Here is a 46,573-nt window from a genome sequence, read left to right as displayed (position 1 = left end):
AAATCGGCACAAAGGGCAACAACGTTTTCATTGCGTTTACCTGCTTCATGCAATCCTGCTCCAAAACCCGAACGTGTATCTTTTTTTTCTGTATATGTGTATTTTTTCACGATGTGTATATTTTAAATTATCTGCGTTCAAGCTTGCTTCGCAGGTTTTCATTTTTGTGAGATATGAGATGTGAGATATGAGATGTGAGATGGGGTTAGAAATTTTCCCTCCTTCATATCTATATGTCAAATCTCTTTTTAACAATATTATAATGAAATTGGAGTTTCAGAAGTCTCAAATCTCATGTCTAGTGTCTCAAATCTAATTAATARTCCCCAGCTGTTTCTTTTAACTGACCCAATGCGGTTTCAAGTTGCYCGTTGCTTGGTGCCGAACCATGCCATTTGTGCGTRCCGACCATAAAATCAACKCCGTAGCCCATTTGGGTGCTCATTAAGTTTAAAATTGGTTTGCCTTTRCCTGTTAAMGATTTTGCATAATGTAAAGCTTTTACAATTTCGGCCATGTCGTTTCCATCAGAGGTAATTACATGCCAGCCAAATGCCTCGAATTTTGCTTGTAAATTTTCTAATGACAATACCTTTTCCGTCGGACCATCAATCTGCTGACCGTTGTAATCTACACTTGCAATCAGGTTATCCACTTTGTGAAAAGGCGCAAACATTAACGCTTCCCAGTTTTGGCCTTCTTGTAATTCTCCATCGCCCATTAAAGCATAAACTAAAGATTTATCTCCGTCCATTCTTTTAGCTAAAGCTGCTCCGATGGCTACTGAAAGTCCCTGACCTAATGAACCAGAGGCGATACGAACACCAGGTAAACCTTCATGCGTTGTTGGGTGACCTTGTAAACGAGAATCTAATTTTCTGAAAGTTTTAAGTTCGCTTACTTCAAAATACCCAGATCTTGCCAACACGCTGTACCAAACTGGAGAGATGTGTCCGTTTGAAAGAAAGAATAGGTCTTCGCCAACACCTTCCATTTTAAAGTCTGGATTGTGGTTTAAAACCTCGAAATATAATGCAGTAAAAAAATCTGCACAGCCCAAAGATGCACCTGGGTGGCCCGATTGTACGGCGTGTACCATTCTCAAACAATCTCTTCGCACCTGTGAGGCGATATCTTCTAACTCGCTAATTGTATGTTTCATTAATGTAATATGTTTTTGTTGATGAAGCAATTATGGTAAAAAAACGTTGCGTCCATCTATTTATAAATTGTAACTGTTTAATAAAGGCAAGGTAATTATAAATAATTAAAGGTATTTCTACTTTTAAGAAAAGTTTTATCTCTTTGCCTAAATTTATTGAATTAACCTTAAAAATTTTGCCAACAATAATACTGATTAGTAAAATTTTTATTTGATTAATGCTAAAACTTGTGCAGTAGGCGCTTTAGTATCAACCTTTGTTAAAATGTGAGCGATATTTCCTTCTTCATCTATAATAAATGTTGTGCGATTGGTACCCATGTATTTTTTGCCATACATGCTTTTTTCACCCCAAACCCCATAAGCTTCTACTATAGATTTATCAGTATCAGCCAACAAAGTAAAAGGTAAATCGTATTTAGTTATAAATTTCTGGTGAGATTTTTCATCATCAATACTTACCCCTAAAACCTCAATTCCTTGAGCTTTTAAATCTTGGTAGTTATCTCTAAAATCACACGCTTCGGCGGTGCAACCAGGTGTGCTATCTTTTGGGTAAAAGTACAATACCACTTTTTTCCCTTTAAACTGGGCTAAAGAAATAGCATTTCCATTTTGGTCTTTTGAAGTAAATTCTGGGGCTTTATCGCCTTGGTTAAGTGTACTCATATTTCTTTTTTATTGAGTTGTTTCATTGTTGGTTTGTAATTTACTAACAATTAGCGATTTAGCAATTCAACAATCTTTTTAATTATCTGTAAAAGTCTATTGCATAACGCTTGGTATTATCTTTCATATCAACCACAATTAACTCTAAACTATGTTTACCTGGTTTGGTTTGCTCATCAAAGTTATGCCATAAACTTGCTGTTTTAGCATCAAATTCCATCAGTACCCATTTACCATCAATATAACCGTTAAAACTTTTTATTCCTGATAAGTTATCGCTAATTCTGAAACTCATCTTACTTAAGCCAGCCATGTTTTTGCCATTGGCGATATTAACTGGTACAATTGTAGGGGCTAGGGTATCTATAGCAATAAAAAAGCTTCCAAAATTACGTGGTTTGGTTTTTACGTAACCATTTTCAAAATATCCACCTTGTGATGAACGATTGGTGTTTACAATTAAAGCTTTATTTCGGTATTTAGCCAAAGTGCTATCAGCTTTAATCCAAATTTCGAAACCTAAATGTAAAGGAGTTAAGTTATTATGTATTTGATGTATGGCAGAAAAGGCGTTGGTTTGAGGTTTTGCTGATTTCTTGTAAACAAAATTTAAATCATTATATAAAGTTCCTTTTGGTAAAATAACTTTTACATCTTCCTTATTATATTCATTAACATTTACATATTGATAAGTAGTGCCATTTGGTAAAGCAGGCGTTGGTATAATTGCTTTTGCATCTGCTTTAACATTAAAAGCTAAAGTACTTTTATTGCCTTTACTATCGGTAATAATGTATTTAACCTGATGTAATTTGTCGTCTGTAAAATTAATCCTTCCGCTATTTACCAGGTTACTATAAATCTGTAATGGGTTTCCTGGGTCGACAAAGCTTTTTTGTATGCTCCTTTTTATATTCAGCAAAGCTGGATAATCTACGTGTGAGTTAATGCCCTTGCTATTGGCAAAGCTAAATCTTTCTAAGGCTGAGGTAAAAACTGCTTTTCCATCAACTATTAACTCAATAGAATAAACGCCATTTAAACCAGAATTTCCACTATGTTTATCAGTAGCAACTATGCCAAAGCCAACTTCTCCGCTTAGGTTAATTGTTGTTACTTTGTTTAGGCTATAATTTCCATTACCGCCAGCAACCTGAAAATATTGTTTTGGTGTAAATTCATTAAATGGTTTGCCATTTAGGCGATAAACATACATAGCATAAATAACCGGAGGGATATTGTCGGGGATTTGAATGCCCAATAATTGCGGATTAACAGTTGCTTCTGTTTTTGTATCTCGTAATTCGAAATGCAAATGTGGTCCACCAGAGCTCCCAGTATTGCCAGAATATGCGATAATTTCTCCTTTACGAACAGGTATAAAGTCGGCATTAGGAAATTCATCAATTTCGTAAGATTTTTTTTGGTACTGAATTTTTTTAACCTCTTGTGCAATTTTAGGATTAAACCTAGCCAAGTGACCATAAACAGAGGTATAGCCGTTTGGATGATTGATATATAAAGCCAATCCAAAACCACTATTTTGAACTCTTAATCTCGAAATAAAACCATCAGCAGTTGCGTAAACAGGATAGCCAGTTCGTTGGTTCGTTCTAAAATCTACACCAGAGTGAAAATGGTTTGATCTTAATTCACCAAAAGAACCAGCAAGTGCAGGTGGTATGATGTCTAAGGGTTGTCTAAAATCAGTTAAAGGATAATTATTGTTGCTAAAAACTTGCTGTGCATCAGCCTTGATGGCGAAAAAAAGAAAAATAACAGCCCAAAAAGATGGTTTAAACCTAAATAGGTTTTGAGAATTTTTAAAGTATAACATTAATCTATTTAACGCTGAAATTTAGTAATTGTTTGCCCTCTAGCCAAGCTTCTAGCTGATCGCCTTGCTTAACTTGGCCAACTCCTTCTGGTGTACCTGTAAATATTAAATCTCCTTTTTTTAAGGTGATGTATTGAGATACGAAGGAAATAATATTTTCGAAAGAGAATAATAAATTAGCAGTATGGCCTTGTTGACGGCTTTCCTTATTAATTTGTAACTCAAAATTAAGATTATACATGTCTGAAAAATCTGCCTTTGGCAAAAATGAACTTACAGCGGCCGAATGATCAAATGCTTTTGCTAACTCCCAAGGTAAACCCTTTTCTTTGTGTTGCGTTTGAATATCTCTAGCTGTAAAATCAATACCAAGTCCTAGCTCATCATAATAATTGCTGGCAAATTTTTCAGCAATATGCTTTCCTTCTTTGCAAATTTTTAAAACTACTTCTAATTCGTAATGTATATCTGAAGAGAAATCAGGAATGTAAAAGGGTTTATTGTCTTTTAAAACGGCAGTATCAGGTTTTAAAAATATAATAGGTTTTGTAGGAACAGCATTGTTCAATTCTTTAGCATGCGCAGCATAGTTGCGTCCAATAGCAATAATCTTCATAAAACAAAAATAGGAAAAGAAAATTTGGAAATTATAAAACAGAAATCCTTTTTACTACAGGCTCGCCGCCAGCCACAATTTTTAAAAAGTAGATGCCAGTATTTAATCTGTTTGGAATGGTGTAAGTTTTGGTTTGTTCGCCAGCTGGCGAGCGCTCATTTGCTAAGGTTACAACATCATTACCAAGCATATCAGTAATTTTAACCACAAAAGTTGTTTCTCTTTCTAGTTTTAAACTAATATTAATCTGTTCGCTAACAGGATTAGGATAAACTTTTAAAACGGTAATAACTTTACCAGATTTTAGGGGAGTGTTTAGTGTAGTTTGATTGCTTATTGAACCTAAACCTATATTGCCAACTTTATATGGCGTAATGTTAGCTTTAATTTGTGGTACCCTGCTAACTACTTTAGGTTTTGGTTTGTAAGAAATTTTAGCAGTATCTACTTTTTGAGCAAAAACGCTAGAACCCATCAAAACAACCATGCAAATTATGCATAGTAAACTCCATGAGAACGCTATTTTTGGCTTTAAATTCATCTTAACTGCTAGCAAAAATATAAATAATTAAATAAAGAAATTAAACAATTTGTTGTTTAAAGTATTATTTAACACTATTTAACACCCAAGATTTTTACTGTATTTTTTGCTTCAGATCTATCAAAAATAATAATCTGCTTAATATTAATTATTTAATTAATTTTGCATCCAAAATTTTATAGCTGTGTCAAATCATAAAAACGTTAATGCGCTTACGGCGGGTGGTGTTCTTGTAAGTTTAGGTATTGTTTTTGGAGATATTGGAACTTCGCCTTTATATACCTTAAAAGCAATTTTTAAATCGGTTTTTAATACGGGCCAAGCAATTAACCCAGATTTAGTTTTGGGTGCTTTGTCTTGTATAATTTGGACATTGACCCTGCAAACTACCATAAAGTATGTGATTATAACTTTAAGAGCTGATAATAAAGGCGAAGGTGGTATTTTTTCCCTTTATTCTTTAGTTCGTAAAAAGGCAAAATGGTTAGTGATACCAGCCATTATTGGGGGTGCTGCTCTGCTTGCCGATGGTATGATAACACCGAGTATAACCGTTACATCAGCAATTGAGGGTTTAAAGTTAAAATTTCCACAAGTTCCAGTTTTACCTATTGTAATCAGCATTATTACGTTATTGTTTGTAATACAGCAATTTGGTACAAACTTAGTTGGTAAACTATTTGGCCCGATTATGTTTGTTTGGTTTGCGGTACTAGGGGTAACAGGCGTAATGCATATTTCTGATGATCTTTCTGTTTTAAAGTCATTAAACCCTTATTATGCGATTAGTTTATTAATTAACAACCCGAGTGCTTTATTAATTTTAGGTGGTGTGTTTTTATGTACAACAGGTGCCGAGGCTTTATATAGCGATTTAGGTCATTGCGGTAAGCAAAATATTCGCATCAGTTGGATATTTGTAAAAGCAATGCTTATTTTCAATTATATGGGTCAAGGAGCATGGGTTTTAAGTAATCCCAGCTATAATCCAAATAATCCCTTAGATAACCCATTTTTTAAATTAGTGCCCGAAAGCATGGTGATTTATTTGGTTATTTTGGCTACAACAGCTGCAGTAATTGCATCGCAAGCCATGATATCTGGTTCATTTACCCTAATTTCTGAAGCAGTTAGATTAAACCTTTGGCCAAAAGTGCGTATCAATTATCCTAGTGTACAAAAAGGACAATTATATGTCCCATCTATCAACTGGTTGTTGTGTATAGGCTGTATTTTAATTGTGCTTTATTTTAGAGAATCTGATAAAATGGAGGGTGCATACGGCTTGGCAATTAACCTTACGTTTTTAATGACTACCGTTTTGATAGCCGTTTACATGATTAGGAAAAAATTTCCTAAATACATTATTGTAATCTTTGTTGTGGTTTATACCGCAATAGAACTTACCTTTTTAATAGGTAACATGGCTAAGTTTTTACATGGCGGATGGGTTACATTATTGTTAAGCTGCGCTTTATTAAGCGTAATGTGGACCTGGTATAACTCTCGAAAAATTAAAAATCGCTTTGTAAAATATGTAGAAATTGAAGATTATTATGAGATTTTAAAAGAGCTAAGTAATGATGAAAGTGTTCCTAAATTTTCGTCTCAATTGGTTTATTTAACAAGCGCTAACTTTAAAACTGAAATAGAATCTAAAATTATTTATTCTATTATACAAAAAGAACCTAAACGTGCCGATGTGTACTGGCTGGTACATGTTGATGTAATGGATGAGCCTTACACCATGGATTATAAAGTAGAGTTTTTAATTCCTGGTAAATTGATCCGTATCGATTTTAAACTCGGTTTTAGAATTGAGCAAAGAGTTAATTTATTGTATCGTAAAGTGGTTGAAGAGTTGGTTAAAAATGGTGAAGTTGACATTACAAGCCAATACAAATCTTTAAATAAACATAAAATTACGGGCGATTTTCGCTTTGTGTTGTTAGAAAAACATTTATCTAAGTTTACAAATTTGAGCTTTTATGAGCGCACCATAATGGATTATTATTTTGTGCTTAAGCGCATTAGTTTATCTGAGGTGAGCAGTTTTGGCCTCGATTCTAGTTACGTGGATGTAGAGAAAGTACCATTAATTTTCGTTACACCAGACGATATTGAAATGAACCGTTTACCCGTTTAAATATTAAAAACCCAGTTAAAAGCTGGGTTTTTGTTTTATAAATATTTTCTAATTTTTTGAAGATCAATTGTAGTGGTTTTTCGGTTAAAGCAGTCCCGCCACCGCTTCAAGTCCTCGGTTCGTTCCTCACCTTGCGGGCTTTTTCGCTCTGTCGGGTCTAGTTAACTTGGGTATACCTAAGTAATTTAAGCCTAACAGGAACGAACATGCATTGTCATTAAGTTAAGGAGAAAATAAAAAATAATTGTCATCCTGAGCGCCTGCCTGCGGTAGGCAGGTAGTCGAAGGACAAATTGTTTTTTATTTTCGCTCTTCGAGATGTTCTGAAAGGCATCTCGAAGAATTGGATAAAGTGGATTTGAAATCCACTACTATTTTAAGTTCGAGATGCGCTTCGCTTAACATCTAGATTTGCATTAACAGCATAAGACAGGGTCAAATAAAGTGAATGGCAGAACTTTCGGAACAGATGAAATGCAACACCTTCGCTTTACAAATAGTATTACCCAACTATTTTTTTTAAGCCAATTTTTTGTAAGCAAAATATAAATAAACTTGAAATAGCTAAACATAATAAAGTGGTCAGCAGAATGCCAATTGCTGGGCCGAAAACAGCACCATTTACGCCAAATTTGTTTAGCCAATACAACACTAAAATATGAATAAAATAAATGCCAAAACTTTGTTTATTGATAAATTTAAACACATTTTTTAAAGTAGGATTAGATAGTTTAGTGTGTTTAAACCATATAAATAAACCAATTGCCGCAAGTATTACATTTGGAGAAAAATAAGTGTATAAATCTATCCGCATGCGACTGCTATTTACGGATAATAAATAAGTGCCCATAAAAGTTATCGCTACGCCAAGTGCAAAAATTAAAATAGATTTTAATTGAATGTGTTTAACATGATTAAAATTGCGGATTGATAAATAATATCCCAAAACAGCATATCCAATAAATCCGCCAAAATATTTTAAATTAAAGTAGGGGATGTATTTAGCTAATAACGGGTGTGTAAGTGTTATAGCAACAAACCATAAAATTAAAAAGTAAATAATTTCTTTGTGTTTTGCGTTTTTTATCCATCTACCAACAATTGGGATTAATAAATAGATGATGATAATCATGTAGATATACCAAAAATGATAAGTTGTTTTATTGCCATTAGCAGATTCTGAAATGGTTAGCATCTTTACAAATGGAAGGTCAAATCCATCTTTTAACAATAATAATATGTGTAATGAATAAACGGTGATCCAAAACAGAAATGGGTAAATTATTTTGGCAACGCGTTTTTTTAAATAATCATTCAGTTTAAAGTTTTTTGGAAGCAATAAAGCACCAGTAATCATCACAAAAATCGGAACGCAGAACCTAACAAGGCTATCGAAAAAATTAGCTGTAAGCCAATTAACACCAGAAAATTTTGTGAATTTGTAAAGAAGGGGAGCGGTTACATGTAGTAAAATAACGCTAATTGTAGCGATAACTCTTAAACTATTTAACCACGATGTATCTTCTGAAGCTTTAGAATTGACCATTATTTAAGGCAAAGGTAGATTTTATAATAAATGGTTAAAGAATTTTATTCGATTTGAGGTTTTATAAATGGTTTTAATCGGCTTAACTCATTTCTCTTCCCTCTTTACCAATAAAACTTCATCATTTTCTAGCGGAAGATAACCTTGCTCATAACAGAAATAATAAACCTGACCTTTTTGAGTAGCGTAAGTGTGGGTATGATAAGTGAAATCGAAACCTTTTCTTAACAAAGTTTCACGTTTCAATTTAATTTTACCTTCTGGATTTTTATTACGTAGAATATCTCTGTTCTTCTTCAGAATTCGATTTACCTCATTCAGATAGCTATTATCTTCAGTACGTATTCTATTGTTATAATTTGTGCGACATTGGTCATCACAAAACTTCTTATCGGCCCTGCCATTTAAAACAGCATGGCAGTCTAAACATAAACGTTCCATAAAAATTGGTTTAGCTAGGGCTGATGATTAAATCTACAAAATTATTTACCCAATTTAAAAAAAATAAAATCTTTGAAATTTTGCTTTTTAAGGCATATTATCCGTGTATAAACGTTTATACACGGCTATAAACGTTTAATATCCGACTATTTTTTCTGCCTGTTTGCACCTTTGTTCTGTCGGTAGCAATGGTCGTTACTGTTCGTTAAAAAATAAAGAAACTTAAATTTAAACATCATGGAAAACGTAGTAAACAAAGTAGTATTAAGCGGTTGTGCAGGTAGCGATGCCGAAATTAGAGTAGTGGGTGGTAATAGTAAATTAGCTCGTGTAAATATGGCTGTAAATGAAAGCTATAGGAATAGTACTGGCGAAGAGGTTAAAAAAACGCAGTGGTTTTCGCTTACTTTTTGGGGTGCAAAGGCAGATATAGCAGAGCTGAAAATTAAAAAGGGCACACGTTTTAGCATCGAAGGTAGATTGCAAACCAACAATTACGAAGCTAAAGATGGTACTAAACGTTATACTACAGAAATTGTGGTAGATGAAATCGTAATTAAAGAATTGGTTGTAGCGAATTAGTTTGCTCTTTAAAAATGGAAACAGGTCAAATTAGAATGATCTGTTTCTATTTTACCAACCTCAATTCGATTGTTATCGAGATATTTAGATTTTTTTAGCGCGGATATTTTGGCATCCTGGATTTAAAAATTTATAATTAGATAAATCTGCCGTTCCTTCATGCTGTCCCGTACGTACGGGATCAGCATCTGTTTTACAGTAAAAACTGATTTTTGACGAAGCGGAAAGCTACAAAACGAAATTAATTTGTAGTGACACTTTAACGTAAAACAAATTTAAACTGCCTAATCAAACATTATAATCGAACTCAAGATTTATAATGTTTTTATAAAGTCAAGCCAATATTCGCATAAAAATTCCTTTTCATAGCTGGGTTGAAATAACGATTGGCTGCAGCATTTAAATCATTTCCTAAACTGTAAGTTTGGTTAAGTAAATTGTTAATGCCAAATGAAACGGCTAAAGCTGTTTTACCAATACTTAAATCTCTAATTCCAGTTTTAATATCTACTAAATGATATTTTTGTGCAAAAGCAGTATTAGCATCATTTAATGGAATGCTTGAAGTGTAATTATGTTGGGCGAAAAGAAAAAGTCTCTTGCTGAAATTTAGCTCTAAACTACTTACAACAGTATGTTTTGGCACACCCGTTAAATCATTTCCTGAAAAATCATTTCCGGCATTTTGAAATTGATCGAACTTAAAGCGGCTATAGGTAAAACTATTTCTCATTAATAAACCATTTAAAAAGCGATTTTGCGTTGTTTTGATCAGCCAATAACTGCTCTGCAATTCTGTTCCTAACTGTTTTGTTCCTCCTGCATTAATAAAGAACTCAGTATCATTTTCGTTCAATCTTCTTACAATAGCATCTTGTAGATTAAAGTAGAAAACATTCCCATCTATATTTAATCGCTTGTTTTTAGTTTGATAACGCAAACCCGCTTCGTAATTCCATCCAGCTTCGGCTCGTAAATCATTATTAATGATATTATCTGATGACCTCACTTCTGCTAAAGTAGGAGGGGAATAACCTTTACTTATTGAAGCTCTAAAACTAACGCTCTCATTAAATAAATAGGATGCAGCCAATTTTGGCATCAATCTGGCACTGAAGTTTCTGTTTTTCTCGACAACTGCAACAGGAAAATAACTTTGATAGTTGTAATTAAAGAAGTTTAAACTAGAGGCAAGTTCCACCAAAAGTTTTTTATTTACATCGATATTTAGTTTCAAAAAGCCAAACGTTTGGTTAGCTTTTAAATCATCTGAAGCTATTAAATTAGCGGCGATTCCCTGTGCATTAGTAAAATTGTTAACGTTGGTAGTGGTACTGGAGCTTTCTAAGCCACCTTGTATGTTGTACTTAATATTGTTTTGTAAGGCAGTAAATTCAATAAACGATCTCAATCCAAAAGTATTTTCTTCGCGTTTTTCGTAATTGGTAATAAACGGATTTTTAAAATCTGTATTTGAGTAAAATAAAGCCACTACATGATTAAAATGTTCATTTAGCACATAGTTATTTGATAATCCCGCAAAAAATGTCTTATTGTAAATTGCTGCTTTTTGACCAATGGCACTTGGTAAAGTTGGTGTTGCTGGTCGTGCGGCTTGTGGGTTAGCCGCAAATTGTGCTGCTGTTAAACCACCTGGCGTTTGGTAATCTAAATCGCTATAAAAAATAAAAGCTTTTAATTTGCCTTTTACGCTATAATCCCAAGCTTGCGAAGTTTGGATGTATCTCCTTTTTAATGCACTATTTGCTCTATAACCATCGCTTCGCTGATATCCGCCAGTAAAATTGAAACTGTAATTTTGAAAGTTTTGATTTACACTTGCAATTTGATGAAACAAGCCGTAAGAGCCTGCGGTGGTAGACAAGCTTACTTCATTTTTGTTTTTTAACAAAGAATTAATCAGTACTGCTCCTCCAGTATTTGCACCAAAAATACTTGCCTCGGGTCCTTTGTAAATCTCTAAACTGCTAATGCCTGCCATATCAATAGCGTTCAAATAAGTGTTTCCGCCAGCGTCCGTTAATGGAAAATCATCAATATAAATTTTTACGTTTCTAATCCCAAAAGGCGAACGCAACAGACTACCCCGTAAAGAAAGGCGGTAACTGCCTGGCGAACGTTCTTCCATTCTAACACCAGGAGCAGTATTTACTAAACTAACTAAAGAATTTCTGGGTTGATTTATAATCTGATTGCTATCTAACAAACTAACCGCCCCTAAAGCTCTTAATATAGGTTGCGGATTGTAGTAACCCTTTACATTGATTTCATTGAGTCGTTTTACTGAATCTGTTTGCGCAAACGCAGCCGAATTAATCAAAAATAGGAGGGCAAATAATGGTTTTTTCAAGTTATTTTTTAAAAAAGCCGTCATGTCGAAATAGGAACTTTGGAGCTATCTTTAAGGATGTGTGATACAATTTAGTCACAATTAACAGATTTCTCCTCGTGCCTCGTTCGAAATGACGGATGGTTTGTAAACGTTGAGCTTTTTAAAAAAAATTCCGATAGGTTTTTCGACAAGCTCATGAAGACTGATAAATTATTTCGCGGCAACTCTCCAGATAATTCCGCTAACATCGTCAGCAACTAATAAAGCGCCATCTTGTGCAACTGCAACACCAACAGGTTTACCATAAACTTCTTTTTCGTCTTTAATAAAACCAGTTAAAAAGTCTTCGATTTTACCACTTGGTTTACCATTTTTAAAAGGTACAAAAGCAACTTTGTAACCAACAAATTGTGAGCGGTTCCATGATCCATGCTGCCCAATAAAAGCACCACCTTGATATTTTGAAGGGAATTTTTTAGCAGTATAAAAAGCTAAACCTAATGATGCAGTATGTGCTCCCATTGGTACGTCAGGTACTAAAGCTTTAGCAACTAATTCTGGCGCTTGCCCTTTCAAACGTGGGTCTTCATTTTGTCCGAAATAAGAAAATGGCCAGCCGTAAAAAGCACCCTCTTTCACGCTGGTAATGTAATCTGGCACCAAATCATCACCCAATCCATCACGTTCGTTCACTGCTGTCCATAACATATTTGTGCCTGGTGCCCATGCCATGCCAACAGGGTTGCGCAAACCGCTACCGTAAGTTTTCTCTCCAGTACCATCTGGATTTACTTCTAAAATTGCAGCTCTTCTAATTTCGTTTTCTAAACCTTTTTCTGCAACATTACTGCCCGAACCTACAGAAACATATAGTTTACTTTGATCCGGTTTAACAATCAAGTTTCTAGTCCAATGATTGTTGTAACCTCCAGCAGGCAATGATAAAATCTTTTTACCTTCGCCAGTTATTTCTGTATCTCCAGTTTTGTAAGGATACATCCAAATGCCATCTGTATTGGCTACATAAAATGAATTGCCAATAAATGCTGCGCCAAAAGGCTGATTTAATCCTGATAAGAAAGTAGAAATGATTTCTGGTTTACCATCTTTATTGGCATCTCTAAATAGCATTACGGTGTTTACACTTTTACCCTGTACTTCAGATTTTGCTTTACCGCTAATTTCGTTGGCAATTTGCTCAACCTTAGTACGTTGCGAGTTAGAAAGAACTACAATTATATCGCCATTTGGTGCAACTACAATGTTCCTCGGACTTTTCATGCCTTCGGCAAATTTGGTTACAGTAAATCCCGCAGGTGCGGTTGGCGTTTTACCTTCTGGCCATGGCACAACTTTACTAAAATTGGTTTTACTTGCTTTAGTATCAGCCTCTGGTAAGGCTACCGTAATACCTGCGCCAGTTTTTACAGTTGCTGCAGGTGTAGTTTGGCTATAAGATTTTAATCCGCTACCTAAAAGGATAACAGCGGATGAAAGTGTAATGGAAAGGAATTGATTTTTCATAATCTAATTAATATGTATAATCTAACAGCCAAATGTAGAAGTTGTTTTTCTGATTTTTGCATATTTAAGTGATGTATTGATTTTGTTGCGGATAAGAACAATTCGATTATTTTATCACTTAAGACACCTGAGTTACTTAACGCATGGATTTAGAAATTTTATTAAAAAACAGCACATATAAACCTTTTAAAAAATTAACTTAGGTTTTCTTAGGTTACTTAGGTCGTGGAAATATTGTGATCAATCAAACTTCAATCGCCAACTCAATAAATCTTCCTCGTCAGCTACCTGTACAAAATTGTTTTTAGCTAAAATATGCCAAGATGCTGGATTATCTTTAGCGGTTTGCGCAAAAATTGATTTTACATTGTCTTGCCTTTTTGCCCATTCAATAATGCAAGCAATGGCTTCGGTCATGTAACCTTTGCCTCTGTAATCTTCATAAGTGGCATAACCCAATTCAATTTCGCCATCTTCGGCTGGTTCACCAACAAAACAAATATCGCCAACCATTCTACTTTCTGCTTTTAAAATGATAGCCCACAAAGAAGAAAATAAATGGTTTTTACCAGCATCATCAATGTTTGGCAAAATGGTTTCTGCTAAGGCTTCTTTAATGGATGGTGTAATTTCTTTAATTGTTGGATTTAATTTCAACTCTCTTTCTAATGAACCATCATTTGCTATATATTTAATCAGTTGCTGATGATTTAATGGTTTTAAGATAAGGTTTTGGCTAGAAATCATTGCTATAAATTGCTTGCCAAGATAAACCATTTTAGTTTCTGATTGTTCGTTTTATGCTATAAATTTTTTGAAGAGCAAAACCACTGCTCATCGGTTATAGCAGTCCCGCCATCGCTACAAGTCCTCGGCTCGTTCCTCACCTGCGGGCTTTACGCTTTGTCGGGTCTATGTTACTTAGGTTTGCCTTACTATTATAAATCCACCTCGGCGGACAGGCTCTGACATCAGCGAGCACGTAGTGGTAACCCTTGTGGTTGCTAACGAAATAAAGCGGATGGCAGGACTTTCTTTACCGAAGGATCACTAGTGCTGATTTTCAAAAGAACAAGAGTAGTTTTTACATTAAGAATAAAATAGGTCAGTCTGAGCTTCTCCAAGACCGTTTGTAATCCTTCGACAGGCTCAGGATCAATGTGATTAGGTTAAGCGTTGGCGGGGACGCCAACGTTGGAAACCTCTAACTTTGGCGTCCCCGCCAACGTATTTAAGCCCCTAACTTAATGACATTAGGCTCAGGATGACAGCAAAAATATTCATAATAAAATATACTTTAATGGCTCTAAATCTATAATTAACAATTCAATGTCTTTAAATTCAATCGTTTCTTTTATCTTTAGGCGATTTTAAGGATTGCCATGTTAATTGGTTAATTCTGTTTAAATAAATATATAAATTATGTCGAATACTTCTAAGATTATCTACACCAAAACAGATGAAGCGCCAATGTTGGCAACCTATTCTCTACTTCCAATTGTACAAGCTTTTACAGCTTCGGCAGGCATAGCTGTAGAAACCAGAGATATTTCATTAGCTGGAAGAATTTTAGCAAACTTCCCAGAATATTTAAAAGACGATCAAAAAATTGGTGATGCTTTAGCAGAACTTGGTGCTTTGGCAACCACTCCAGAAGCTAACATCATTAAATTACCAAATATATCTGCTTCAATTCCGCAATTGGTTGATGCCATTACAGAGTTACAAGCACAAGGTTACGCTTTACCAAATTATCCTGATAACGCAAAAACCGATGAAGAAAAAGCCATAAAAGCAAAATATGGTAAAGTTTTAGGTTCTGCGGTTAACCCAGTTTTACGCGAAGGTAACTCAGATCGTAGAGCGCCAAAAGCGGTTAAAAATTACGCAAAAGTAAATCCGCACTCAATGGGAGCTTGGTCTGCAGATTCTAAAACTCGTGTAGCAAGCATGACTGAAGGCGATTTTTATGGTTCAGAAAAATCTGTAACTGTTGAAGAAGCAGCGCAATTTAAAATTGAGTTTGTAGCTGAAGATGGTGCGGTAACTGAATTAAAAGGTTTAGCTAATTTAAAAGCTGGTGAAGTAATTGACAGTTCGGCTTTAAGTTTAAGTGCATTAAAAGCATTTGTTGCAAAAGAAATTGAAGCTACAAGAGCAGAAGGAACTTTATTGTCGGCCCACTTAAAAGCTACGATGATGAAAGTTTCAGATCCGCTTATTTTTGGTGCGATTGTAGAAGTTTATTTTGCAGATGTATTTACAAAATATGCAGATTTATTTAAGGAATTAAACATTGAAACTAGTAATGGTTTAGGCGATGTATATGCGAAAATTGCTGGTCATGCGCAACAAGCAGAAGTAGAGGCAGCATTAGCAGCAGCTATTGCAAATGGCCCAGCTTTGGCAATGGTAAACTCTGATAAAGGAATAACCAACCTACATGTGCCAAGTGATGTGATTGTTGATGCTTCGATGCCTGCAATGATCCGTACATCTGGACAAATGTGGAACGCAGCAGGCAAACCACAAGATACAACTGCTTTAATACCAGATCGTTGTTATGCTGGTGTTTACACTGCAACAATTGATGATTGTAAAACAAACGGTGCTTTTGATGTGACCACAATGGGTTCTGTACCTAATGTTGGTTTGATGGCACAAAAAGCAGAAGAGTATGGTTCACACGATAAAACTTTTCAAGCAAAAGCAAATGGAACTATTCGCGTAACTGATGCTGAGGGTAATGTTTTCTTTGATCAGCAAGTACAAACAGGCGATATTTTCCGTATGTGCCAAACCAAAGATGCTCCTATACAAGATTGGGTTAAATTAGCAGTAAATAGAGCTCGTTTATCTGAAACTCCAGCTATTTTTTGGTTAGATGAAAACAGAGCACACGATAGTCAAATTATTGCAAAAGTGAAAAAATACCTAGCTGATCATGATACCAATGGATTAGATATTCAAATTCTTGCTCCGGTAGAAGCTACAAAATATACTTTAGAAAGAATTAGAAAAGGTCAGGATACGATTTCGGTAACAGGTAACGTATTAAGAGATTATTTAACAGATTTATTCCCGATTTTAGAATTGGGTACTTCTGCAAAAATGTTATCTATTGTGCCTTTAATGAACGGTGGTGGTTTATTCGAAACAGGTGCTGGTGGTTCTGCTCCAAAACACATTGAGCAATTTATTGAAGAAGGTTATTTACGTTGGGATTCATTAGGCGAATTTTTAGCCTTGCAAGCTTCTTTAGAGCATTTGGCGCAAACACAAAACAATCCTAAAGCGCAAGTTTTAGCTGATGCATTGGATGAAGCAAATGCTTTGTTCTTGGCAAATGATAAATCGCCAGGTAGAAAATTAGGTACCACTGATAACCGTGGATCTCATTTTTATTTGGCTTTGTATTGGGCACAAGAATTGGCAAACCAAACCAAAGATGCAGAATTGCAAGCAAGATTTGCTCCGTTGGCAAAAGCATTAGCTGAAAACGAAACTAAAATTGCTGAAGAGTTAATCGCATCACAAGGTAAAGTACAAGAAATTGGTGGTTACTATCATCCGAATGATGAGTTGGCATTTAAAGCAATGCGCCCAAGTGAAACTTTGAATAATACTTTAGCAAGTTTGTAAATGGTTAACTGCAAAGAGGCGAAGATCTCAAAGGTTAATTCATAGTTTTTGCTTATAAATTCCTTGGTTGGCGTCCTCGCCAACCTTTTATAAATAATTAGTCGTAGCGTCTGGCTACGACTTTTTAAGGCCTTGGTTGGTGTCCTCACCAACCACGCATAATTACTAGTCGTAGCGTCTCGCTACGACTTTTTTGTTTTAAACATTAATACTTTTGTTATTCCGAGGAACAGCTTGTCCCGACTTTTCGGGAAGGAATCTCTATTTTGCTGGTTGTTTCAACAATTCATTTTATAAAATCATTAGCCTGAGAAGCCATCACTTTTTTATTTTTAACCATAGATCTACACAAATTAACACAGGTTTTATTAATTCGAAAATCTGTGTTCATCCTCTTTCATCTGTGGTTAATTTTCTATCCACCTATATGCTAAAAAAATCTCAAACAAATAGAATATCCACTTCGTTATGTTTATACTAAAACATTGAAATTATGAACACAGATAATAGCAACCAACCTAAACCAGCTAACGATAAATTACATTCTAGTGATTTAGGTGAAACTAAAGATTTTAACGATTTATCTTTTGATAAAGATAAACAGAGTTACGAGTTTGATGTAAAAGGAGAAGATAAGGATTACGATCACCCAATGCCTTACGAAACTGTACCAACTGGAGCAGTAGATGATAATTCTACATTCGATGAAGCTAATCCGTATGTAGGCGATGAATATGCTAGAGACGAAGAAAAAGTAAATGATAAATTAGATGAATTAGGAATGCACATCGATACCAAAGGCGAAAGTGTATTATTAGATCCCGAAGATGAAATTTTAGCTAGAACAGAAGAAGATTTTAGAGATGATTTAGACGAAGAAGGTTATCCTAAAAACGATGCACCTGTTAACAGTTAACGGTTTTCAGTTTACTGTGGATAATTGAGAATTGAAAACTGGGAACTGATTAAGGATTAATATCAAGATTAAACCTTTTTCTCAACTCCTCCAATTGCGGATTTTTATCAACCAAGTGAGTATACTTATCTTTGTTGGTGTAAATCCGCTTTTTTGTGTTATTTTCTGCCCTTTTGGTAGTTAGCTGAATATCGAAATTCTTCAAACTACTTCTTAAAAAATTAAGCAAATCTACTTTCTCGCTTTGCAATGTACTTTCTAAGGCAGAATTTTCTACCAATACCGTAATGTTGGTTCCTTCAATAATCGGGTCGTTGTTCATTAAGGTATACAAATGAATTTTATGCTCATCATTTGCTTTTTTGGTATAAACTTTCCAAAGTTCTAAAAACTGTTCGGGTGTAAATGGTTGTTTTTCGTTTCCAGAAATTAATTGGGGTTCTTTTTCTTCCTCGCCAGTGGCAATACGCTCTAAATCTGTTAAAGATGGAATTAAAGAAGCTGTATTTTTAGCGTTAGGTGGTTGAATTTTAATAGAACCAATACTTGGTAAGCTTCCAATTGGTTTTTGTACAGGCTCTAGTGCTTTGGTTGGCGGCGGAATGTTAATGTGATCTGGTAAAGACTGAATTGATGGCTGAGATTTTGGTGTTAGATCTTCGCCACTTCCCGAATTTCCGACTTTCACTTCGCTTTGCACTTCAACTTCCTTACTTTCCAACTTCCCAACTTCCTGAACTTCGGTCTTCGCAACTTCTTGGCTTCCCGATTTAATTAAAGTTTTTTTTTTATCCTGATCTAAATCAGTTGCTGTAGGTTGGTTTGCAAGTTGTATTACCGAATTAACATGGCACATTTTAATGAGCGATAGCTCTACCTGCAACCGTTGATTTTTGCTGTTTTTGTAAACCAAATCGCACTGGTTTGCCAAATTTAAGGCAGTTAAAATAAAGCCTAAATCTGCAACTTTACTTTGTGTTAAATATTTCTGTTTAATATTTTCACTAACTTCTAAAAGCTGTACGGTCTGCGCATCTTTAGCTACTAACAAGTTTCTAAAGTGACTAGCTAAACCGTTAATAAAGTTATTACCATCAAAACCATTATTTAAAATTTCGTTAAACAAAAGCAAAGCCTCGCTCACATCGCCATTGCTTAAATAATCGGTTAGTTTAAAATAATAGTCGTAATCTAAAATATTCAGATTGTCTATTACAGATTTGTAAGTTAAATTTTTATTGGTATAACTTACAATCTGATCAAACATCGAAAGTGCATCACGCAAACCACCATCAGCTTTTTGCGCAATAATGTGTAAACCATCAGCTTCAATAGCAATATTTTCGCGTATCGCAATCTTATTTAAATGCCCTGCAATATCCTCAACCTGTATCCTGTTAAAATCAAAAATCTGACAACGAGATAAAATAGTTGGTAAAATTTTGTGTTTTTCGGTAGTTGCTAAAATAAATATCGCATAACTAGGCGGTTCTTCTAAGGTTTTCAAAAATGCATTAAATGCACTTTGCGAAAGCATGTGAACCTCATCAATGATATAAATTTTGTACTTGCCAGCTTGTGGCGGTATACGAACCTGCTCAATTAAACTCCTAATATCATCAACAGAGTTATTAGAAGCCGCATCCAATTCGTGGAAATTGAAAGAATTACCGCTTTGAAAAGAAATACAGCTTTCGCAAGTTCCGCAAGCCTCTTGTTCAGTAGTTAAATTGGTGCAGTTAATGGTTTTGGCCAAAATACGGGCACAAGTGGTTTTGCCCACACCTCTCGGGCCGCAAAACAAAAATGCCTGAGCTAATTGGTTGTTTTTAATGGCATTTTGTAAAGTTCCCGTAATATGCTGCTGGCCAACTACGGTTTCAAACGTAGCCGGACGATATTTACGTGCCGAAACAATAAAATTTTCCATTGGGACGAAAATAGGAATTTTTGTTGAGGTTGAAATGTTGAAATGTTGGAATGTTGAAAAGTTGCGTTTCAGCAATAATTATTTGAAGACTATTTTTTGTGAAACGAAAGCAAGTAGTTATTTTCAAATTCTAGCCCTGCTGTCCGTTTCAATCTTTTTTAATTTATCCTTCGACAAGCTCAGGATGACAATCAAAAAAGGATTTCCTCTGCCATCAGGTTTATAAATAGAGGCTTGTGCTAATAACTTATGTTGCAACGTTAAAGAGCACTGAGGGGAAATTGTTGCCAAGAACTACTTACTTTGTAATATAAACCCGACAAATGGCGGGGCTAAAATGGAAATGAAATACTGACATTGTTTTTCAGATATATTTAGAGATGAGGAAATTACTTAATCATCGATTTTAACTCCTTACGATATTGCAATGCGCTTTTGCCGGTAAATTCCTTAAACAATTTATTGAAATGACTAAAGTTATGAAAGCCGCTTTCGTAACTCACATTAGCAATGCTAATCGGTTTTTCTGCCAGTAATTTCGATGCATGAACTATTCTGTATTCATTAACAAATTTGGTAAAAGTTTTTTTAGTCATCTTTTTAAAGTACCTACAAAATGAAGGGACGGTCATACTTGCTCGCTCGGCAATATCTTCTAAACTAATTTCTTCTAAAAAATGATCTTTCACGTAATTAAAAACCATGTTAATTCTGTCGTTATCTTGAACCTGCATTTCTAAAGAAAAATGCTGTGCATTTAATAAGGTGTAATCGGAGGCTTGCTCTAATTCTTTTAAAACAGTTAGTAGAGCCAATAATTTTTCGAACGACCATAAATTGCTCATCTTTTCTAAAATCGGTCCAACCAGTTTTATGGTGTCTTTGCCAAAGGCGATACCATATTTTGCTTTTTCGAATAAATTGGCAATCCCTTTAGTTTCTTTTAAGGTTAAAAAATCTGTTCCTAAAAATTCGGGAAGCATTTGGATCACCACTTCATTTTTATTACCTGTAGTTTCGCTGGTAAAACCACAATGGGGTAAATTACTGCCAATTAAAATCAGATCACCATCGGAGTAATAAGAAATATGACTGCCGATTTGCCTTTTACCCGAGCCTCCATTTACAAATACCATCTCAATTTCTGGATGATAATGCCATAAGTGCGCCTTATTATTGGTATTTACATTAAATTTCGAATAAGAAAATGAACTCCCAAACGAAGGTTCTACAATTTCAAAACTTGGCTTTAATGTTTTCATAATTACTCAAAATTACCATAAAAAATATGTTCTATTGTTAAGTTTATGTAACTAAAGTTGTTTGTGGGGTAATTTTGCATATAAATTGGTCAATATGACACATGATATGTGTTTGTTTTCTGTTTACATTTGTGTTGTTAATAGATTATTACTCATTTAAACGAAAAATAACATGAAAAATTTACTAAAAAACAGTTTGATTTTAGCTTTAGTGCTAATTTCTTCTATCGCTTTTGCTGATGATGCAAATATTTCGGTAAAAGTTAAAGCTGAGAATGAAAAATCTATAATTTTTTCATTAGATCAGGCAGAAAAAATTAATTTATCAATTTACAGCTTAAATGATGGTATAATTTACGAGCAAAATATTAAAACCGATAAGGCTACAACTAAAACTTATAACTTAGAAGCATTTCCTGATGGAAATTATATCATTAAATTAGAAAATGAAGAAAAATTAATTGAATATCAGGTAAATATTTTTAAAGGTAAAACATTAATTTCTGAGCCAATTGTTACTGAGTTTTTTAAACCTATTTTAGTTAAAGATGAAGACTTCATCACAATTGATATGAAGTACGTGCCGCATGGCGAAGTTGAGGTTAAAGTATTTAACGAGTATAACGATGAAATGTATGCAAAATCATTTGCTAGCAAAGTAAATGCGGTTAAAAAATTCAACATCAGCAAAACTGATGCAAAACAATTAACTTTTTTAATTAGATCTAAAAATCACGAGTTTATTGAGACTGTGGTATTAAGATAGTTAGCAACATCTATTTAGTAAATGTCTATTTCGAGGAGAGATAGACATTTTTTTTCACCCTATTTTTGGATTATTATGTTGGGTGTGAATTTTTGTTTTTCTCTCCGTTGTCATTTTATTCTACTGGATATTGTCCAACTGCCTCAACTCCTTTGTCTGTAAATTTCAATATTTCTGTTGTAATTGGATAACCTGATTGTTTATATTCGTCAACAACTACTTTACCAATTCTAACTGAAAAGAATTCAAAGTCTTTTTCGGAAAAAATGTAGCAAAAATCTCTCACAGGAATTACTGCGTAAAAAGGAAATCCAAAGTCTGTCTTAATTTTCTCTTTCATTGTTGGTGCAAAAAGTAAAGCACCTTTTAATGTTGTATGTTCAACTTCTATTAATCCAAGTTTTCGATTTTCAATTGTGTCAAAAGTAATTGGCGTAATTTTTAATAATTTGTCAGCATTATTGTTCGCTTGAATATCAAGTTCAGTTTCTGTTATATTCCATTTTTTCAAATCGTCCTTGGTTATCCAGGTTAGTTTGTCTTGTTCGCTATGAACATACACTTTGCTAAATTCATCTGTTATTTTGGCGTGTAAAAACTCTTGAAAATCGTTGTCGTTTGGAAAAAGCGAAATGTAGATGTCTTCTTTTGCGTCTTCCCAATTTTTAGGAAGTTCAATTGAGTACGAAACCAAAGTTTGGACAAGGTCAGAAATATGACTTTCATCTTTATCTCGTTCGTAATTTCTGCTCACATTATCCAAACTTATTTTAAGTGTCAGTTCTCCTTGTGAAATATAAATAAGTCCCGTTTCATCAACAGAGTCGATTTTCATTCCTTTACTCTCTATTTGAGATTTGAATTCGTCAAATACAAAGTCTTTATTTTTGTTGTCTTTACATCCAAATAGTCCGAGCATTATTGTCAGTGTTATTATGTTTATGTAGTGTCTCATTAAAATGGCAGGTAACTCTCAAATATACGCATGTTTTTTACACTTTAAATTAAATCATATGCGCTGAAACATGTATACAACCATTTTACTGAAGGTACAGCGTTGGGTTTTTTGAGCAAACTTTATCCATGTATAAATGGGTATAATCGTTTATACATGGATAAGCTTTTTTCTTTTTAAGCTCTGATAAACTTTAATAGTTGCAGAACCCAAAGTTAGCTAAACCCGGTAGCAGTGTAAATACTTTTTTTATTGCCAAAATGCACATCGGTTAATAGTTGCGCTAATGTTAATAGGATGCTGAGATTTTAGTTAGCCACGAAAAAAGATTGAAACGAATAACGAGGCTGAACTTACCGAAAGGTGTTGGCTTAGCTTTTCAAATTTAAGTTATTGTAAGATAGTTTAGTAGTAACCAACTAATCATTTCTCATCTTCCCAACTAATCAACTAACCACCTTAACATCTAAACCTTCAACAAAATTTCACATTAACCCTTTGATTTTAAGAATAATCTCCCTACATTTGCAACCCGTTTTAAAGCGGAATTAAAAATTAATTAAACATTTAAATAACAAAGATGAATCAGTACGAAACTGTTATCGTTCTTACCCCGTTGTTATCAGAAGATGTTGCGAAAGAGGCTTTAGCCAAATTCAAAAGCATTATTACTGATAGCGGAGCCGAAATTGTTGCAGAAGACAATTGGGGTTTGAGAAAATTAGCGTATCCGATTGCAAAAAAAGCAAGTGGATTCTTTCACCTTACAGAATATAAATCTGATGGTGAAGTAGTTAGCAAATTAGAATTAGCGTTAAAACGTGATGAGCGTGTTTTACGTTTCTTAACTGTAAGATTAGATCGCCATGCGATTGCTTATAGCGAGAAAAAACGTAGCGGAGCTTTTAACAAAAAACCTAAGAAAGAGGAGGCTGGAGCATAATGGCAAAAGATCAAATACAATATGTTACCGCTCCAAAAGTGGACGATAACAGAAAAAAATATTGTCGTTTTAGAAAAAACGGTATTAAATATATCGATTACAAAGACGCAAACTTCTTGTTAAAATTCATCAATGATCAAGGTAAAATTTTACCTCGCCGTTTAACCGGTACTTCATTGAAATTTCAACGTAAAGTTGCTCAAGCTGTAAAACGTGCTCGCCACGTAGGTTTGTTACCTTTTGTTACTGACCAATTAAAATAAGCGCAGAGAAATGGAAATTATTTTAAAGCAAGATATCAAATCACTAGGTGAGAAAGATGATATCGTAACGGTAAAACCAGGTTATGGTCGTAACTACCTAATTCCTCAAGGATTTGGTATTTTGGCTACAATTTCTGCTAAAAAAGTATTGGCAGAAAACTTAAAGCAAGCTGCTTTTAAACAAGATAAAATTAAAAAAGATGCAGAAGGTATTGCTGAGCGTTTAACTGATGTGAAATTGAGCATTGGTGCTAAAGCTGGCGAAACTGGAAAAATCTTTGGTGCTGTAAATACAATTATGATTGCTGATGCTTTAAAAGCTAAAGGCTTTGAAGTTGATCGTCGTCGTATTACTTTTGAAACTGAACCTAAAATGGTTGGCGAGTATATCGCAAACTTAAACTTACACAAAGAAGTGAAAGTGAAAGTTCCTTTCGAAGTTGTAGCAGAGTAATTCAGCTAACACTAACAAAAAAGTCCTTCATGATTTTCATGAGGGACTTTTTTGTTTATAAACTTTGTCATCCTGAGGAACGAAGGATCTCAAAAATATATTATTATCGTCATTTCGAACAAGTTTTTCACGAGTAGAAATCTGTTGCACCCTCAATCAATAAGGGTTGATAACGTGAAACACAAATCAATACAAATTTACTAAAAGATATCTCCTCGCTGCGCTGCGTTCGATATAACGGTCTATTGTGGCGTTGTTGGTCTAATCTCAACCTTACTCGGTAAAGTTCTTGTTGGCATTTTTAACATGCTTACTACCAATTCGCCAATATCCTCTGGCTGGATCTTCCAACTATCTTTTTCTTGGTCTGGTTGATGATCGTTAAAATAGGTAGCTACCGAACCTGGCATAATGGTACTTACTTTAATGCCATGTTTTCTTAAATCTAACATTACGGCTTGGGTAAAACCTGTTAAGCCAAATTTACTGGCATTGTATGCAGAACCTCCCGCAAAAAAGTTAGTTCCTGCTAAGCTTGAAATGGTAAAAATGTATCCTTTAGTTTTTTTTATGGCATCAAGCGAAGCTTTGATACTGTAAAAAACGCCAGTTAAATTGGTGTCTATGGTTTCATTCCAATCATCAATTGTTAAATCTTCTATGCTGGCAAAAGCACCTACACCTGCATTTGCAATTAGTACATCAATTTGCCCCCATTTTTCAATCACTAAATTAATGGCATCTTGTTGCGATTGGTAATCTTTTACATCAGCCTCGATGGCTAAAACATCTCCAAAAGTAACCAGCTTACTTGCTGCTTCATTGGCACTTGTTATGTTTCTACTTGTTATGGCTACACAATAGCCTTCTTTTAAAAGCGATTCGGCAACGCTGTATCCAATTCCTTTACTTCCTCCGGTAATAACGGCAACTTTCATAATTTTTTAATTTGTTTGTTTTACAACGTATGGCTGGTTAAAAATGTTTGTATTAAGCTTTTAGTGTTTTCTAATAATTTGCCTTAAGTAGAGTATTACAACAAAAAAAACAATTGATAAAACAAAATAAGCGATGGTTAAAAAGGTACTTTGTTTTTTTGTTTTTTTTGTTTCGTTTTCAAATTGCTCCATAATTCTAAAATGGTAACCTCTAACGTTTAAGTAATAATAAAGAAGCAAGAGAAGCGGACAGATTGGTATTAAAGGCCAAAAGTATCCATGTGTTTCTCGGGTTGGGAGTATGATGTTTTTGTTCAAGAAAATGTCAAAAACTAGAGTGAATAAAGTTAAAATATTGAATAAGAAAAATACTGTGATAGTAGTTAAAGTGCTAAACTGAGGTAAATTTCCGCCACTACTATAGTATTTATACATTCTAAAATAATAATAGCTTATGAGATATTTCATTTACACGTTATTTTTGATTGTTAAGATATAGAATCTACAAATTTAAATAATTATTTACCTTTGCCCAAATGGCCAAAAGAAAATCAGCTACTGCTAAAAAACCAAGTTTAATTAAACCAATTGCAATGCTTGCCGCTAAGGTTTTACTTTGGTTTGTGGCATTTAGTGTGCTTTGGGTGTTAGCTTATCGATTTATCAATCCGCCAATAACTGCTTTAATGATACAGCGCAACTGGGAGCGTAAAGCAAACGATAAACCTGCCAAAGCAGAACGTAAATGGGTAGATTTTGAAGACATTTCTGACAACATGAAACGTGCTGCGGTTTCGGCCGAAGATCAGTTATTTTTAAAACACATGGGTTTCGATCTCAAAGCGATTGAAAAAGCTTATGCCAATAATGCCAAAGGCAAAAAGATAAAAGGTGGCAGTACCATTTCGCAACAAACTGCTAAAAACGTTTTTCTGTGGCCAGGTAGATCTTACATCAGAAAAGGTTTTGAGGCTTATTTTACTTTACTCATCGAATTGCTGTGGAGCAAGGAGCGCATTTTAGAAGTTTACCTAAACGTAATTGAAATGGGCGATGGCATTTACGGAGCTGAGGCAGCAGCACAAGCTTATTATGGTAAATCTTGCACCAATTTAAGAAGGGGGGAAGCAGCTCTTATTGCAGCCTGTTTTCCAAATCCAAGAAAGTGGAGCCCCAAAAAGCCAACCAGTTACATCAGGCATCGCCAATATTTAATTATGCGTAACATGAGAAGGTTAGGACCGCTGGATTTTTAAATTTTGAATGATTGCATTTTGAATGATGGAATGATTGAATTCTGAAGTATATAATTATTATAAAATCCTGAATATATTCCTTCATTCACTCATTCCTTCCCTCTATCATTCACTCATTGAATAATTCAAAATTAATTTAATCGTGGTCTTTATTCCATCTCACTTTTAATCCGCCTTTGCCATCGTCTATTGCTTTTAGGTGCAAAACAATACCCTTCATTCTGGCTTGTCTACGTTCTTCTCTGTTGCTTAATTCTTTGTCTTTTTCAGGATTTCTTAACGGGATATCCATCGCAATATCAGTACCTCGCTCTAAGCCATAAATGCCTTTCATGTTAAAGTTTAGCACACTGGTGTTTACCTGCATCGGGCTAATGGTAATTTTATCGCCGTTTAAAATCAATGTACCATCCAAATTATCAATGGCAATATTAGTGAAATCTCTATTGGCGAAAGCTAGTTTTTGCACCATTTGTAAAGGTTCAAAATTTACCAAAGCAGCTTTACTTAAGTTGAAATTTACTTTTCCGTACATCGATCTTTTAACGATTGTGCCATTATCAGTGATGCTGCCTGATGTATTTACTTTTGCTGATAAAAAACCTTTTAAATTTTTATTGGTAATTGAAGTCTGACCAAAGTTTTCGAAACCATAAAAGAATTCTTTTACATTCACTCTACTCACTATGGCATTCATCGTAAACTTGTTAATTGCTCCGGTCTGCTTTAAATTACCAGTCATGCTTAAGCTACCACCCGCATGTTTAACACTTAATTTATTAAAGTAAATTCCATCTGTAAGCATGGCGATGTTAGCGTTTAGGTTTGTAGCCACGAAACGCTTATAAATTGCTCTATTTACATTCAATTGAATATTAACTTTAGCCGCTTCAAGCACGGCACTCAGTTGATCTGAAACTTCTTTAATGGAGTTTTTGGAAACGGGTTTTCTTTTAACAGCTTTCCTTGTAGCCAAAAATGGTATAAATTCATTTAAAGACAATTGCGGACTGCTCAATTTAAGGTTTACTAATATTTTGGATGGGTCTGTATAATAGAAATTTAGGAAATTTTCTATTGATAAGCTCATGTTAAGTATGCTATTACCTAACTGAAATCTGCTGCCAGTAATGTTTAAATCCTTTTGGTTAAAATTTAAGGTTAACGAGCTGTTTACCAATTTCATGTTTCTGGGTATGTAAGTTATATCGGCATCTTTAATGTCAACCGTGCCAGAAATTATAGGTTTGGTAAACATAAAATTATCAATATCAGCTTTGCAATATAACCTCATGTTTGCGGTTCCTTTTTTAAAATTAAAAGTTTCGCCACCAATAGATTGGTTTAAGTTTGTTAACGGAAATTGAGCAGTTACCAAACCAGCGGCCAATGGTCTGGCTAAATTGGTAATAGAAAAGGTATCTATTTTTAATGGCGCATTGTAATAATTGCCAGTCAGGTTATAAAATCGAATGGCCGAATTTTCATCGCCAATGGGTTTGTTAGCGACCTCTCTATTTTTAAAAGCTCCTGTAAAACTGCAATCGGTAAGTTGTCCGCTTGGAATGGTAATGGTGTTTTTCTTCACCGTCATACGCACATCAATTAACGGGTCTGAGCTGTTTTTGCTTCCATCATCTATGATGTTACCTACAACCGCAATAGGCTCGTCGATAGCAAATTTTAACAATTTAGAGGAGATGTTTGGAGACAGTAAAAGTGCAATGTTTTTATAAAGGATTTTATCGGCTCGAACGCTTATGGCAAAAGCCGATTGATCTTTAGCCAGATCTATTTTAGCGCCGATTATAAATTCATCACCACCGATTGATAGCTTTTTTGGCTCAATGGTAACCGCTTTAGTTTCGTTATTATAATGAGCCACCAACGTACCTTCTAATTGTTTGTCTTTTAAAAAACTTCCTTTTTTAGTGTTAAAAGCAAAGTTTTTAACCAAGGTTTTGAGTTTAATGTTTCCATTCCATCCCGAATCTGGATAATCGATATTCCCATTTAATTCTTCCACTAAAAAATTAAAGAGCTTTAAACGTTTTTGGTTATCTACTACCAAATTTACGTTGTTAAAAGCGATCTTTTTAATTTCAAAAGCTTGCTGATCTTTTTCGCTCACAGGTTTGCCAGGTGTTTTAGATTTAAACATACTGGTGTTGCTGTATCCATTACTATCGGTATATAAATAAACGCCGGCGTTATTTATGCCAATTTTGTTGATTTTGATGTTGCCTGCAATTAACGAGAAGATATTTAAGGATACATCAATGTCTTTTGCATTGAGTAAATCGTGTTTGTGTTGTGCCCATAAACTATCTCTCAGTTGTACTTTTTTTAAGGAAACAGAAACTCCAGGGAAGCCTTTTAATAACGTTGTTTCCATGCTGCCCACCTCAATTTTACCATTTACATTGGCATTAAGTTGCGTTAATATGGTATTTAAAATTGATTTGTTATTGTGGTTAATGTAGTAGGCAGCACCCAGCCAAACCACAATAATGAGTGTAAATAAGCCTGCAAGAATTTTTAAGGAGATTTTGAGCCAGCGCTGCATAAATGGGGATTAATTGTTAGTTAAGATAACAAATATCTTTCACTTATGTTTATTATTCAATTATTTAAGAAATTTTTGAAAAGCAGGAAAGGTAGCTTTTCGGAGAATGTAGTCCCGCTTTTTGCTATCTGCCCAATGTTGAGTTAAGAAGTAAATAAAAAATAAGTGTCATCCTTAGCGCCTGCCTGCGGTAGTCAGGTAGTCTAAGGACAAATTGTTTTTTGTTTTTGACCATTTAAAGGTCTTCGACTAGGCTCAGACTGACATCGTTTGTACTTGGTAACTTTTTCGGTTACCCAGAAGTAAAACGTACAGCAGGACTAGGTAAAGTATTTTCGTTACAATCGGGTTTAGTTTACGCAGGTTTTTGCCACTATGAGGGGTTTGCTGTGCACAGGCCTAAGTTAAATAGCCCTGATAGTAAGAGAATAAGGGATCGAAAATGCCTATCGTATCGAAACAATTAATAAGATATTTTTTCGCTCTATGCCACGGGGCATTTTACTTTTTTCATAAGTGTTTATGTTTTCAATGGCATTCAAGCTTGCTTCGCAGGTTAAGGCATCAAAAGTAAACAAAAATGCTTGTCAATCCCGAAATGTGCCTTTTCACAGCCCTCCGCTCATCAAAAAAACAGCGGCACTTCGTTTAATCAGTCGTTATTTTGTTTTCATTTGTCTGATTGAGCCCTTCGGGGTTTGTTCGTTTGTAATAAATGAAAGTATCTGCAAACCCGAACACAAAACCACTGCGTTTAAGGTTTGATAGTGCTGGTTTTTCTATAGTACTCCTGTTTTTTTGATCTGTCTGGCACTGAGGATTGACTTGCACTTAGCGAAAGACAGCAATATATGAACTGAACCTAGCAAAACGCCAAAATTACCAAAAGCAAAAAGATGTGTCCACACGATAGGATTTATCGGGAGACTAAAGTGGATAGCAGGATTAACATTAACCAGTGCAATGTTACTGCGCTTCTAATCATATAAATATTAAGCGAAATGATCGGCAAACACTAATTTATGCCAACTATCTTTTATTGGCACTTCCCATTTATCTTGAAACTCTGCCAAGTTTTGTACTAAGTTGTTAAATACAATGGTTTCTGGCGTTACTTTTTTAATGGTGATTAAGGTCTCGAAATCTTCTTTGCTGATCACGTGTACTTCACCGTCAAATTTATAAGCGATATTAAACCGGTCAAACAGATCTACGCCATAGGTGCTTTCAATTTCTTTAATTAACCTAACAGATGAATCAATTGAGCAGCCAGTTACCGGAGCAATTTGCTCATCGACTGTTAAAACAATAAAAATGTTGTAGATGATTTCTGCCTTTGCAGCAAGTTGGTTTCCGTGTGCTGCCCATTGCGCCGTAAAATCATCAAGCTTTTGTTGTATAGCCTGAGTTTCAGTTTCTGTAAACAGGCGGTTGCTTTGGTAGATCCAAACTTTAGAATGTGGAGAAAAAATCATAGTCAAATTTACTATTTTATTTAATTTACTACTACCAAAACTCCCTTGTGATGAAAAAGTTTACATTGAACTTAAAAATTGTGTTTTCTTTTGCTATTTGTATTGTTCTTTGTGTGTTTACGGCTTTTCATGTAGCTGAAGAAAATACCATTTTAATACAAAATATATTGATTAAATATTATAATAATGATGAGGAGGCAAGTAACATTAAACGTTACGAAATAAATGTTACTAACACTGGTTTTTGTTGGTATCGGAAGGTTTTTAACAATGGAAAACAGGAGTATTTTGCCTTTAATTTTGCCCGCTTAAAAAGTATAGATTATTACGGCACTAATTTAAAAGGTAAGTTGTATTTGCATACCAACGGGGATGATGTGATTGTACAAACTCGTAACGATAGAAAAGGTGATGTAGATTCGATGAGTAGATTTGTGGTGATCCCCTTAAAAAATATTGATGCTGATGAATTGAATGCTTTGGCAGCGCATTTTAAACGAATGAATACGAAGGTTTTGGTGCAGAAGTAGGTGAGGCGTCATATCGAACGCAGCGCAGCGAGGAGATATCTGTTCCCTACATGCTACTGCCTTCATTTTGCTCAATGTTAGTTTAGTGCTCAAGAGGGTTGGAGATTTAGCTTCGCTGAGCCCTTCGGGGTTCTCCTCGGTGAAGAACCTCGTTTGAAATGATTGTTGGGCGGTTTCGTCATATCGAACGCAGCGCAGCGAGAGCTTGTTCCGAAATTTCGGGAAGATATCTGTTCCCCAAATGCTACTGCCTTCATTTTGCTCAATGTTAGTTTAGTGCTCAAGAGAGTTGGAGATTTAGCTTCGCTGAGCCCTTCGGGGTTCTCCTCGGTGAAGAACCTCGTTCGAAATGACGGTTTTGGGCGGTTCCGTCATATCGAGCGCAGCGCAGCGAGAGCTTGTCCCGAAATTTCGGGAAGATATCTTTCTGCTAAATGTTGCTGTCTTCATCTTGCTCAAGGTTTGTTCACCGCTCAAGAGGTTGGAGATTTAGCTTCGCTGAGTCCTTCGGGGTTCTCAATCGCGAAGAGCTCATTTCAAAATGTCGGTGTTAGGTAGTTCGGAATGACGATGTTGGGCGATTACGTCCTTTACCAACTTTTAATGCTGTCAAATAAATCTTCCCAATTTGGATTTGTACTCTCAATCAAGGCATTTTTCTTTTCTCTTCTGTATCTTTTGATTTGCTTTTCTCTACCAATAGCGTCTTCAATTGTTAGAAATGCTTCAAAATAGACACAATACTCTAAATTATATTTTGATGTGAATGAGGTTGGATATTTATGAGTTTTGTGCTTAAGAATTCTTGAAAGTAAATCAGAAGTTACTCCAATGTAGAGTGTGGTTTTGTTCTTATTCGTCATGATGTAGATACAACCACCTCTTTCCATTTTGCGTTAATTTAAACTCATAGTCATATCGAACGGAGCGTAGCGAAGAGATATCTGATAGTTGTTTGTTGCTGTCTGCTTATTTTGCTCAATGTTAGTTTAGTGCTAAAGAGGGTTGGAGATTTCTCAATCGCGAAGTGCTCATTTCGAAATGACGGTGTTGGGCGGTTTCGTCATTGCCAACTCGATTGGCAATCGTAATGCTAAGCAACTTTATTTGGCATTACGATTCCCGCTTTTGCGGGAATGACGGTTTATCCCTACAAACCGTTCGCTCTTGCGGTAATCTCTGCGATATCTAAAACTTTTACTTCTTGCTCTTTATCTTTTAATTTAACACCATCACTTAGCATGGTCATACAGAACGGACAGCCCGCTGCGATCACTTGTGGTTGGGTTGCTAAAGCTTCTTCAATTCTTTCGATATTTACGTCTTTTGTTCCTTTTTCTGGTTCTTTAAACATTTGTGCACCACCAGCGCCACAGCAGAGTCCGTTGCTTTTGCAACGTTTCATCTCTACCAAATCGGCATCTAAAACTTCTAAAGCTTTGCGTGGTGCTTCGTATACGCCATTTGCTCTGCCTAAATAACAAGGATCGTGGAAGGTGATTTTTTTGCCTTTGAAGCTTTCGCCACCTTCGGCTTTTAGTTTGCCTTCGTTAATTAAATCTTGAATCAGTTGGGTGTGGTGGATTACTTCATAAGTACCACCTAAGCCTGGATATTCGTTTTTAATTGTGTTGAAACAATGCGGACAGCCAGTTACAATTTTTTTGATGTTGTAACCGTTTAACACCTCAATGTTTGTCATGGCTTGCATTTGAAACAGAAACTCGTTTCCTGCTCTTTTTGCCGGATCTCCAGTACAACTTTCTTCGGTGCCTAAAACAGCATATTTGATGCCTACATGGTGTAAAATCTTGCAGATGTCTCTCGTAATCTTTTGTGCACGCTCGTCGTAACTGCCTGCACAACCTACCCAGAATAATATTTCAGGCTCTTCGCCCATGGCCATCAGTTCGGCCATTGTTGGTACTTTGAATTCCATATCTAATCGTATTGCGTAATGCGTATAGCGTATTGCGATTTGTTATTTTTTAGTTGCTGTTAACTGAAAATTGAAAACTGTTAATCTTGGTTAGCCCAATTCAATCGATCTGCTGGCGAGTATTTCCAAGGTGCGCCATTGTTTTCTACGTTACCTAACATGGCGTTGATACTTCCTGGCGCTACCGATTCTTCCATTACGGCATATCTTCTTAGCTCAACAATAATTTCTAATGGATCGATGTTGATCGGACAAGCTTCGGTACAGGCATTACAGCTGGTGCAAGCCCAAATCTCTTCGCGAGTAATGTAATCGTCTAATAAAGCTTTTCCATCTTGATGATCGGCTCCATGTTTATCGATGTTTTTACCCACTTCTTCCAAACGGTCGCGGGTATCCATCATTATTTTACGGGGCGATAATAGTTTACCAGTAATGTTTGCCGGACAAACGGAAGTACATCTGCCACACTCGGTGCAGGTGTAGGCATTCATTAGGTTTACCCACGATAAATCGTTTACATCTTTGGCGCCAAATTTGCCTGGGGCTGTTTCTGCAGGTACAAAAGAAGGATCAAGCATGGCTTTAACTTCATTGGTAACGCTTGCCATATTGGTGAATTCGCCTTTTGGCTCTAAATTAGAGAAGTAGGTGTTTGGAAAGGCAAATAAAATGTGAAAGTGTTTAGAGTAAGGTAGGTAGTTTAAAAAGGCGAAGATGCCCACAATGTGGAACCACCAACATGCTCTTTCAATTACAATTAGGGTGGCTGCATCTGCAGGTAACAAACCTTGTAACCACATGCTAATTGGATAAGCACCAGCAGTTACATAATGTGCTTCGCCCAAAGCTTGTAATTTATAATCAGCCCCATTCATGATCATAAAGGCCGACATTAATAGAATTTCTACAATCAGGATGTAATTGGCATCAGATTTTGGCCAAGTTTTCATTTCTACCCCAGAAAAGCGTTTTAATTTCATCACATTACGGCGAATTAAAAAAACCACACAGGCTAATAAAACCCCTATTGCCAGTAATTCGAATGAGCCAATTAAAAAATTGTACAATCCACCCAAGCCGCTAAATACGCGGTGGGTGCCGAAGATACCATCAATCATGATCTCTAATACTTCGAGATTGATGATGACAAAGCCTAAGTAAACCACCAAGTGCAAGAGAAATGGAATAGGACGAGCCGCCATTTTTGTTTGACCGAAGGCAACTTTAAGCATGGTACCCCATCTTTTTGCTGGCTGATCGCTACGGTCTTTCGGGCGACCTAATTTGATATTGCGAATTACTTTGCGAGCATTGAAGCTAAATAAGCCAATGCCTGCAATTAAAAGTAGAATAAAGATAATTTGTGCTGCCATACGCTTTGTTAATGGTTAGGCTAAGTTAAAATAATTTAGATGAATATATATTACTATGCATGCATAATTTTAAAAATTTAGAATCGATATGAATAATTTGAAAATTTTATTTGTGTGTAAATGACTGATATTTAGCAAGAAGCTCTGTTTTTGGAATAAATAGTGAAATTAAATTGAAAAAATATTTTAGTTTTTGAAAAAAGAAGCTACATTTGCATTCCCAAACGGGACGATGGTGCCTTAGCTCAGTCGGTAGAGCAAAGGACTGAAAATCCTTGTGTCGCTGGTTCGATTCCAGCAGGCACCACCAAGAAAACCTCAACGAAAGTTGGGGTTTTTTCGTTTTAAAGCGTTTTCGAGGAGCTCCGAGTTGGCATTTGGAGGGCGTAAATCATGAACAATCAAGTATAAGACAACCTGTTCTCTGCCTTATTCTTGCTCGAACCTTGTTCGGGTATTGTTCGGCTTTTGTCCGAGAAAACTGGTATAAGGTGCTACTAAGATACGAGTAAAGTTGGTGCATGGTAAGCCGAGGTATACGGCTTACTTACTCCTATATCTTTTGTGCTAACATAGTGAGTATAGTTATACTTAATAGACACTAGCTTGCCCTTGGCGTTCCTCTACCAAATCCCCTGAAGAGCCCTTGTTTACCCATAGTGTCTCGGTATAGTTCCCTTAAAACGCAGTTTTACCCAATATATACCGAGATACCAAGCAAGTATCATGCAATAGCAAAGCAAGGGACATGAGAGGGAGCCTAAGTTAAGAAGGGTTGTATGATGAAGCGAAAGTTTAGGGAATTAGGTGTGGCGATTGGCGTTTAGCGTCAACATGAACCTCAGCGCAAAAAATGTTTGGAGTTAGGCTTGGGCGTGTAACAGATAGTAGTTTAGATAGATGGGTTAGAGGATTAGAGATTAACCCTCACCCTATGAAAGTTGGTGGTAGAAGGCGGTTACTTCGGCTCCCTCTCCTTAAAGAGAGGGATGGTTGGGGTAGTGGTTTTAACCTATTTGTTTAAGGGCCTCACCCTATCAATGTACGTAGCTTAACGCGGTTCATTCGGCTCCCTCTCCAAAAGAGAGGGATGGTGGGGGTAGTGGTTTTAACCCATTTGTTTAAGGGCCTCACCCTATGAAGGTTGGTGGTACAACGCGGTTCATTCAACTCCCTATCCAAAAGAGAGGAATGGTAGGTATAGTGGTTGTAACCCGTTTGCGTAAACAGCTTCTTTTTTGGTTTAGGCACAAGCGACACGCTTGCGCCAGCGGGGGGATCGGGAGGGTTTATTCTTTTTAAAGCGGTTTCGAAAAGTTTTTAGCTTATGACTAAGTGAGCGAGACGATTGTTCAAGTAATGCTCATTTCAACAAAAAATATTCTTTATATCATCACATTTTTTTTACAGCAATTGGGGTATGGTAGCCGAAACCCATTGCTTATTTTTGCCGCTCAATTAAAAAAATGAAAATAACCAAAGCTACACTTGAAGATGTTAAAGAACTGAATAAATTGGTAAATTCTGCTTACCGAGGTGAAGAATCGAAAAAGGGCTGGACCACCGAGGCTGAAATTTTAGGTGGGATAAGGATTGATGAAGAGGCTTTGGCATCGCTGCTGGCTAAGCCTAGGGTAAGCATCCTTAAGCTTAGCGATGAAAATGGCACAATACTGGGTACGGTTTGCTTGGAAGTAAAAGCGCATGAGTTGCACCTTGGTCTCTTTTCAGTTTCACCACTTTCTCAGGGCAAAGGCATAGGCAAGTTGCTTTTAATGGCGGCTGAGCAAGATGCCTTGGAAAATGATTGCACTAAAATTGTGATTTCGGTGATCAGTAAACGAGTAGAACTGATTGCTTGGTACAGTCGCCATGGTTATGTAGCTACTGGAAGTTCTGTTACATTCGAGGAAATTGAGGGTAGGTTTGGCGAGCCAAAAGTAGCAAGCATTAGCCTAATTGAAATGGAAAAGAAACTTGACACCTAAAAGTTTGCTAGAATTTTCTTGAATAACTTGGTGATGGTTGTTTTTCGGTTGGATGTTTAGGCTTGCCAAACAACTTAATTCTACAACAATTAATATCACAGCATTGTTAATAGATAAAATAAACATGCTATGGAAAATCAAAATGATTTTAAATTTAAAGAAGGTGATACACAAGAAAGCGCCCAACAGTTTAGGATAGAAGTTGCTGAAGGCGAAAATGGTAGATATTTTTACATTAAACCGCTAGGCCATGCCCGCTATGAAATTAGAGATGATGAGGGTGTTATTGGTTCGGTGCAGTTAGATGAAAATGATCATGCTCATTGCGAAAGTCAAGGCTGTGAATTGGATTTGCCATTGATATATTCTATTAGGGATCAGATTCGTTTGCACGAAGGACTAAAAGGCATATAGCTAAGCTCTCATCGTTATTTTAGTGATAGTTATTAAATGATAATGGTATCCTTTACTTCAACTCTTTGCCAATATTTTTTGAATTGCTCGGCGCCAGCAGCGTGATCTGGGTGGTTGCCATAAGCGGTTATATCTTGCAGGTTTTTGAATGTGATGATCAGGTGGTATGAATAGGAGTGATCTACCACTTCTCTTTTAGGCGTGGGTGCTGCTTTGCCATAGTTTATGGTTTGTACAAGCGGTATCTTTGCAAGTAGCTCGAAGTAACGCAAAAAATCTTCTTCTTCTGTTTTAGAAATGCCATCCTTGAGCCAAAAATAAACGTTGTGGATAATGTTACCTTTTTTAAGTCCGGTGCTTTCTGATTTAATTTGCTTTGCCATAACTGTTCCTGAAGCTGCAGTTAATATAGCCCCAGCAATAAATTGTTTCCTTTTCATTCCTTAAAATTAGGAATAAAATTAAGATAATAATTTAATTGATTTTGCGGAATTTTTACAATTGATTTGAGTAAATTTCATTAAGTTAAGTGGAAAAATCGATGATATGATCCTAAACTTGGTGAAGGAAAATGGTTTTTCTTTTTTAACTATTTGAGGGGCTCTTGACAGGCTTATACTAATTTGTGGTTTTTAATAATTGTCGTCCTTGAGTTTGGTTAAGGACAACTGGTTTTTAGCTGGTAACTTTTAGAAAGGTCTTCGACAGGCTCAGACTGACATGAAATTTTTAATGCAACGGTACATCTTTTTTGAAAACGTTTTCTAATATCAACTCAGGTAAACTTTCTATTTATTTAAGCTCAAGTCTTCCTGATAAATAAATGCAGCATTTAAGTAATTTTGATGTGTGGCTGGATCTACAGCTTACCCCTTTTATAGGGGAATCTTATTTAAAATCGTGTTAAAATTCTACTTAATGAAAGAATTTACATGTTGAATCTGATATTGCATCCAGGAATTTAGTTCATTATTCAGTTTTTTAGCATATTCTGGTTCTCTACTGGCAAGGTTTACAGATTCGAGTGGATCATTTTTTAAATTATATAAATAGGATGTGTTAGTTGTTGCATTGTAAATAAATTTATAATTTCCTTCTCTGCAGCCAAACAGCAAATCAGAATATGGAGTAAAGAAATAAACTTTTTCCTTTCTAATCTTGCTAAATAGGTTTTCTCCCTGCCATTCATTTGGGATAGGTTTCTTTAAGATGGAAAAAATTGTAGGCGCCACGTCGCTAATACCTGCAATTTTGGGTATGTGTTCGCCATTAAAAAGCTGTGGGTTAATAAAAATTAAAGGGATATGAAGGTTTTCTTCAAATATACCCCCTGCATGAGAAGTTTGCCCGTGTTGCCCAAAGGCTTCCCCGTGATCTCCTAACAGCACAATAAGTGTTGAATTCATCAGGTTTCTCGTTTTTAATCCCTCAACCAATTGTCGAAGTGTCCTATCTGCATCATGTAAGGCATTCAAGTATCTCTCCTTCAGCTCGTTATTCGTATTAAAACTTATCCTCTTGCCTGTTGAATAATACGGGTAATGTGTTTGATAGGTCCACATCATTGAAAAGAATGGGGTAGATTGATCTTTTTTTATCCAATCAAAAAACGCCGTAGGCAGGCAGGCATCACTGATTCCTTCCAAGTTTTCGTTTGGGTGTTGGGGGTCAGAAAAAATTGGTGCATCACAGTTGTTCTGTCTAAAATCCCGAATCTCATCTATATCTCTATGCTTTAAAAAATTATCAGCACCCTGAAAACGATTGTCGCCTGAGTTGAAAAAAGAAGTTCTATAACCAGATTTTTTGAGCTCCGAAGAGATTGATGGCCATTTAATGTCTGGCATTTCCGCTGTAATGGACTTATAGGACAGGTAGGGATAACTGCTACAAAGAAGGGATACCAATGATTTATTCGTTGCTGGGGCGTGTGCGTAAGCGGCATCGAAAAGTACCGCCGATTGTTTAATGGAATCAAGAAATGGTGTTGATTTATATCTCGAGTTATAGGGAGTAATGTATTCAGCCGCTGTTGATTCTAATACAAAAACAATAACATTCTTTATGTCGGATTTTTTAAATGCAGACGCATATTGAGGTTCTAAAACATTTACGTTCTTTTTGGTAAATTGGTCGAGGTTAATGTTATTATTATAGCTATCCGATAGACCATTCTCCTGGAATAATGAGGAAACAAAATAGATGACTGGATTTTCCTTTTTTCCATCGTCAATTGCTAAATTGGTTTTGGCAAGGCAAACTGCAGTGAAAGTCAGCATTAAAAATGCAACTGTAATGACCGGACGTTTATACAACAACTGATAAATAAGCCAAACCAAGGGGATAGCAGTCAAGATCATCATTAAATATGCCAATAATGAATTTTTATCAATATTATTGCTAATTGCCCTTGAAGAATCAGAACTCATTAAAAAATCGGAATAATACAGCCATCTGTAGTTAAAGGGCCTTCCCAGTAATGCAGTTATTTTAATGTTTGCCAATGCAATGGCAATTGATATAACAGCAAAGCCAGCAAAGATCCAAAGAATTAGAAGTCGGTTGTTCTTTTTTATAAAGAATAGAAAACCAAAGAGAATTGTTAGTATAAAGGTATATAATAAGTCTTGGAAACAGGCCTTTAACAATGCCGGTAAACTATTTAATGGGGCAGTCAAGAACTGACCTAACTCATCGACAGTTATTACTCTGATTATTATGAGAATGGTTGAAAGTGCAATGGGAATTGAAAAAAATGCGGCTTTCGGATTTAAAGGAATAAAAGTTCTTTTAATAATAAATTTTTGGACTATAAAATAAAGCAGTGCAAGTGCTGAGAATATTAAAAAGCAAAAGACAGCATACTTTAATAAAGAAATCTGTTTGGTGGGTTTTAATTTATTAACCTCGGGTGATATCTTAATGACCGTATTACCCTTAATAATGCTTTGATAAAAACGCTCATTGGCCAGTTGATTTTGGTCTGTGTAATAAACATTCGCTTTAAATAGCTCCGTTTTTTTTGTAAATTGAAAGAGATATTCAATTGAACAGCTATCTGGTACATTGAGTTTTAAGATATAATCATCACCATCTCTTACCATGGGTGAGCTCATTACTCTATCTTGTATAATGGTGCCGGCAGGTTTACTTTCCGCTAGTTTCCAATAGTTCAGACCCCAAATCATTGTTACGTTTGTTGCATTTGGGATATGGCATCTTATCTCAATTGTGTTGGCCCTGGATGAAAAGGTTTTCAATAATAGGGTAATAAATATCAAGTACTTAAACATCACAAATTATTAGATAAAATTAAAAACTGTTTTTAAAACGAAATTATCCTGATCGTTCAAAAGTTTGGATAGTGGATGACTTCAATATCTTTACCAACGTAAAATATTGTTAGAATTTCAATCATTTTGGTGGTATAAGCATATTGCATGTATGCAAAATAGTGATAAAAATGTAATCAAACAAATGACTGGAAATGATATTATTGCTGTAGTAAAATGGCAAAGGATAGCAATTTGAAACGAAATGGCTATTTAAATAAGGTTTTTTATTGCTTCAGAACAAGATAAAATAAATACTTCAAATCATCAAGAGGTGTTGGTTGGCGTAAGTGGTTATATCTTGTAGGTTTTTGAATGTGATGATCAAGTGGTATGACTAGGAGTGGTCTACCACTTCTCTTTTAGGCGTGGGTGCTGCTTTGCCATAGTTTAGGGTTTGTACAAGTGGTATCTTTGCAAGTAGCTCGAAGTAACGCGAAAATTTCTTCTTCTGTTTTAGAAATGCCATCCTTGAGCCAAAAATAAACGTTGTGGATAATGTTACCTATTTTAAGTCTGGTGCTTTCTGATTTAATTTGCTTTGCCATAGCTGTTCCGAAGCCGCAGCCAATAAAGCCCCAGCAATAAATTGCTTCCTTTTCATTCCTTAAAATTAGGAATAAAATTAAGATCTCGGTTTAGCTGATTTTTGAATAATTGTACAAACTTGCATAATGGCAATAAGTGATGCTTGTAGTTCTCCTACCTCAACAAACCAAACATCTCACAAAAAAAGATAGCCTGATCAAATCAAGCTATCTTTTTTTACTACTCCTTCGGCTTTAATGGTTGTTCTTCATCAACGCCATCTTTGCCGTTGTTAAACTCTTTAATTCCTTTGCCTAAACCTTTCATTAATTCGGGGATTTTTTTGCCGCCAAAAAGCAATAAAACCACTAAAACGATAAGAATAATTTCTTGTGTGCCTATGGCACCTAATATTAATGAGGTAAACATGTTTAAGTTTTTTTAAAATAAATAACTAGTCTTTAGCAAAATGGCCAAAGACTTTTATCCCACAGTTGTGGCTTAATGATAAAAATATTAAACAGTTAGTTGTGGTGGTGGAGATTCTAAAACCTGATAGGGCTTCGGGTAATTAACTTGGTAAGTGTGGTTATGTACTATCGGTTGCGCAATGAATACAATTGTTGTGGTTAATGGAGGATTTTGATGAAAAACGATGAAATTTTTGGCTAAGGCGTGGTTTGTAGCACTTTGAGTTTCTGGTACATCTTTTTTGAAAACGTTTTCTAATATCAACTCCGATAAACTTTCTATTTTATTTAAGCCCAAGTCTTCCTGGTAAGTAAATGTGCCATTTAAGTAATTTTGATGTGTGGCTGGATCTACAGAGAGGTTGATGAGCTGAAGGAGCATAAGCCAACAACAGCACTTTATTAAAGCCGATTTAATTTTGTTAAACACCATTTAGGCAGTAAATATAGAAATAAGCCTAATGAGAATTTTAATTTGAGCGTAAAGAAAAGGTTTATATAAGCTTGGAGTGTCAAGATTAATTAATAAACCTACAGTTCAAAATATTGTTCATGGCTCTGCATTCAAAAAAGCAAATTGACAGAAAAAATGAAATTATCCTACTATGCTAATCTAATTTTCCAAATTATTGGAGTTCTTCGCCTTTAGTTCTTCAAGTATTTCTTTTAATAATTGAGTTTGAGCTGTGCTATGTTTGCTGATATTATATATGGCATAAAAGAAAGCAACAATAAGTGTTACATAAAGAATTGGGAGCAAGATTAAAAACATTTCCATCATGATTTTATAAAAATCTAAATATACAATTTGACACCTAAGAAAGAATAAATTGATAACAATTTAGAAATAAAATCTTTCATTTCAAGCTCCATAGTGCAACTTTTTGGGTCTGCGATATAATTTTAATAAAAAACTTGTTTGAGGTTGAATTAGCTAAAAAAAAGAAAGGAGATTATCCATCCAGACTAATCTCCTTTTCTAACCAAGAAAAGACCACCTTGTATTTTTGTTGCTTCTATTGCAAATGAAGGCTAATTCCTGTATTTTTACAACTATAATTACAACTAAAAAGGACAAAAAATGGGAAAAAAATCTAAACGTAGCAATTATCAAAGGATTGATTTAGGAATTTATTCTGGTATTAATTTTTTGTTGGTAGTCCCATCGAAATGGAATAAAAGTTTATACCCATTACACTATCTTGAATACTATAATGGTAAGCAAGTAAAATACTACACAGAGGTTAAAAGCTTATACCAACAATATCTCCCTACGCTTACCCGACCAAATGTAACAGAGCAAGAAAAAATAACAGAATTACAAAGGCTATATAGCTATGATATTGGTAAAATCATTTCTAGCCTCGATTTAAAGGCCTCAGACGATATAAATTTAAATACCCTTATGAACGCTGCGGTCGACATTTTCTTTCAATACCAAGAATCGCAGTATGCTAAGGGAGAATTAAATAATATCTCTAATTATAAAGACAGGACAGCCAAGTTGAAAGATTTCTTCAGGCTTGACAATAATAAGCACTTAATGTTAAGAGATTTAACTAGCGATATATGGGAAGCATTTAGAAATTATCTCCTAGGTACTAAGAAATTAAAGAAAAGTACTGTTAACCAATACATGACCTATGTTAGTCAATTCTATAACTTTTTAATTTTTAAAGAAATTGCAATTTTCAACCATTCTTTAAAATTAAAAAAACTTGATGCGAGCAAACAAGAAAAGAAATTTAAGGAAATAAAAGATGATGTTCTTAAATCCTTTTTTCAAACACTTGAAGCAAATAAATTCAAATATACTCGCATATACTTATCAGCTCTACTTATCTACGAGCAAACAATCCGACCTATCCAATTATGCTCTATTAAAGTAAGCCAATTGGATTTGACAAACAACCTAATTAAAGATATATATAGTGCAAAAAATAAAAGCTATCGTTCAATAATCATTTCACCAAAGGTTAAAGAGCTAATAGAGATTGTTTTAAAAAATACTTCCGATAGCGGTATTGATATTGAACCGCAAGATTATCTTATTGGAGGTAGAGACAGATTGAAAAAGGGAATTCCTTATACTCCAAAAGATGTAAGGCGTGTGTTTGATGTTTTTAAAAGAGAATTCCCTCAATTCAAAGAAGTATTGATTTATGATTTCAAAAAAACCTCGATAACCAATCAATTTAATGATGCGACAATTGCTCCAGATTTAATTCGTCAGAGGGCTAACCACAGTAAAATGGAGACGACACAGATATATAATCAAAAGAAAGATGTGACGGCACCATTTATCTTGCAAATTGATTAATCAAAGTATTTTAACTCACTTGATCCGGCACGGGTCAAGTTAGAATTCTAAAAGGAGCTTGTATTAAGCTTTAATAACGGGTTTTTGTCGTCATTAATTCTTCTATTTTTTAAAATATAAAAATCTTGCCCTATTATGAGCAGGATTTTTTTATGTTTTTTAAACAGTCTTTAAAACTTGGGAAAAAATCGATATTGCAGTATTTTTGTATGTAATCGGAAATCTTTTAGGATGGGAGAGAGAGGGTATCAAGTCCCTTAAGCATCGCTATGCCATTTGGATAGTAGACAATTAAGGATAATAAAACATAATGATTACAGAAACAAGGCTAAAGATTGAAAGAAAAAAAAGGTATAATACAGTTGACGAAAGGGAAGCAGCAATTAGAGCTAATAAGCGCAGGTCAAAAGCAAAAGTTAAGTTAAGAAAAAGCATTCCAAATTCCAGCCATGAGAGCGTCTTTAGCAATTTAGTTTATAGACAACAACAATTTGATTGTATTAAGGGCTTAAACTTTACACACGAATGTACCTTGAGGTTCAATAATTTTACAATGATTGAGGATGCAGAATTTAAAGTCAGATATTTTAGGGAACTATTACAAAAACTTAATATAATTTACAATGTGATAAATTGTTTGGAGTTTGGTGCAGATAAAAATATCCATGTCCATTTGGCGCTAAACTTTACAGAGCAATTCTTGAAAAAATACAATTCAAACGAAAAAATCAAAACATATTTATATGAGTTGTGGAATTTTAACGGAAGGAATGGGACTGTATGGGTGGATGCATTTTATGATGATAGACACAAAGTTAAATATCTGAAATATATGTTAAAACAACTATTTCCATGTAGTACCAACTTAATTAGGCAGAAGCAAATTGAAGCGTTTTATGTTCAAAGCTATGTTGATGTTTGCTCTTTTCCAGTAGCTTTAGTGAAGACAAAAGATGTTTTTATATACTCACATATCCTAACAGTTATTCAAGAAGTAAAAAAAATGAAAAGTTTAAGAGATTACTTTGATAGGCATAAACAAAAAATCTTATCAGCTGCACTTACTGCTCTGTTATTGTTGATTACTTAGTGAGTTTATGATTTCTTTGGATTAAAATCATAAATTAGCGTAATTAACTAATTTTTAATTAATTTTATCTTCTAACCCTCTCATTATGACATTACTTTATGTACAACCTATTGGAGAAAAAATAGTCTCGATATTTTTAGGAATTTCATTTTTGTACCTCATTGGGTATGTAATAAATTATTTTTTAAAAAGCGAACGTTTATCCAAAATCCTTTCTTACAAGTATTTTTTAATTTTTATCGCAGTAGTTATTGGTGGAAATTTGCTTGGATATATTTCAGCTCCAAGAATAGCAATAGACCCCGTGGATTCATCCAAGAATGAGCTGGACATCCTTATAAAAAAGACAGAAGAGATGGGACTTCCATTTTCTGAACAACAAAGACTGCAATGGGCAGAATGTGTACAAGGGAAAGTAAACCTTTCAACATCATCAGGTAGCACTCCAGACCAAAGTTTGATTAATAAAGCATTTAGGGAATGTGAGGACTTTATATTTGAAACACAAACATTATCAGGATGGACACCCAAATTTGAGAATAGACTTTATTTGGAGTTTGTAAAAAAATTCTCTCAAGAAAGTAAGGATAGTGTGTTAGTCAATCAAATATCAAAATGCGTTGTTAATAAAATTAAGCAAGCTTATCCAAATGGTATTGACATGGTGGATTTAAAGAAAAAGATGGTTGTTCTAACTAAAGATTGCTTTTGACAGAGGTGAGTGGCAAATAATTGACTAATGCGCTGATGGAGTTATACTCCTTTTGGCTCTTTTACAGCAAATGCGACCTAAAGAAAAGAGTTTCATTTGAGTATTGTGAATAATCATCCAAGTTCGAAGTGAAAAGTATCAAATGAACGGTTAAAAGAGGCTTTTAAAAATGTACATTAAAGAGATGTTTCATAGCGTAATCTAGAACAAATTATTTTTGCTTTTTATATAAATTAATATGGTATTTTAACTATTTATAATAAAAATATCCTTCAAAATGCTGCAAAAACAAACTCATGTAGAAATTGATGATTTCTATAATAATTACATAATCACAGAATACAATGATATTGATGAAGATGCTTGGCTTAAAGCCTTTGATGACCATCAAAAGTATTTGGATGAAATGGGCTATTAGCAACTAATTGTTATCATTTGGATCGCTGAGCGATCCAAATATTGTGTTAGTTTTTAGAGTGGAGGAGCCGCAGTTAATTGATTATCTTTAAAAATTAAACTCCCAGCTCCATGTTTTCCATCTAATTTAATAATTCCATTTTCGATGGAATGTAGTTGATAATAGTAGGCATAACCATCCTTGTTATGCTCAATCATCTCAAAATCGCTATCTTCATTTCTGTAGACTATTAAGCCAGTTAATAATTTAGGATGCTCAACACCGTCACCTCCTTTATCATCATCGGTAGGTATTAATGAATACTGTAGTACAGCATCTAAGTCTCCATCGTTATCTAAGTCTCCAGTTACTATTTTGTAAAAATCTAGCTCTCTACTGGAGATTTCGCTGAAACTGACCACCCCATTTCGGTTTAAACTGACCACCTATTCCGCTGGAAACTGACCACCTGATTTCGGACTAAACTGACCAGTTTGGAACGGGGCCAAATGCTATTGGAGCAACCCTATTTTTGATGGATATATAATCCCTCCGAAATGGCCAATTCCACGATTAGCATGAGCAAGATAAGACAGATACTCAGAATGTACAGCCAAGGGCGGAGCAAACTTTCCATTGCCACCCATACCGGTGTTTCCCGTAATACTGTAAAAAACTATATAAACGCATTTTC

Annotated in this window: 42 protein-coding genes, 1 tRNA gene and 1 pseudogene; 18 read left to right on the top strand and 26 right to left on the bottom strand. The window is 35.0% G+C overall.

Features of this window, described 5'->3' with window-relative positions:
* The 6 genes and pseudogenes from FA045_RS19105 to FA045_RS18040 form a co-directional block, all read right to left on the bottom strand.
* Positions 1 to 110 (bottom strand): annotated as a pseudogene (locus FA045_RS19105) (transketolase family protein); the annotation flags it as partial.
* Positions 111 to 316: 206 nt separating this feature from the next.
* The gene (locus FA045_RS18060; protein ID WP_136878487.1) at positions 317 to 1,162 is read right to left on the bottom strand and encodes a transketolase; all 846 of its coding nucleotides are present in this window, start codon (positions 1,160 to 1,162) and stop codon (positions 317 to 319) included.
* Between the two features lie 207 nt (positions 1,163 to 1,369).
* Positions 1,370 to 1,831 carry a thioredoxin-dependent thiol peroxidase gene (gene bcp, locus FA045_RS18055; RefSeq protein WP_136878486.1) on the bottom strand — a complete coding sequence of 154 codons (462 nt, stop codon included), beginning with the start codon at positions 1,829 to 1,831 and terminating at the stop codon, positions 1,370 to 1,372.
* An 82-nt stretch (positions 1,832 to 1,913) separates the two neighbouring features.
* Complete coding sequence (locus FA045_RS18050) at positions 1,914 to 3,668, bottom strand: M23 family metallopeptidase (protein ID WP_136878485.1); 1,755 nt, start codon at positions 3,666 to 3,668, stop codon at positions 1,914 to 1,916.
* Between the two features lie 4 nt (positions 3,669 to 3,672).
* Complete coding sequence (locus FA045_RS18045) at positions 3,673 to 4,284, bottom strand: fumarylacetoacetate hydrolase family protein (protein WP_136878484.1); 612 nt, start codon at positions 4,282 to 4,284, stop codon at positions 3,673 to 3,675.
* A 31-nt stretch (positions 4,285 to 4,315) separates the two neighbouring features.
* Positions 4,316 to 4,771, bottom strand: coding sequence for a T9SS type A sorting domain-containing protein (locus FA045_RS18040; RefSeq protein WP_136878483.1), 456 nt, complete (start codon positions 4,769 to 4,771; stop codon positions 4,316 to 4,318).
* A 238-nt stretch (positions 4,772 to 5,009) separates the two neighbouring features.
* Between FA045_RS18040 and FA045_RS18035 the strand changes: the two genes are divergently transcribed.
* Entirely contained in the window at positions 5,010 to 6,971 is a 1,962-nt protein-coding gene (locus FA045_RS18035; RefSeq protein ID WP_136878482.1) for a KUP/HAK/KT family potassium transporter, read from the top strand.
* Positions 6,972 to 7,473: 502 nt separating this feature from the next.
* Here the strand turns inward: FA045_RS18035 and FA045_RS18030 are convergent.
* The gene (locus tag FA045_RS18030; protein ID WP_136878481.1) at positions 7,474 to 8,517 is read right to left on the bottom strand and encodes an acyltransferase; all 1,044 of its coding nucleotides are present in this window, start codon (positions 8,515 to 8,517) and stop codon (positions 7,474 to 7,476) included.
* Positions 8,518 to 8,604: 87 nt separating this feature from the next.
* Complete coding sequence (locus tag FA045_RS18025) at positions 8,605 to 8,958, bottom strand: hypothetical protein (RefSeq protein WP_136878480.1); 354 nt, start codon at positions 8,956 to 8,958, stop codon at positions 8,605 to 8,607.
* A 237-nt stretch (positions 8,959 to 9,195) separates the two neighbouring features.
* Here FA045_RS18025 and FA045_RS18020 point away from each other — a divergent pair, with 237 nt between their 5' ends.
* A complete protein-coding gene (locus tag FA045_RS18020) occupies positions 9,196 to 9,540 on the top strand; it encodes a single-stranded DNA-binding protein (RefSeq protein ID WP_136878479.1) in 345 nt (114 codons plus the stop codon).
* A 325-nt stretch (positions 9,541 to 9,865) separates the two neighbouring features.
* On the opposite strand, the gene FA045_RS18015 is transcribed toward FA045_RS18020, so the two are convergent.
* From FA045_RS18015 to FA045_RS18005, 3 genes are all read right to left on the bottom strand, one after another.
* Positions 9,866 to 11,911 (bottom strand): TonB-dependent receptor, encoded by a 2,046-nt coding sequence (locus FA045_RS18015; RefSeq protein ID WP_225871381.1) that lies wholly within the window; start codon positions 11,909 to 11,911, stop codon positions 9,866 to 9,868.
* A 192-nt stretch (positions 11,912 to 12,103) separates the two neighbouring features.
* Positions 12,104 to 13,417 (bottom strand): PQQ-dependent sugar dehydrogenase, encoded by a 1,314-nt coding sequence (locus FA045_RS18010; RefSeq protein ID WP_136878477.1) that lies wholly within the window; start codon positions 13,415 to 13,417, stop codon positions 12,104 to 12,106.
* A 240-nt stretch (positions 13,418 to 13,657) separates the two neighbouring features.
* On the bottom strand, positions 13,658 to 14,164 hold the full coding sequence (locus FA045_RS18005; RefSeq protein WP_136878476.1) for a GNAT family N-acetyltransferase: 507 nt from the start codon (positions 14,162 to 14,164) through the stop codon (positions 13,658 to 13,660).
* A gap of 675 nt (positions 14,165 to 14,839) precedes the next feature.
* Here FA045_RS18005 and FA045_RS18000 point away from each other — a divergent pair.
* Both FA045_RS18000 and FA045_RS17995 read left to right on the top strand, forming a co-directional pair.
* Entirely contained in the window at positions 14,840 to 17,059 is a 2,220-nt protein-coding gene (locus FA045_RS18000; RefSeq protein WP_136878475.1) for an NADP-dependent isocitrate dehydrogenase, read from the top strand.
* A 493-nt stretch (positions 17,060 to 17,552) separates the two neighbouring features.
* Entirely contained in the window at positions 17,553 to 17,975 is a 423-nt protein-coding gene (locus FA045_RS17995) for a hypothetical protein (protein WP_136878474.1), read from the top strand.
* Positions 17,976 to 18,024: 49 nt separating this feature from the next.
* Here FA045_RS17995 and FA045_RS17990 read toward each other — a convergent pair whose 3' ends face one another.
* A complete protein-coding gene (locus FA045_RS17990) occupies positions 18,025 to 19,905 on the bottom strand; it encodes a DNA polymerase III subunit gamma/tau (RefSeq protein ID WP_136878473.1) in 1,881 nt (626 codons plus the stop codon).
* Between the two features lie 389 nt (positions 19,906 to 20,294).
* Positions 20,295 to 21,167: an AraC family transcriptional regulator gene (locus tag FA045_RS17985; RefSeq protein WP_136878472.1), complete on the bottom strand. Its 873-nt coding sequence runs from the start codon at positions 21,165 to 21,167 to the stop codon at positions 20,295 to 20,297.
* Between the two features lie 172 nt (positions 21,168 to 21,339).
* On the opposite strand from FA045_RS17985, the gene FA045_RS17980 reads away from it, so the two are divergent.
* Positions 21,340 to 21,933 (top strand): hypothetical protein, encoded by a 594-nt coding sequence (locus FA045_RS17980; protein ID WP_136878471.1) that lies wholly within the window; start codon positions 21,340 to 21,342, stop codon positions 21,931 to 21,933.
* Between the two features lie 115 nt (positions 21,934 to 22,048).
* Here the strand turns inward: FA045_RS17980 and FA045_RS17975 are convergent, their stop codons facing one another.
* Positions 22,049 to 22,852 carry a hypothetical protein gene (locus FA045_RS17975; protein WP_136878470.1) on the bottom strand — a complete coding sequence of 268 codons (804 nt, stop codon included), beginning with the start codon at positions 22,850 to 22,852 and terminating at the stop codon, positions 22,049 to 22,051.
* 616 nt (positions 22,853 to 23,468) lie between these two features.
* On the opposite strand from FA045_RS17975, the gene rpsF reads away from it, so the two are divergent.
* Genes rpsF through rplI form a run of 3 tightly spaced genes read left to right on the top strand, consistent with a single transcriptional unit; the run spans position 23,469 to position 24,548 of the window.
* Positions 23,469 to 23,831, top strand: coding sequence for a 30S ribosomal protein S6 (rpsF, locus tag FA045_RS17970; RefSeq protein WP_136878469.1), 363 nt, complete (start codon positions 23,469 to 23,471; stop codon positions 23,829 to 23,831).
* Positions 23,831 to 24,094 carry a 30S ribosomal protein S18 gene (rpsR, locus tag FA045_RS17965; RefSeq protein WP_136843636.1) on the top strand — a complete coding sequence of 88 codons (264 nt, stop codon included), beginning with the start codon at positions 23,831 to 23,833 and terminating at the stop codon, positions 24,092 to 24,094. Before rpsF ends, rpsR begins: the two co-directional genes overlap by 1 nt.
* 10 nt (positions 24,095 to 24,104) lie before the next feature.
* The gene (gene rplI / locus FA045_RS17960) at positions 24,105 to 24,548 is read left to right on the top strand and encodes a 50S ribosomal protein L9 (RefSeq protein WP_136878468.1); all 444 of its coding nucleotides are present in this window, start codon (positions 24,105 to 24,107) and stop codon (positions 24,546 to 24,548) included.
* 242 nt (positions 24,549 to 24,790) lie between these two features.
* On the opposite strand, the gene FA045_RS17955 is transcribed toward rplI, so the two are convergent.
* Positions 24,791 to 25,486 carry an SDR family oxidoreductase gene (locus FA045_RS17955; protein ID WP_136878467.1) on the bottom strand — a complete coding sequence of 232 codons (696 nt, stop codon included), beginning with the start codon at positions 25,484 to 25,486 and terminating at the stop codon, positions 24,791 to 24,793.
* A 536-nt stretch (positions 25,487 to 26,022) separates the two neighbouring features.
* Between FA045_RS17955 and mtgA the strand changes: the two genes are divergently transcribed.
* Positions 26,023 to 26,742 (top strand): monofunctional biosynthetic peptidoglycan transglycosylase, encoded by a 720-nt coding sequence (gene mtgA / locus FA045_RS17950; RefSeq protein ID WP_136878466.1) that lies wholly within the window; start codon positions 26,023 to 26,025, stop codon positions 26,740 to 26,742.
* 136 nt (positions 26,743 to 26,878) lie between these two features.
* Here mtgA and FA045_RS17945 read toward each other — a convergent pair whose 3' ends face one another.
* Positions 26,879 to 29,308 (bottom strand): AsmA family protein, encoded by a 2,430-nt coding sequence (locus tag FA045_RS17945; protein WP_136878465.1) that lies wholly within the window; start codon positions 29,306 to 29,308, stop codon positions 26,879 to 26,881.
* Between the two features lie 992 nt (positions 29,309 to 30,300).
* Complete coding sequence (locus FA045_RS17940) at positions 30,301 to 30,783, bottom strand: ABC transporter ATPase (protein WP_136878464.1); 483 nt, start codon at positions 30,781 to 30,783, stop codon at positions 30,301 to 30,303.
* A gap of 50 nt (positions 30,784 to 30,833) precedes the next feature.
* Between FA045_RS17940 and FA045_RS17935 the strand changes: the two genes are divergently transcribed.
* On the top strand, positions 30,834 to 31,313 hold the full coding sequence (locus FA045_RS17935) for a hypothetical protein (RefSeq protein ID WP_136878463.1): 480 nt from the start codon (positions 30,834 to 30,836) through the stop codon (positions 31,311 to 31,313).
* Positions 31,314 to 31,903: 590 nt separating this feature from the next.
* Here the strand turns inward: FA045_RS17935 and FA045_RS17930 are convergent.
* From FA045_RS17930 to FA045_RS17920, 3 genes are all read right to left on the bottom strand, one after another.
* On the bottom strand, positions 31,904 to 32,203 hold the full coding sequence (locus tag FA045_RS17930; protein WP_136878462.1) for a GIY-YIG nuclease family protein: 300 nt from the start codon (positions 32,201 to 32,203) through the stop codon (positions 31,904 to 31,906).
* 260 nt (positions 32,204 to 32,463) lie between these two features.
* Positions 32,464 to 33,252 (bottom strand): (Fe-S)-binding protein, encoded by a 789-nt coding sequence (locus FA045_RS17925; protein WP_136878461.1) that lies wholly within the window; start codon positions 33,250 to 33,252, stop codon positions 32,464 to 32,466.
* An 80-nt stretch (positions 33,253 to 33,332) separates the two neighbouring features.
* A complete protein-coding gene (locus FA045_RS17920) occupies positions 33,333 to 34,628 on the bottom strand; it encodes a (Fe-S)-binding protein (protein ID WP_136878460.1) in 1,296 nt (431 codons plus the stop codon).
* Between the two features lie 234 nt (positions 34,629 to 34,862).
* Between FA045_RS17920 and FA045_RS17915 the strand changes: the two genes are divergently transcribed.
* The 3 genes from FA045_RS17915 to FA045_RS17905 all read left to right on the top strand — a co-directional run bounded on the left by FA045_RS17915 (position 34,863) and on the right by FA045_RS17905 (position 37,030).
* Positions 34,863 to 34,938 (top strand) — tRNA-Phe (locus FA045_RS17915).
* Positions 34,939 to 36,094: 1,156 nt separating this feature from the next.
* Complete coding sequence (locus FA045_RS17910; RefSeq protein ID WP_136878459.1) at positions 36,095 to 36,616, top strand: GNAT family N-acetyltransferase; 522 nt, start codon at positions 36,095 to 36,097, stop codon at positions 36,614 to 36,616.
* Between the two features lie 129 nt (positions 36,617 to 36,745).
* Entirely contained in the window at positions 36,746 to 37,030 is a 285-nt protein-coding gene (locus FA045_RS17905) for a hypothetical protein (RefSeq protein WP_136878458.1), read from the top strand.
* 32 nt (positions 37,031 to 37,062) lie between these two features.
* On the opposite strand, the gene FA045_RS17900 is transcribed toward FA045_RS17905, so the two are convergent.
* From FA045_RS17900 to FA045_RS17885, 5 genes are all read right to left on the bottom strand, one after another.
* Positions 37,063 to 37,470 carry a Dabb family protein gene (locus FA045_RS17900; protein ID WP_136878457.1) on the bottom strand — a complete coding sequence of 136 codons (408 nt, stop codon included), beginning with the start codon at positions 37,468 to 37,470 and terminating at the stop codon, positions 37,063 to 37,065.
* Between the two features lie 471 nt (positions 37,471 to 37,941).
* A complete protein-coding gene (locus FA045_RS17895) occupies positions 37,942 to 40,290 on the bottom strand; it encodes an LTA synthase family protein (RefSeq protein WP_169305098.1) in 2,349 nt (782 codons plus the stop codon).
* Between the two features lie 434 nt (positions 40,291 to 40,724).
* Complete coding sequence (locus FA045_RS18990) at positions 40,725 to 40,910, bottom strand: hypothetical protein (protein ID WP_205943189.1); 186 nt, start codon at positions 40,908 to 40,910, stop codon at positions 40,725 to 40,727.
* Positions 40,911 to 41,130: 220 nt separating this feature from the next.
* A complete protein-coding gene (locus FA045_RS17890; RefSeq protein WP_136878455.1) occupies positions 41,131 to 41,319 on the bottom strand; it encodes a Sec-independent protein translocase subunit TatA/TatB in 189 nt (62 codons plus the stop codon).
* A gap of 87 nt (positions 41,320 to 41,406) precedes the next feature.
* Positions 41,407 to 41,742 (bottom strand): hypothetical protein, encoded by a 336-nt coding sequence (locus FA045_RS17885; protein ID WP_136878454.1) that lies wholly within the window; start codon positions 41,740 to 41,742, stop codon positions 41,407 to 41,409.
* Between the two features lie 699 nt (positions 41,743 to 42,441).
* Here FA045_RS17885 and FA045_RS17880 point away from each other — a divergent pair.
* The 4 genes from FA045_RS17880 (at position 42,442) to FA045_RS18925 (ending at position 45,900) form a co-directional block, all read left to right on the top strand.
* Positions 42,442 to 43,680 (top strand): tyrosine-type recombinase/integrase, encoded by a 1,239-nt coding sequence (locus FA045_RS17880; protein WP_136878453.1) that lies wholly within the window; start codon positions 42,442 to 42,444, stop codon positions 43,678 to 43,680.
* A 310-nt stretch (positions 43,681 to 43,990) separates the two neighbouring features.
* Entirely contained in the window at positions 43,991 to 44,770 is a 780-nt protein-coding gene (locus FA045_RS17875) for a hypothetical protein (protein ID WP_136878452.1), read from the top strand.
* Between the two features lie 85 nt (positions 44,771 to 44,855).
* The gene (locus FA045_RS17870) at positions 44,856 to 45,482 is read left to right on the top strand and encodes a hypothetical protein (protein ID WP_136878451.1); all 627 of its coding nucleotides are present in this window, start codon (positions 44,856 to 44,858) and stop codon (positions 45,480 to 45,482) included.
* A gap of 277 nt (positions 45,483 to 45,759) precedes the next feature.
* Entirely contained in the window at positions 45,760 to 45,900 is a 141-nt protein-coding gene (locus FA045_RS18925) for a hypothetical protein (protein ID WP_169305097.1), read from the top strand.
* 53 nt (positions 45,901 to 45,953) lie between these two features.
* Here FA045_RS18925 and FA045_RS17865 read toward each other — a convergent pair whose 3' ends face one another.
* On the bottom strand, positions 45,954 to 46,301 hold the full coding sequence (locus FA045_RS17865) for a hypothetical protein (protein WP_136878450.1): 348 nt from the start codon (positions 46,299 to 46,301) through the stop codon (positions 45,954 to 45,956).
* A 135-nt stretch (positions 46,302 to 46,436) separates the two neighbouring features.
* On the opposite strand from FA045_RS17865, the gene FA045_RS19165 reads away from it, so the two are divergent.
* On the top strand, positions 46,437 to 46,573 hold a 137-nt coding region (locus FA045_RS19165), incomplete at its 3' end, for a helix-turn-helix domain-containing protein (RefSeq protein ID WP_169305084.1).

It is taken from the genome of Pedobacter cryotolerans (genome assembly GCF_005116475.1).
GTDB lineage: Bacteria > Bacteroidota > Bacteroidia > Sphingobacteriales > Sphingobacteriaceae > Pedobacter > Pedobacter cryotolerans.
Note: the sequence above shows the minus strand (reverse complement) of the source record. Positions and strands in the feature narration are given on the sequence as shown.

Coding starts and splice junctions, on each gene's coding strand:
- FA045_RS17940 (WP_136878464.1), bottom strand. CDS start 30,783: ATGATTTTTTCTCCACATTCTAAAGTTTGGATCTACCAAAGCAACCGC.
- FA045_RS17980 (WP_136878471.1), top strand. CDS start 21,340: ATGAAAAATTTACTAAAAAACAGTTTGATTTTAGCTTTAGTGCTAATT.
- FA045_RS18990 (WP_205943189.1), bottom strand. CDS start 40,910: ATGGCAAAGCAAATTAAATCAGAAAGCACCAGACTTAAAATAGGTAAC.
- FA045_RS17885 (WP_136878454.1), bottom strand. CDS start 41,742: ATGCTCCTTCAGCTCATCAACCTCTCTGTAGATCCAGCCACACATCAA.
- FA045_RS18050 (WP_136878485.1), bottom strand. CDS start 3,668: ATGTTATACTTTAAAAATTCTCAAAACCTATTTAGGTTTAAACCATCT.
- FA045_RS17945 (WP_136878465.1), bottom strand. CDS start 29,308: ATGCAGCGCTGGCTCAAAATCTCCTTAAAAATTCTTGCAGGCTTATTT.
- rplI (WP_136878468.1), top strand. CDS start 24,105: ATGGAAATTATTTTAAAGCAAGATATCAAATCACTAGGTGAGAAAGAT.
- FA045_RS17890 (WP_136878455.1), bottom strand. CDS start 41,319: ATGTTTACCTCATTAATATTAGGTGCCATAGGCACACAAGAAATTATT.
- FA045_RS17925 (WP_136878461.1), bottom strand. CDS start 33,252: ATGGAATTCAAAGTACCAACAATGGCCGAACTGATGGCCATGGGCGAA.
- FA045_RS18030 (WP_136878481.1), bottom strand. CDS start 8,517: ATGGTCAATTCTAAAGCTTCAGAAGATACATCGTGGTTAAATAGTTTA.
- FA045_RS18925 (WP_169305097.1), top strand. CDS start 45,760: ATGCTGCAAAAACAAACTCATGTAGAAATTGATGATTTCTATAATAAT.
- FA045_RS17995 (WP_136878474.1), top strand. CDS start 17,553: ATGAACACAGATAATAGCAACCAACCTAAACCAGCTAACGATAAATTA.
- FA045_RS17905 (WP_136878458.1), top strand. CDS start 36,746: ATGGAAAATCAAAATGATTTTAAATTTAAAGAAGGTGATACACAAGAA.
- bcp (WP_136878486.1), bottom strand. CDS start 1,831: ATGAGTACACTTAACCAAGGCGATAAAGCCCCAGAATTTACTTCAAAA.
- FA045_RS17880 (WP_136878453.1), top strand. CDS start 42,442: ATGGGAAAAAAATCTAAACGTAGCAATTATCAAAGGATTGATTTAGGA.
- FA045_RS17920 (WP_136878460.1), bottom strand. CDS start 34,628: ATGGCAGCACAAATTATCTTTATTCTACTTTTAATTGCAGGCATTGGC.
- FA045_RS17990 (WP_136878473.1), bottom strand. CDS start 19,905: ATGGAAAATTTTATTGTTTCGGCACGTAAATATCGTCCGGCTACGTTT.
- FA045_RS17875 (WP_136878452.1), top strand. CDS start 43,991: ATGATTACAGAAACAAGGCTAAAGATTGAAAGAAAAAAAAGGTATAAT.
- rpsR (WP_136843636.1), top strand. CDS start 23,831: ATGGCAAAAGATCAAATACAATATGTTACCGCTCCAAAAGTGGACGAT.
- FA045_RS18040 (WP_136878483.1), bottom strand. CDS start 4,771: ATGGTTGTTTTGATGGGTTCTAGCGTTTTTGCTCAAAAAGTAGATACT.
- FA045_RS18020 (WP_136878479.1), top strand. CDS start 9,196: ATGGAAAACGTAGTAAACAAAGTAGTATTAAGCGGTTGTGCAGGTAGC.
- mtgA (WP_136878466.1), top strand. CDS start 26,023: ATGGCCAAAAGAAAATCAGCTACTGCTAAAAAACCAAGTTTAATTAAA.
- FA045_RS17935 (WP_136878463.1), top strand. CDS start 30,834: ATGAAAAAGTTTACATTGAACTTAAAAATTGTGTTTTCTTTTGCTATT.
- FA045_RS18005 (WP_136878476.1), bottom strand. CDS start 14,164: ATGATTTCTAGCCAAAACCTTATCTTAAAACCATTAAATCATCAGCAA.
- FA045_RS17910 (WP_136878459.1), top strand. CDS start 36,095: ATGAAAATAACCAAAGCTACACTTGAAGATGTTAAAGAACTGAATAAA.
- rpsF (WP_136878469.1), top strand. CDS start 23,469: ATGAATCAGTACGAAACTGTTATCGTTCTTACCCCGTTGTTATCAGAA.
- FA045_RS18025 (WP_136878480.1), bottom strand. CDS start 8,958: ATGGAACGTTTATGTTTAGACTGCCATGCTGTTTTAAATGGCAGGGCC.
- FA045_RS17870 (WP_136878451.1), top strand. CDS start 44,856: ATGACATTACTTTATGTACAACCTATTGGAGAAAAAATAGTCTCGATA.
- FA045_RS17975 (WP_136878470.1), bottom strand. CDS start 22,852: ATGCTCGGACTATTTGGATGTAAAGACAACAAAAATAAAGACTTTGTA.
- FA045_RS17930 (WP_136878462.1), bottom strand. CDS start 32,203: ATGGAAAGAGGTGGTTGTATCTACATCATGACGAATAAGAACAAAACC.
- FA045_RS18000 (WP_136878475.1), top strand. CDS start 14,840: ATGTCGAATACTTCTAAGATTATCTACACCAAAACAGATGAAGCGCCA.
- FA045_RS18045 (WP_136878484.1), bottom strand. CDS start 4,284: ATGAAGATTATTGCTATTGGACGCAACTATGCTGCGCATGCTAAAGAA.
- FA045_RS17985 (WP_136878472.1), bottom strand. CDS start 21,167: ATGAAAACATTAAAGCCAAGTTTTGAAATTGTAGAACCTTCGTTTGGG.
- FA045_RS17955 (WP_136878467.1), bottom strand. CDS start 25,486: ATGAAAGTTGCCGTTATTACCGGAGGAAGTAAAGGAATTGGATACAGC.
- FA045_RS18010 (WP_136878477.1), bottom strand. CDS start 13,417: ATGAAAAATCAATTCCTTTCCATTACACTTTCATCCGCTGTTATCCTT.
- FA045_RS17900 (WP_136878457.1), bottom strand. CDS start 37,470: ATGAAAAGGAAACAATTTATTGCTGGGGCTATATTAACTGCAGCTTCA.